Raw genomic sequence first — 55,095 nt, 5'->3', positions numbered from 1 at the left:
ATTGCGACGGTGTCTTGGTCGACAGTGAAACGATCTCCAACCAAGTGATGGTCGACAACCTGGCCGGGTATGGGCTGAACCTGTCGCTGCAGGACTGCATGTCGATGTTCGTGGGCGGCACCATGTCGGGCGTCCGGGACTCGGCTCGCAAGATGGGCGCTGACCTGCCCGATGACTGGACCGAGCAGATCTATGCGCAGATCTATGATGTGCTGCGCGCAGGTGTTCCCGTGATTCCGGGAATCCCCGAGTTGCTGCGCCATCTGGACGAACAGCGCATTCCATTCTGTGTGGCCTCGAACGGGCGGCGCGAGAAGATGCAGATCACCTTGGGCCAGAACGGGCTGTGGGACAGGTTCCAGGGCGCGATCTTCTCGGCCCATGAGGTCGGCAGCGCCAAGCCCGAGCCGGGGTTGTTCCAGACCGCGGCCCGACATTTCGGTGCGAAGTCGCCCGTCGTCATCGAGGACAGTGTGAACGGTGTGACCGCCGCGATCCGGGCCCAGATGAGGTGCCTTGCCTATGCGCCGCACGATGACGGCGCGCGCCTGGCCGGGCTCGGGGCTGAAGTCATCCGTGACATGAAGGAGGTGCCGCAGCTTTTGGGTCATTGACGGGTCTGTGCTAGACTGCGGTCATGGACCGCGCACTTTCACGCCCACTCTGGCCCGCCCGGTTCGAGAGGCAGGCCACCTCAGGACCCGAGCCACAGCCTCGGCCCGCACCCGTCTTCATTCAGGACGCGGTGACACCTTGGGGCCCGGACACCCTGCTGCTGAAGCTTCTACGCGATCAGGCCGCTGATCAGGAGGAATAGGTCGGGTGGAACTTTCCGCCCGGTGACAGGGTAAAGATCTCGACCCCGTCCGCCGTCACACCCACCGAATGCTCGAACTGCGCCGACAGCGACTTGTCGCGGGTCACGGCGGTCCAGTCATCGGCCAGCGTCTTGGTCTCGGGGCGGCCCAGATTCACCATCGGCTCGATGGTGAAGAACATGCCTTCTTCCAGAACCGCGCCGGTGCCCGGGCGGCCATAGTGCAGCACGTTGGGCGGCGCGTGGAACACGCGGCCAAGCCCGTGCCCGCAGAAATCGCGCACCACGCTCATGCGGTGGGCTTCGACATAAGACTGGATCGCGTGGCCAATGTCACCGAAGGTGTTGCCCGGCTTGACCATCTCAATGCCTTTGAACAGGGCGTCGTGGGTCACCTGGATCAGCCGCTCGGCCTTGCGCGGCAGCTTTCCGGCCACATACATGCGCGACGTGTCGCCGAACCAACCGTCGACGATCACGGTCACGTCGATATTCAGGATGTCGCCATCCTTGAGCTTCTTGTCCCCGGGAATCCCGTGGCAGACCACGTGGTTCACGCTGATGCAGCTGGCGTGCTGATAGCCTTTGTAACCGATGGTGGCCGATTTCGCGCCGGCGTCCTCGACCATCTGGGTGATGATCCGGTCGATCTCGCCCGTGGTCTGGCCGGGAAAGACATGCTCGGCAATATCATCCAGGATGCGCGCCGCCAGAGCCCCTGCCGCGTGCATGCCGGCAAAGTCAGCCTGTTCGTAGATGCGGATACCGTCCTTCGTCAGACGGCCACGATGCTCTTTCATTCGTGCGGGGCTCCAAAAAATTCTGCGCAGCATCCTTTCTACGCTGCTTGTGCAGAAAGTACCAGAGGGCGCAGGGACGCGGGTGCCTGCCCTGATCTGAATTTGGATGCGGGGGGCGAAACGTCAAGGGACGTTGCCGCGTTTTGCACGGGTGGTCCGGCCCGGCGTCAAAAGGCCTCGACCGATGCCCGGATTTGGGGCCAAATGAATGTACAGAGACTCATTTGGTCGGGAAGAGAGGAGCCGGATGAATGTCGCAGAAACGGGAACTGATATCGAATGGAAACCCCATGGAGGCGGTCGTCGGCTTCAGCCGCGCCGTTCGGGTGGGGAATTTCATCGCGGTCGGGGGGACTGCCCCGGTCGATGCGCAAGGCAAGACGGTCGGGGTCGGGGACGTCTATTTGCAGACCAAGCAATGCTTTGAGATCATTAAGGATGCGTTGGAGCGTGCCGGATCGGGTTTGCAGGACATCGTCCGAACCCGCGTGATCCTGACCGATATCGACAATTGGAAGCAGGCGATCGAGGCCCGCAAGCTGTACTGTCTGGACGCGCGACCCGTGGACACGATCATGGCGATCAACCGGTTCGTAAATCCCGAATGGTTGGTTGAAATCGAGGTCGACGCCGTCGTCCCCGATTGAATCGCTGTGCGGCGGAAATCGACCGGCCTTCAGTCGCTGGAAATCGTCGCCTGCGGCTGAACCCAGACACCATCCGGTGAAATGCGCGTACCACAGACCAAGTGTTCAACCCCATTGGCCTGGGCAGTCGCAAACGCTGCCGCGTAGGCTGGGTCGATATCGGCGGCCAACGCAAATTTGCGGCAATCCGTGCGCTGAACAAGGTAGAGCAGGATGGCCCGGTGCCCTTGCGCGGCCATTTCGGCCAGTTCCCCCAGATGTTTGGTGCCCCGTGCGGTGACGCTGTCGGGAAACTCGGCCAGCCCCGGTTCGCGCGACAGGGTCACGCTTTTGACCTCGACATAGGCGTCGGGCAGACCGGGTTGCGTCAGCAAAAAGTCGATGCGGCTGTTTTGGCCGTATCTGACCTCGGGCCTCACGGTTTCATAGGCGGCGAATGCAGGGATTTCCCGGGCTTCGAGCGCTGCCCGCAGCGCCCGGTTGGGCACCGAAGTATCGACCCCGGTGAAATGGCCATTTTCATGATCGACCAGCCGCCAGCCGTATTTCAGTTTCTTCTTGGGGTCGTCATTAGGCTCAAGCCAGATCTTTTCGCCCGGTTCGGCCAGACCCATCATCGAACCCGGATTGGCGCAATGGGCCGTCACCTCGCGCCCGTCCTCAAGCCTGCAGTCGGCCAGAAAGCGTTTATAGCGGCGGATCAGGCGGGCGGGCACAAGAGGGGTTTGAAAGCGCATGGTTCCGGGCCTATACCTGCCGCAAAGGTCGATCAAGAGGAGAGCGTGCCATGCCCAACCCAACCGCTGCAATGCTGGTGATCGGGGATGAAATCCTGTCCGGCCGAACCCGCGACGCCAACATGCACTATCTGGCGCAGGAGCTGACCAAACACGGCATCGATCTGAAAGAGGTCCGCATCGTCAGCGATGACGCACCCGCAATCGAGGCCGCCGTCAAGGCGCTGTCGCAAGGCTATGACCATGTGTTCACCAGCGGTGGCATCGGCCCCACCCATGACGACATCACCGCCGATTGCATCGCCCGCGCGTTCGGGGCGCATATCGATGTGCGCGACGATGCCCGCGCCCTGCTGCAGGCGCATTACGACCAATCGGGGTTGGAGTTGAACGAAGCGCGCCTGCGCATGGCGCGCATCCCTGACGGGGCAGCGCTTATCGAAAACCCGGTTTCCACCGCGCCAGGTTTCACACTGGGGAATGTCCATGTGATGGCCGGCGTCCCATTGGTTTTCCAGGTGATGGTGGCCAGCGTGTTGCCCACCCTGACCGGAGGAAAACCGTTGTTGTCTCAGACCTTGCGGGTCAACCGGGGAGAAGGTGACATCGCGGCGACCCTTACCGCCGTGGCCGAGGAATTCGGCGATGTGTCGATCGGGTGTTACCCGTTCCAGATCAACGGCGTCTTCGGGGCCAATGTGGTTGTTCGGGGCACTGACGGGTCGCGTATCGATGCGGTCACGACGCGACTGGCCAAGGAGCTTGGCCTGTGACGGTAGACTGGGCGGCAGTTGTCGATGGCACATGGCCCGCCGCAGGGTATGAGCAATTGGGTCCGTTTCTGCTGCGCGAAGGGCAGGGGGGCGGCTCGCGCGTGTCGGCGGCCAGCCGTATCGGCCCGGTCACCCCGCCGGATATCGACGCGGCCGAGGCGGCCATGCTCGCGATGGGCCAGAAACGCATCTTTTGCCTGCGGCCGGGTGACAAGGCACTGGATGATATGCTGGCCGCGCGGGGCTATGAGATCCTCGATCCGGTCAACATCTATGCCTGCCGGGTCTCACGGCTGACGGACCAGCCGGTCCCGCCGGTCACGGTGTTCTGCCTATGGGAGCCGTTGGCGATCATGCGCGAGATCTGGGCCCAAGGTGGCATCGGGCCCGCCCGGCTGGCCGTGATGGAACGGGCAACAGGTCCGAAAACCGGACTGTTGCTGCGTCACCGCGATCAACCGGCCGGCACCGCTTACGTCGCCATATATGATGGTATCGCCATGCTGCACGCGCTTGAGATCGTACCCGCCCACCGCCGGCAGGGGCTGGGCCGCTGGGCAATGCGCGCCGCGGCCTTTTGGGCGCTGGACAATGGCGCGCATACCCTTAGCGTGATCTGCACCAAGGCCAATACCGGCGCCAACGCGCTCTACCACTCTCTGGGGATGGAACGCGTCGGAGAGTATCACTATCGCCAGCTGGTCTGAGAGGAGACAGACGTGACCGATCGAGACATACCCACCGCGCTTGACCTGCCAATGGTGGATCCGCTGCCGCCCGAGACTCAGAAATACTTCGATATCTGCGTCGAGAAGCTGGGCATGGTCCCCAACGTGCTGAAGGCAAACGCCTTTGACATCGACAAGCTGAACGCGTTCACGGGCATGTATAATGACCTGATGCTGGCGGACAGCGGGCTCAGCAAGCTGGAACGTGAGATGATCGCGGTCGTGGTCTCGTCGATCAACCGGTGCTTCTATTGCCTGGTTGCCCATGGTGCCGCCGTGCGTCAGCTGTCAGGTGATCCCAAGCTGGGTGAAATGCTGGTGATGAACTACCGTGTGGCGCCTCTGGATGCCCGTCAGCGCGCGATGCTGGACTTCGCTGCCAAGATGACCACAGCCAGCGCCGAGATCGAGGAACCGGACCGACAGCGCCTGCGCGATGCGGGGTTCGCCGACCGCGACATCTGGGACATCGCAAACGTTGCGGGCTTCTTCAACATGTCGAACCGGGTCGCCAGTGCCACGGCGATGGTGCCCAATGACGAGTATCACGCGCAGTTTCGATGATCCGATTTGCTGTCCTTCTTTTCTGTCTGATCGCGGGTCCTGTGGCGGCGCAGGACCTGTCGCTGCCGGCGAGCGCGCGACAAATCAGCCAGCGCGTCAGCCCGTTGGACAGCTACCAATTGCCGACCGGCCCGTTTGCAGACAACGCCGTTCCCGCGCGCACGGTCGAAGGCCGGATCGAGCGCACCACATGGCGCTTGCAGGCCGGATCCAGCACGACGCTGCAGATCCTCGACCCGCTGCGGGATCAGCTCAAGGCGCAGGGTTTCGAGATCGCTTTCGAATGTGAGGCCCGCACTTGCGGCGGGTTCGACTTCCGCTTTGGAACCGAGGTGGTGCCGACGCCCGACATGTATGTGGCAATCAATGACTATCGATTTCTGTCAGCCACTCGTGGAGCCGAAGCCCTGACCTTGCTGATCAGCCGAAACCAGCCCGACGGGTATGTGCAGATGATCCGCGTCACTCCGAAGGGTAAGACCCCACCGCCGCTGGTGGTCGAGGAAACGGTGATTGGCGGCGACGGGCTGGTTGCCAGCCTTGTACGGGATGGACACGTGATACTCGGCGATCTCAGCTTTGAGACGGGCGAGGTCGCCTTGGGGGCCGGGCCATTCGAGTCGCTGGGCCTGCTGGCTGGCTACCTGGCCGAAACCCCCGGCGCGCGGCTGGCGCTGGTTGGGCACACCGACGACACCGGCGACCTGCAGGCTAATATCGAGGTCAGCACACGCCGCGCCCAGGCTGTCCGTGCGCGATTGATCGAGGCACATGGAGTGGCCGAAGACCGCGTGCAGGCGCAGGGTGTCGGCTACCTCGCCCCGATCGTTTCGAACGCCACCCCGGAAGGGCGCGAACAGAACCGCCGGGTCGAGGCTGTTCTGCTGTTGAACTGACCACAAAAAAGCCCGCGCAATTTGCGCGGGCCGGTCAGTCTTCACTGGGAGGTCTTACCAATCCATCGGACCTTTTTCGGCAAAGGACTCGACAAGGAAATCAATGAACGCCCGCACCTTGGGCTGGGTGAACCGGCCCGGCGGGTACACCGCATAGACACCCTGAACCTCGTCCGGCAGCGACGGCATCGCGTCGACCACCTGGCCGGATTTTAGCGCGTCCGCGTAGAGATAGCTGGGCAGATAAGCGATTCCGAGGCCCGAGATCGCCGCATTCAACAGGGATTGACCGTCGTTCACGCTCAGCCAACCGGCCGTGCGCACCTGCCTCTTTTCGCCCGAGGGCGCGGTCAACTTCCAGACGTTGCCCGAGGACTGACTGGAGTAATGCAGCAGCTTGTGTTCGTTGAGATCATCGATCTTTGCCGGGCGCCCGAACTTCTCTATATAGCTGGGGGCCGCAACCATGCGTTTGACCGTTTCGGTCAGCTTGCGGGCGCGCAGGGTGCTGTCTTCCAGCTCGCCGATGCGCACGGCCACGTCGAAACCTTCGGAAATCAGTTCGACATAGCGATTGTTCAAGACCATGTTCACGGTGATGTCGGGATAGGCCGCCAGGAAACCGGACAGAACGGGCGACAGGTGGTTCACCCCGAAATCAGTGGCCACACTGATGCGCAGCAGACCTGAAGGTGCCGATTGCATCGACGTCACCAGCGCGTCGGCTTCGCCTGCATCATTCAGCACACGGCGTGCGCGGTCGTAATAGGCCAGCCCGATCTCGGTCGGTGACACGCGGCGCGTCGTGCGGTTCAGCAAACGTGCGCCCAAGCGGGCTTCCAAGCTCGACACGTGCTTTGACACGGCTGATTTGGAAATGCCCATCTTTTTGGCCGCGTCTGTGAAACCACCTTGGTCCACCACGTTGGCGAAGGCCTCCATTTCTGTCAGTCGGTCCATTCTCGTTCCCCAGGTCGTCTGTTCGTTGACCGACCATCGCCTCCAATCTGGGCGGAAACTGGGCAGACATGGGATAATATCAGGGTTTTGAATCGGATCGTTTGCGCTTCGGAAACGCGGAAACAGTGGTTTCCCGCCTGCATCCGCCCCCTGTTTGCGTGTTCTTTTCTGGTAATTTCTCGCAACGTGCTAAAGTCAGAATGGCATTTTTGTGACCAGGGAGGAGATCATGAAAGCCATTCTAGCAACTATTTTTTGCCTGTTTGCCCCCTTGGCCTGGGCCGGAGGGGAGACGCCATCGAACCCGGACGCCGAGGTCTATTTCGTCAACCTGTCGGACGGCGACACGGTAACGTCGCCGGTGACGGTGGTCTTTGGCCTCCGCGGTATGGGCGTTGCGCCAGCCGGGACCGAAAAGGAAAACACCGGCCATCACCATTTGCTGATCGATCGCCCCCCATTGGGTCAGGGTGAGGACGGAGCCGACGAACTGGCCTATGGACTGCCGGCTGATGACAACCACCTGCACTTTGGCGGTGGTCAGACCGAAGTCACGTTGGAGCTTGCCCCCGGGACGCACACGTTGCAACTGGTCCTGGGCGATGCGGGTCATGTGCCTCACGCGACGCCGATCGTTTCCGAGGTGATAACGATCACCGTGGAGTAACCCGTACCGACCAACCGCAGCGCCGGGACCAACCCGCCGACAGCGGCGGGACGGTTTCGGTTTGATTGCATGTGCTTGCCTCGCCTATACACGATCCCGATCAGGGGCGGAGCCATGGTATTTGAATGAACGTTGTTTTTGGGGTCGACCGGAACTTTCTGTATCCCGCATTGCTGTCGGCCTATTCCGTGGTCAAGAACGCCAGCCGGCCTGTTGACGTTACCATTTTCGGTCAGGATTTCACCGCACAGGACATCGCAGCCGTCGAACAGCTGGACCGCGCCGTCGACAACGGCACGGTCCGCTATCGGGAGTTCCAGTCCGAGACGCTCGGCCGATTTTCAGAGTTCAAGACGAAATACCCGAAAATCACGCTGCTGCCGTTGTTTCTGCCAGACTTCTTTTCGGGCCGGTGTCTGTTCATTGACGCCGACACTCTTGTGCTGGGCGATGTCTGCGAGTTGCAGGATCTCGACATGAATGGCCACGGGATCGGGGCCTGTGTCGACATGGGATTGGTCACCTTGGGCGAAGGCCGCTTTCTGCGCCCATCCCTTCAGACAGTTCTGAGGCCGGGGCACGAACACCAAAAGTCGGTGACGCGCGTTTTGCGCAGCATCCGGTTGGGCTTTCTGCCCGGCGAGAACTACTTCAATGCGGGCATCCTTCTGATGGATTGCGAAGCGATCCGGAACTCACCCGCAGGCAAGGAGCTGGGCGATTTCGACAAGCTGATCCCGCATATCCACGACCTGCCCGAGCAGGATCGGATGAACCAGATTTTTGCGGGCCAGTGGCTCAGACTTCCTCAGCAGTGGAACACGCGGCCGCAGATTTGGTACGACGCGCACAGTCCGAAATTCCGGCATACCTCTGCCGAATTTCGAGACCAACTGAAACAGGCAAGCCGAAACCCGAAGATGTGGCACTATATCGGGGGCAAGAAGCCCTGGCGCGCGAAGCCAGCGTCACAAATTCTTCTGCGCCGCGCCTTTCGGGACTACCAGGAATACCTGGTACTGTTCGAGGACGAGACAGGTCTGACTTTTTGCGTTTAAGGCGGGGAATTGGCTCAACTCTCAAAAAAGCCACCCGCGCATCGTTCGGGTGGCTTTCTTTTGTCTGGGTATTCTCGCCTTGGGGCAGTGGACGGAACGGGTCTTCCCTAAAGTGCAGCGGCCAGCCGCGTGCCCTGGTTGATCGCCCGCTTGGCATCCAGTTCCGCGGCCACATCCGCGCCGCCGATCACATGCGGGGTGATCCCGCGTTCGATCAGTGCATCGGCCAACGACCGCTCGGGCACCTGTCCGGCACAAAGGACAATCGTTTCGGCTTTGATAACCGTCGGGTCCGCGCGCTCTTCTCCGAATGAGACATGCAGCCCCTCGTCGTCGATGCGCTCGTAGTTCACGCCGCCCACGAAGTTCACATCCTTCATCTTCAGCGTCGCGCGGTGGATCCAGCCGGTCGTCTTGCCCAGCCCCTTGCCATGCGCCTGCTTCTTGCGTTGAAGCAGCGTGACCTGCCGCTTGGGCGCCTCGGGCTGCGGGCCTTCGGGCGCCAGGCCCGAGCGGTGTTGTTCAGGGTCGGCGACGCCCCATTCCTTCATCCACAAGGGCAGGTCGGTGGTGGGCGAGTGGCCTTCCTCGAGCAGGTATTCCGACACGTCGAAGCCGATGCCGCCGGCGCCGATCACGGCCACCGATTTGCCCACCGGGGCCTTGTCGCGCAGCACGTCGATATAGTTCACGACATTGTCGCGGTCCTCGCCGGGGATCTGCGGGTCGCGCGGGTTGACGCCGGTGGCGATAACCACCTCGTCGAACCCGGCCAGATCGTCGGCGCCAACCGCGCGGCCCAGTTCCACAGTGACGCCCAGCGTGTCCAGCATGGTGCGATACCAGTCCACCAAGCCCCAGAACTCTTCCTTGCCCGGCACCTGCTTGGCCATGTTCAGCTGGCCGCCGATCTCGTCGGCCTTGTCGAACACGGTCACGTCATGGCCGCGTTCAGCCGCCGTCATCGCGGTGGACAGGCCCGCCGGACCCGCGCCCACGATGGCCACGCGCTTGGGCGCGGCGGCCTTTTCGATCACCAGCTCGGTCTCGTGGCAGGCGCGCGGGTTCACCAGGCACGATGTCAGCTTGCCGCTGAAGGTGTGATCCAGGCAGGCCTGGTTGCAGGCGATGCAGGGCGCGATCTTGGCCGATTCACCGGCTATCGCCTTGGCCACGAAATCCGCATCCGCCAGCATCGGCCGCGCCAGCGAGACCATGTCGGCGCAGCCGGTCGACAGCACTTCTTCGGCGACTTCGGGCGTGTTGATCCGGTTCGAAGTGATGACCGGAATCCCCACCTTGCCCATCAGCTTCTTCGTCACCCAGGCAAAGGCCGCGCGCGGGACGCTGGTGGCAATTGTGGGAATCCGAGCCTCGTGCCAGCCGATGCCAGTGTTGATGATCGTCGCCCCGGCCTTCTCGACCGCTTGCGCCAGCTGCACCACCTCTTCATGGGTCGAGCCATTGGGCACAAGGTCGATCATCGACAGGCGGTAGATGATGATGAAATCGGTGCCCACCGCCGCGCGGGTGCGGCGCACGATTTCTAGCGGCAGGCGCATCCGGTTCTCATAGGACCCGCCCCAGCGGTCGGTGCGCTTGTTGGTATGGGTCACCAGGAACTGGTTGATGAAATACCCCTCGGACCCCATGATCTCGACCCCGTCATAGCCCGCCTTCTGGGCCAGCACGGCGGCGTTCACGACGTCGCTGATCTGCTTCTCGATGCCCTCTTCGTCCAGCTCGTTGGGGGGGAAGGGCGAGATTGGTGACTTCACCGGGCTGGGGGCCACACATTTCGGGCCATAGGCATAGCGGCCTGCGTGCAGGATCTGCATGGCGATCTTGCCGCCCGCCTGATGCACCCGGTCGGTGACGACAGAATGATTGGCCACATCCTTGTCGCTGGCCATCATCGCCGCCCCCGGCAGGACCGAGCCTTCGAGGTTCGGTCCGATGCCACCCGTCACCATCAGCGCCACGCCACCACGTGCGCGCGAGGCGTAGAATTCGGCCACCCGGTTCCAGTCGCCGGTTTCCTCCAGCCCGGTATGCATCGAGCCCATCAGGACCCGGTTCTTCAACGTGGTAAAGCCCAGATCCAGCGGGGCCAGCAGGTTCGGGTACGCAGTCATCTTGAAACTCTCCCTCAATTCGGGGCCGACAATCGCGCCGCACCGCGCCGGTGTCACGCGAAACCTGACGTCACCCCCTTTGCCGCCGCTTTGCCAGTTGCTACAGCTTGGCCAACCACATCGCGAGGCCCGCCCATGACCCCAGAACAGATCGCCAAACTGCCTTATCGCCCCTGCGTCGGCCTGATGCTGATGAACGATCAGGGCAAGATCTTCGTCGGCCAGCGCAACGACCGCTTCGAGGACGCCTGGCAGATGCCCCAGGGTGGCGTGGACGAGGGCGAATCTCCGCGCGCGGCGGCCCTGCGCGAATTGCAGGAGGAAATCGGCGTCACCCCCGACCTCGTGGAAATCGTGGCCGAGACCGACGGCTGGCTGCCCTACGACCTGCCGCATGACATCGTGCCCCACATCTGGAAGGGCCGCTTCCGCGGGCAGGAGCAGAAATGGTTCCTGCTGCGGTTTCTAGGAACCGACGACCAGATCGACATCGAGACCGACCACCCCGAATTCACCTGCTGGAAATGGCAGGACCCCGACCGCCTGATTGCCGAGATCGTACCCTTCAAGCGCGAGGTCTACGAGCGCGTCATGGACGCTTTTCGTGGGTATCTGCGCTAAAACAGGCCGCCGCAACTCCGAGCCGGGGTGACGGCTCAGGCATTCTGTTTTGCATAGACAGGCGTACCGTCGGGCTCATAGCTGACGACGCCCGGTTCCCACCACCAGATCGGGTTTGCCTTGAAACTGTCGCGCGCATCCAGCCGGTCGAGCAGCGCCGAAACCTTGCCGTAACGGTCCAGCTTCAGATCCACCCCAAGCGGCCGGGCCTGCACGAAACGCACATGGGCGGCCAGAAAGATGTCCTGCATCGACAGGTAGCCCGGCACGAATCCGTCCTCGCCGGGCAGCCGTTCCTCCAGCCATCCCAGGATGTGGGCCAGCTTCTCGGCCGACCGCTGCAGATGCGCGTTCTGGTCCACACTCACCCCGGACCATTTCATTTGCGAGATGGTCGTGGCCGCGTTGCCGAAGGTCTGGATGGTCGAAAACACCAGCTTGTCCTGCCACTGCGCGTCTCCGGGCCGAAAGGCAAAGGGCGCCAGCTTGGGCGCGGCCTCCGGCCTGTCCGGATAGGTCGCCAGAAGGTATTCGACGATGGTGCCGCTTTCCCACAGCACGAGATCGCCGTCCCAGAATGTCGGCACCTGCAATGTCGGAGTTGCCTGCGCGCGTTGCTCGGCGCTGGGCGTGGTGATCTCCTCTCGCCTTTCGTAATCCAGCGAAAGTTCGTCCAGAACGATCCTGACCGCCCGTGCAAATGGCGATCCCGTCGTGAACAGCAGCGCTCTCATGACAGCCTCCCATTTTTGGTGCCCAAAGCATAGCGACGTTCGGGCCAAGCCCGCCAGAAAAATCGGTAGGGCGATCAGGCTTCATCCAAAGGGTCGAACGGCAAGTCTTTTCCCGGAGAGAAGCGCGACAGGCCCGCTGGCGCAAACCAACCCGTCCTCGCTTGGCAACTCTGGCGGGTTGGTATCCGGGTGCCGCATCGCCGAGATCGTGCCCTTCAAGCGCGAGGTCTACGAGCGGGTGATGGAGGCGTTCGGGGGGTATTTGGGGTAACCTAGCCCCCTGATCCGAGCCTAGTGTCGAGGTACACTTTGTGAACGACAACATCCTTCGGGACGGCCAACAAGCGCCCAAACTTTAGATTAATCAAAGTGCAGGAAGGACAGTTGGGTCCGCAACATTTCCTACGTTTTGGAAATCTGCTTCGACACAGATTTCGACACCACCGCCAGCTTGGCCGTAGAGTGGGACGGATGCCCCAGCTCTAAACCGTACTCCGGCAGGCGCTCGCAGTTCCCATCGATAGGTTGATGGTGCTACGTTCGGGAGTGCATAGCGCCCTACTGCGGAAAGCCCAGTTGGCACAAACGGAACTTCGGAAGGCGGGAACCCATACAAGCCTCCACCAACGGTTACCTTTCCACTGTGAGGATCGATGTATCGGCTCTTGGGGAACGGTTCCGCCCTGAAGAGGACCATCACATCGTTCGTTGTTCCGCCGAACGGAAGGTGCCCATGCACCACAGGACGCCCATTTTTTGTCAAGATCGGCTTGGGCCCTCGAGGGGTCTTAGTTGGATCAAATGGATCCAGTGTGAATCGGCTAGCTAATTCCGGTGGGGCAGGTTTGATATCTTGATAGTCGGCTTGCTCAAGCCCTTTACACCAATTGTCGAACATTTCGATCTGTTCTGCCAAAGACAGTGAATAGCTATCGAGTACTTTCCTCTCGTTTCCAAGCCACTGCTGCCCAGACAGTATCCTGACGCTCTCAAAAAGGTCCTCATCCAGTCCGACGAGTATTGTCCCTCCGAGCACAAGCGATAAGGTCTCATCCTTTCCACTGGTGACGATGTGATATCCCATTGACACTTCGGGTTTCCTCGAGAGCATCTCTTTGAATACCGAATCCGGTATGAAGCGCACTGCCATTATAGAATCCCTATCGTTATTAAAAATGAATTCGAAACCATTACCGATCGCTAATTCCAGATGAATCAAAAAAAGCTTTTGAAATCTATCAACTAAAGAGCGTTCGTTGGTAGAAAAGTGCCGGTTTTCGTGTCCTTTTGTCCCAATAGTCTCTGAACCGGAGGCTATTCATGGTCATTGTCGATAAAGCATCGGAAGATTACTGCTGCCGCACCACGAGTGCAATACTGCGCCGTCGCCACCAGCGCCCCTCAAACCAACCCTTCTTCCCGCAACAACTCCAGCACGTTGGTATCCGGCCGCGGGCCGATGTGGCTAATTACTTCTCGGGCGCAGACGTTGCCCATTCTGGCGCAGGTTTCATAGTCGCGGCCCGTCGCCATGCCGAACAGGAATCCGGCGGCGAACTGGTCGCCCGCGCCGGTGGCGTCCACCGGCACCACTTTCTCGACCGGTACGTCAATGCGCGTGCCGTCGTGTAGAACCGTCACCCCGTCGCCCGAGCGGGTGCAGACCACCAGCGGGCAGATCGCCGCCGTGCGCCGCAGCGCCTCTTCCAGGTCGTCGGTCTCGAACAGCGATTTGATCTCGGCCTCGTTACCGATCACGAAATCCAGCTCATGTTCGATCAGCAGCAGGAAATCGGTGCGGTGACGCTCGACGCAGAACGGGTCGGAAATGGCGATGCCGGTCTTGCCGCCGCCGTTGCGACAGTCGCGCGCGGCCTCAAGGAAGGCGGTCTTGCCCTTCTCCTTGTCGAACAGATACCCCTCGAGGAACATGATCTGGCTGTTGCCCGCCACCTCGGCCGGCACGTCCGTCGAGGACAGTTCCGACGAGATGCCCAGATAGGTGTTCATCGACCGTTCGCCATCGGGCGACACGAAGATCATCGAGCGCGAGGTCGGCAGCTCGCCCCCCGGCACGGGCGGGTTCACGAAATCCACGCCGTCCTCGTTCATCGCATCGGCATAGAACCGGCCCAGCGCATCATCATGCACCCGCCCGATGAAGGCCGCGTCCAGACCCAGCGCTCCTGCGCCCGCGATGGTGTTGGCCACCGACCCGCCCGGCGTCTGCACCCGGTTTTCCATGGCCGCATACAGCACCTCGCCGCGTTCCCGTTCGATCAGTTGCATGATGCCCTTCTCGATTCCCATCATCTCGAGAAAGCTGTCGTCGGCCTGAGAGATGACGTCCACAACGGCGTTGCCGATGCCGGTCAGGTGATAGGTTTTCATAGGGTCTTGTCCTCGAATTGGCACAGGTCGCGGATCAGGCAGGTGCCGCATTGCGGCTTGCGCGCCTTGCAGTGGTACCGGCCGTGCAGGATCAGCCAGTGATGGGCGTGAAGCTGAAAGTCCACGGGAATATTGTCTTCGATGGCGCGTTCCACGGCATCCACATCCTTGCCGGGGCAGATACCCGTGCGGTTGCCGACGCGAAAGATATGGGTGTCCACCGCCTGCGCCGGGTATCGCCACCACATATTCAGCACCACGTTCGCGGTCTTGCGCCCGACGCCCGGCAGCGACTGCAGTGCGGCGCGCGAGTTGGGCACCTCGCCGCCGTAGTCCTCGACCAGGATGCGCGACATCTTGATGACGTTCTTGGCCTTCTGGCGGAACAGGCCGATGGTCTTGATGTGCTCGATCAACCCCTCTTCGCCGAGGTCGAGCATCTTCTGCGGCGTGTCCGCGATCTTGAACAGCGCGCGGGTGGCCTTGTTGACGCTCGCATCGGTCGCCTGCGCCGACAGCGCCACGGCGACGACCAGTGTGTACACGTTCACATGCTCAAGCTCGCCCTTGGGTTCGGGGTCGGCTTGCTGGAACCGGGTAAAGATCTCGCGGATCGTGTGATAATCAAGCTGCTTTGCCATCCGGGCCTTAATGCCGCCCGCGGTGCCGGGTGACAAGCCCAAAGCCCGCTGCACCGCCAATGCGCAAGTTTCGGGTCGCACGGTCGGGCCCGGCGCGGCTAGGATGGGACAAGCCACAGCAAGGTGAATGCCATGAACGTCCAGACATCCGAATCCGGTTACCACTACAACGTGATGCGGCGCGCGATCGATCTGATCGACCAGGGCGGCGAGTCGCTGTCGCTGGAAGAACTGGCCCGCCAGATGGATATGAGCCCCGCCCATTTCCAGCGCCTGTTCTCGCGCTGGACGGGCGTGTCGCCGAAACGCTACCAGCAATATTTGACGCTCGGCCATGCCAAGGCGCTGCTGCGCGAGCGGTTCACCACGCTGGAGACCGCGCACAGCGTCGGTCTGTCCGGCAGCGGCCGCCTGCACGACCTGTTCCTGAAATGGGAGGCGATGAGCCCCGGCGAATATGCCCGCAAGGGGGCCGGGCTGACCATCTATTGGGGCTGGTTCGAAAGCCCCTTTGGCCCGGCGCTGGTGATGGGCACGGCCAAGGGCATCTGCGGCATGGCCTTTGCCGCCGAGACCGGCGAAGAGGCCGCGATGCAGGACATGCTGTCGCGCTGGCCCCTGGCGGAATACGTCGAGGATCCGATGCGCCTGCGCCCGTGGGTCCTGTCGGCATTTGGCGCGGCCAGCGACCGGCTGGAGCCTACGCCGCTGTACCTGATCGGCTCACCCTTGCAGATCAAGGTGTGGGAGGCGCTGATGCAGATCCCCTCGGGCCAGGTGACGACCTATTCCCAGATCGCGCAGGCCGTGGGCACGCCGCAGGCGGTGCGGGCAGTGGGCACGGCGGTGGGCCGCAACCCGGTCAGTTGGCTGATCCCCTGCCACCGCGCGCTGCGCAAATCGGGGGGGCTGGGCGGCTATCACTGGGGGTTGCCCGTCAAACGCGCCATGCTGGCCTACGAGGCGGCGCAGGCCGATGCCTGATTGACTTGGGGTCTCGCGCCTGCCAAAAGGCGCGCAGGTTCGGGTCTCCTGCCGCTCGCGGCCCTTTGGCTTTGGTGAAACCCGGTTCAAACCACATCTGTTGCCCTTTCCCGGCGCGCGGATGGCAAGGCGAGCCCCGTCCAATACTCGCGCCCGTTTCTGGAAACGAGGCAAGACATGACACAGATCCGAACCATCGCCCCCGTGGGCGAGCTGAAAGTGCAGGCCAAACGCCTGCGCGAGAAACTGCGTGGCGCCGGCGTGGCCCTGAGCCATGCGCAATCGCTTGAGATGATCGCCCATCAGCACGGCGCGCGCGACTGGAACACGTTGCACGCGATGGCCGGAAACCGGCTGCACCTGAAGGTCGGAGACCGCGTGCGGGGCACCTATCTGGGCCAGCCCTTCACCGGGGAAATCCGCGGCCTGACGATGCTGGGCGACGGCGCCCAGCGGCGGATCACGCTGCAGTTCGACACCCCGGTCGACGTGGTGACCTTTGACAGCTTCTCGGCCTTTCGCCAGCGCGTCAGCGGTCAGATCGGCTGGGACGGTCGGTCAGCTCGCCATACGTCGAACGGCGAGCCACAACTGGTGGTGCGTCCGGCCTGACGCAAACGGGGCAAGGTGCCTGTCCGCGCCTTGCCCCGCATTTTGAACTTTCCTGTGCCGGGGTTATTCCGGGGTCCAGCCGCTGACGGCCTTGACCTCCAAAAAGTCCTCCAGCCCCCAGACACCGCCTTCGCGCCCGTTGCCGGACTGTTTCATGCCGCCAAAGGGCGAACCGGCAGCGCGCGATTGGCCGTTCATCTCGACCATGCCCGAGCGCAGGCGCCGCGCCATGCGGTTGGCGCGGGCGCCGTCCTGCGTCTGAACATAGTTGGTCAGGCCATATGGCGTGTCATTGGCGATCTCGATGGCCTCTTCCTCGGTGTCGAAGGGGATCATCGTCAGGACCGGGCCAAAGATCTCCTCGCGCGCGATGGTCATCTGGTTGTTGGCGTCGGCAAACACGGTGGGGCGCACGAAATAGCCTTTGTTGAAGCCTTCGGGGCGACCGGGACCGCCGGCGACCAGGCGCGCACCCTCGTCGATGCCTTTCTGGATCAGGGCCTGGATCTTGGTCCATTGCAGCTCGTTCACGACGGGGCCGATATGGCGGCCTTCCTGCATCGCCGGGCCCACGGTGACCTTGCCCGCCACCTCGGCCGCGGTTTCCACCGCTTGGTCATAGATCGGGCGCTGTACCAGCATCCGGCTGGGCGCGTTGCAGCTCTGGCCGGTGTTGTTCATCATGTGCAGCACGCCGCGCTTGACCGCCTTGTCATCGGCATCGGCAAAGATCACGTTGGCACCCTTGCCGCCCAGTTCCAGATGCACCTTCTTGAGCGTGTCGGCGGCGTTCTTGGAAATCGCCGTGCCCGCACGGGTCGAGCCGGTGAAGCTGACCATGTCGACGTCGGGGTGGCCCGAAAGCTGAGTACCCACGCCGGCCCCGTCCCCGTTCACCAGGTTGAAGACACCGGCGGGGAAGCCCGCCTCGTGCATCATCTCGGCAAAGATCATCGCGTTCAGCGGGCTCTGCTCGGACGGTTTCAGAATCATGGTGCAGCCCGCGATGGCCGCCGCGCCCACCTTGAGCGTGATCTGGTTCATCGGCCAGTTCCACGGGGTGATCAGCGCGGCAACGCCGACCGCCTCGTAGATGATCCGATCATTGGGGGCGTGGTCGCCCAGGGGGCGCTCGAACTGGAAATTCTTGGCTGCTCGAATGAAATTCTTCAGGTGCCATATCCCGGCGCCCACCTGCTGGGTGCGCGACATGTCGATCGGTGCGCCCATCTCCATCGACATCGCCTGCGCGAGGTCTTCGGCGCGGGTGGGGTAGATCTCGATCAGCTTTTCCACCAGCGCGATGCGCTCTTCGACCGGCGTGGCCATCCAGCCCGGCAGCGCCGTCTTGGCCGCCGCCACGGCCGCGTCGGTATCGGCCTGACCGCCCAGAGAAATCACCGTGCAGGACTCCTCGGTCGAGGGGTCGATAACATGGAAATCATTGGCTTGGCTGGGGGCGACCCACTGGCCGTTGATGTAAAAGTCGCGTTTCTCGATCATGGCGTGTCCTCTTGATCCGCATTCATTCGACCGCGCGGTCGGTTTTCCCGGGCACTCTGTCACTGCGGCCCCCTTGGGGCAAGGCAATTCTGGAAATTTGATCAAATTATTGATCGCACGTTTTTTGCCCCTGTGCCACATCAATGGTTTAACCTGAGGGCAAAGTGATTAGGTTTGCACCAACCGACTCGGGTTTTCACAGGAAAGGAGATGCATCATGGGTTTGCGCATCAACGATACCGTCCCCAATTTCACCGCTGAAACGGACCAGGGCACCATCCAGTTCCACGACTGGATCGGCGACAGCTGGGCGATCCTCTTCTCGCACCCCAAGGATTTCACTCCGGTCTGCACCACCGAGTTTTCGGCCGTGGCGCAGTTGAACGACGAATGGGCCAAGCGCAACACCAAGGTGATCGGTGTTTCGGTCGATGGGGTCGAGGACCATAAGAAGTGGAAGAAAGACATCGAGGCCTATGGCAAGGCCAACCCCGGCTTTCCGATCATCGCCGATGACGGACTGGCAGTGTCCAAGGCCTTCGACATGCTGCCCGCCGATGCATATCTGCCCGACGGCCGAACCCCGGCGGACAGCGCCACGGTGCGCTCGGTCTTCATCATCGGGCCGGACAAGCAGTTGAAACTGTCGATGACCTATCCGATGACCGTGGGCCGGAATTTCGCCGAAATTCTGCGCGCGCTGGACGGCCTGCAGATGAGCGCCAAGGGCGTGGCCACTCCGGCCAACTGGGTGCCGGGCGAAGACGTGATCATCCCGCCGTCGGTTTCGAATGACGAAGCCAAGGAGAAGTTCGGCGAGTTCGAGACGATCTTCCCCTATTTGCGCAAGACCAAAGCGCCGAGCTGACGCAAAGAAGGGGCGGGGCGCATCACGCCCTGCCCTGTTCCGCATTGAACGTCCTCAGGCTTCAAACGCCTCAAGCACTTTCCTCGCAACCGCAGCGGACGAAGCCGGGTTTTGCCCTGTGATCAGTTTGCCGTCCTGCACCGCGTGAGGTTGGAACGGCTCCACCTTGCTGAACTGTGCGCCCCGGTCCTTCATCGTATCCTCGACCAGCAAAGGCACGATATCCGTCAGGCCGACGGCGTCTTCTTCTTCATTCGTGAAGCCGGTGACGGTACGACCCTTGACCAGCGGCGACCCGTCCGTGGCCTTGGTGTGCGCAAGAACGATCGGGGCGTGACACACGGCGCTGACCGGTTTCCCGGCCGACCAGAACGCCTCGATCAGATCAACCGATTTCTCATCCGACACAAGGTCCCACAGCGGCCCATGCCCACCGGGATAGAAGATCGCGTCATAGTCCTGGGCGTTCACCTCGGACAGTTTGACCGTGTTGGCCAATGCTGCCGTCGCTTCGGGGTCGGCCTCGAACCGGCGGGTATCGTCGGTCTGGCTGTCGGGTGCGCTGCTTTTGGGGTCCAGCGGCGGCTGCCCGCCTTTGGGCGAGGCCAGCGTCAGTTCCGCCTCGGCATCCTTGAACACGTAATACGGAGCGGCCAACTCCTCGAGCCAGAACCCGGTCTTTTCTCCGGTGTCGCCCAGCTGGTCATGCGATGTCAGGACGATCAGAATTTTCTTTGCAGTCGAAGCCATGTGTTTTCTCCTAGTTCGGCCGGTACGCCCGGCCCGTGTCTTGTGTGATCGGGATATATGGCTGTTGCCGCTTGTTGATTAGTGTCGAATTTGGCAAAGCATTATTGCTGACATGTAATAATGAGGTTGCGAAATGGCGCATTGGGACGGGCTGGAAGAATTCCTGATGGTGGTCGAGACGGGCGGCTTCACCGCTGCGGCCCGGCGACTTGGGGTTTCGGCCAGTCATGTCTCGCGCCAGGTCGCCCGGCTTGAGGATCGTTTGGGCGTCAAGCTTTTGGCGCGCTCGACCCGCGTGGTGCGCCTGACCGACGCCGGACGCGACTATCACGCGCGGGTGACCGGGCTTGTGGCGGGTCTGGAAGAGGCGAACCAGTCGGCGGCAGGGGATCGGGCCCAGATCGCGGGGCGCATTCGCGTGTCGGCCGCCGGGCCATTTGCGGAACAGTTCGTGGCACCGGCATTGGCCCGGTTTGCAAGCCTGCACCCCAAGCTCTCGGTTACGATCGACTTCAATTCGCGCCTTCTGAACCTGACCGAGGAGGGCTTCGACTTTGCCATCCGCTATGGCCAATTGACGGAGAGCGGGCTGATCGCGCGGCGGCTGGCGACCCGACGGATGGTCTGCGTTGCCGCGCGCGGCTATCTCGACCGGCACGGAAGGCCGACCCATCCGGCCGACCTGCGGCATCATCAGTGCCTGATCACCAACAATGATCGGTGGGTATTCCGCGACCCCGGCTCGGGCGACCCGATCGAGGTTCGGGTGCATGGCCGGTGGCAGGCCAACAACCCGCACGCCGTTCTTTCTGCCGCGCGGCAAGGTCTGGGGGTCATGTACGCGCCCGAGATTTTTCTGGGCGCGAAACGCCCCCCTGAGCTGGAGCCGATACTGCAGGGGTACGAAGACCCAAGCCGTGCGAGTTGGATCGTCTATCCTGAGCGTCGTCATCTGCCGCTGCGTGTGCGCCGGGCGATGGATTTCCTGGTCGAGGAACTGGGCGACGCGGTGCCCGACTAGGCGGGACGCTGCGGATGCAGGTGCAGTTGCGCGCGATAGGTAGCCCGCTTGAATTCGCGGGTCAGCTTGTCGGTCAACGGCGGTTTCGTCTGGATCGTCGAGCCGCCGATTTCACGGGCCACTTCCTGATTGCCGCTGCCCAACAGCGCGTGGACGGGCTGGCCCGTGATCCAGTGCATCTGCAGGAACGTGTCCACCGGGCGGTCAATGTGGTCGGTGGCCGCCAGCAGACGTTCCGCCGCCTTCCGTCCCACCACCTGACAGACGCATTGCAACCCTATGACCTTGGGCAGGATCAGACGAAGGCCGTCGCGCTCAGCTAGGTTCTGGGCTGCGGTTTCGCGCTGCTTGACCGGGATGCGGATATAATGGTCAGGGGTCGCGATCGGGCGTAGCAGATCCAGCGCCGCCGACATCCGGTCGGGATCGACGCGCAGATCATCCTCGGCGGTGATTGCCAGGTCGATCCCTTCGTCGACCATCTTGCGCCAGATCCGGCGGTGGCTTTCGAAGACGCCGATCTCGGCCGGGCGCAGGGTGAACGGGTAGCGTGGGCGATGCAGGTTGCCCGGGTGCAGCGTGACCCCAGCAATCTGCGCCGGATCACGCCCGTTGACCGCTTCGATCAGTTCGGCATTGGGCAGGTCGGCGCAGAGCTGCTCGGCATTCGGTCGGCGCGCGGTGCTGGAGGACATATGGATGACGAAGGATCGCATGGTGTCGTGCATAGAACAGGGGTGCCGCCCGGGAAAGGCCCCGGGAAACAAAAAAGACCCCGGCCGGAACCGGGGTCTTGGATCAAGCAAGGGGCAGGGCGGGTTATTCCGCGCCTTCCTCTTTCTTTTCTTTCTTCTCGGGCACGATCTCTTCGCCGGTTTCCTGATCGACGCATTTCATCGACAGGCGGACCTTGCCGCGATCGTCAAAGCCCAGAAGTTTGACCTTCACTTCCTGGCCTTCCTTCAGAACGTCCGAAGGGTGGTTCAGGCGACGGTTTTCGATCTGAGACACGTGGACCAGACCGTCACGCTTGCCGAAGAAGTTCACGAAGGCGCCGAAATCGACGATCTTCACGACCTTGCCGGTATAGATCTGACCTTCTTCCGGCTCAGCGACGATCGAGTGGATCATCTCGTAGGCTTTCTTGATCGACTCACCATCGGGCGATGCGATCTTGATGATGCCGTCATCGTTGATGTCGACCTTGGCGCCGCTGGTTTCCACGATTTCGCGGATCACCTTGCCGCCCGAGCCGATCACTTCGCGGATCTTGTCGGTCGGGATCTGCATGGTCTCGATGCGCGGTGCGTGGATCGAGAACTCGGCGGTCTCGCTCAGCGCCTTGCTCATCTCGTTCAGGATGTGCAGACGGCCGTCCTTGGCCTGAGCCAGGGCTTTTTCCATGATCTCGGGCGTGATGCCCGCGACCTTGATGTCCATCTGCAGCGAGGTGATGCCGTTTTCGGTACCCGCAACCTTGAAGTCCATGTCGCCCAGGTGGTCTTCGTCACCCAGGATGTCGGTCAGAACGGCATAGTCGCCGTCGTCTTCCAGGATCAGACCCATGGCCACACCGGCCACCGGAGCCTTGAGCGGAACGCCCGCATCCATCATCGACAGCGAACCGCCGCAGACCGATGCCATCGAGGACGAGCCGTTCGACTCGGTGATCTCGGACACCACGCGGATGGTGTAGGGGAAATCGGTCGGAGCCGGCAGAACCGCCTGCAGGGCGCGCCATGCCAATTTGCCGTGGCCGATTTCGCGGCGACCGGGCGAACCTACGCGGCCCACTTCGCCGACCGAGTAGGGCGGGAAGTTGTAGTGCAGCAGGAAGTTCGATTTGAAGTTGCCGTGCAGCGCGTCGATGAACTGCTCGTCGTCACCAGTGCCCAGCGTCGTCACGGCCAGCGCCTGGGTTTCACCTCGGGTGAACAGGGCCGAACCATGGGTCCGCGGCAGCAGGCCGGTTTCGGCCACGATCGGGCGCACGTCGGTGGTCGAACGACCGTCGATCCGCTTGCCGCCCTTCACCACGTCGCCGCGCAGGATGCTGGCTTCGAGCTTTTTCATCGCCGAACCCAGGTTCGAGTCCTCAAGCTGCTCTTCGGTCAGAGCGGCCTTGATGGCCTCGCGCGCGGCAGCGACGGCTGCGGTGCGCTCTTGCTTGTCGGTGATTGCGAATGCGGCACGCATCTGCTCTTCACCGGCAGCTTTCACGGCAGCGTACAGCTCCGAGTAGTCGGGGGCTTCGAAGGCAAAGGGCTCTTTCGCGGCGTCTTCGGCCAGCGAGATGATCAGGTCGATCACCGGCTGGATCTGTTCGTGTGCGAAGGTCACGGCACCCAGCATCTCGGCTTCGGTCAGCTCGTAGGCTTCCGACTCCACCATCATCACGGCGTCTTTGGTGCCGGCAACAACCAGATCCAGACGCTGTTCAGGGTTCAGGCGCAGGTCCTGCATGTCGTCAACGGTCGGGTTCAGGACGTACTCGCCATCCACGAAACCAACGCGGGCACCAGCGATCGGTCCGCGGAAGGGCGCGCCCGAGATGGTCAGGGCCGCCGATGCGGCGATCATCGCCACGATATCGGGGTCGTTGACAAGATCGTGGCTCAGCACGGTGCACATCACCAGAACTTCGTTCTTGAACCCGTCAACGAACAGCGGACGGATCGGACGGTCGATCAGGCGCGCGGTCAGCGTCTCTTTCTCGGTCGGACGGGCCTCGCGCTTGAAGAAGCCACCCGGCACCTTGCCGGCGGCATAGTATTTTTCCTGATAGTGCACGGTCAGCGGGAAAAAGTCCTGACCGGGCTTCTGTTCCCGGGCAAAGGTCACGTTGGCCATGACGCTGGTCTCGCCCAGCGTGGCAATCACGCTGCCGTCAGCCTGACGGGCAACCTTGCCGGTTTCCAGTGTGAGCGTTTCCTCGCCCCACTGCATCGATTTCTTCGTTACATCAAACATATGCGTATCCTAGATGGGAGCACTCCCGCCCCTGCGGGTCTCCCGTTTTGCGTGGCGGCCCCATTGCCGCCGACCCCAATTTATCTTCCATTCGAGTGCCGGGGTCAGGGCACAACGTCTCAGATACCGCGCGCATACATGAGATTGCGTCGGATTGAAAGGGATAAGGCCGCAGAAGGCACACGGTCCTGCATCTGCCGTGGTTCGCCTTTGCGTCAGCCGACACCGCGAACGTTCCGATGCGTAAGCCCGCATAGCATCTGGCGTGCACCCGCTCGCAAACAGGACCATCGCTCGTCATCGAGGATATGCAGATCGGAAATCGGCGCGGCAGAGGCTGGAGAGAAACTCCGGGCTGCGACGGTGGTAGGAAAGCCGCGAAACTAATGCGACCCCATCCTCTCGACCTCGGTCAGGCCATCGCTGGCCATGCGCAGACATATTCCCGTAGGCGAATGCATTTTGTGAAAAAGTGATTGCAGTGTAGCCTCTTACCACGGAACCCGCGGTCCAGACGACGAAAAGGCGCCAAGGGGGTAAGACTACTCACTGTCGTCCGACGGCCGAATACCTTGGCGTTTGCAATTCGCGCGAACGAAAGGGACGGCCACATGTCTCAGACCAAGAAAATGCTGGATCCGGATCCGCGGATCTATGATTTCGAAACGGAATACGAGCTGGGGCAGGACAATGTTCGCCCATTCGGGCTGGATATTCACAACCCGGTTTTTCTTATCTCAAGCATCCTGATCTTTGCCTTCGTGCTGATCGCTCTCGCCAATCAAGAGGCCGCAGCAACGTTCTTCGGTTGGCTGCGGCCGTGGCTGACCAGCACCTTCGACTGGTTCCTCGTCCTGTCCGTGGATGCAATCACGCTGTTCTGCCTGGCCTTGATCGTTCTGCCGGTGGGCAAGGTGCGCATCGGCGGCAAAGACGCCAAGCCCGATTACTCCTACGCCGGCTGGATTGCGATGATGTTCGCGGCCGGGATCGGCATCGGATTGCTGTTTTTCGGCGTGTTAGAGCCGGTCTACTACAATTTCGCCGAGGATGGCGGCGCCCGTCCTTTGGGCATCGACATCGCGGTGCCGGGCAATGAATACATTGGTGTTGTCGGTACCATCCACCACTGGGGGCTTGAGGGCTGGGCGGTCTACGCCGCCGTGGGCCTGAGCCTCGCGATCTTCAGCTACAATCTCGGCCTGCCATTGACCCTGCGCTCGGCCTTCTACCCGTTGCTGGGCGAGCGTGTCTGGGGCTGGTGGGGCCATGCGATCGACACGCTGGCGGTGTTTGCCACCCTGTTCGGCCTGACCACATCGCTGGGGCTGGGCGCGCAACAGGTTGCCGCCGGTCTCTACGAGGTGTTCGGCATCGAACCCAGCCCAACCGTCGTCGTCTTGCTGATCATCGGTATCACGATGATCGCGCTGGGCTCGGTGCTGATGGGCATGGACGCGGGCGTGAAGCGGCTCAGCGAGATCAACATGATCATGGCCGTGGGCCTGTTCCTGTTCGTGATCGCAGTGACCGGGATCGGGACGGCGATCTCGCGCTATTTCAGCGTGATGACCGATTACGTCAGGCTGCTGCCGGCTTTGTCAAACCCGTTCGGGCGCGAAGACACCAGCTTCTTCCACGGTTGGACAACCTTCTACTGGGCCTGGTGGATCGCGTGGTCGCCTTTCGTGGGCATGTTCATCGCCCGCATCTCGAAGGGGCGCACGGTGCGTGAATTCGTGATCTGTGCGCTGCTGGCGCCGACAGCGGTCTGTGCGCTGTGGATGTCTACCTTTGGTGGCGCGGCAATCGACATGCTGAACGTCGGCGGTGCCGAGGGCGTCAAGGCCACGGTGATCGACAGCTATGCCCCCGAAGGCGCGCTGTTCGGCTTCCTGAAAGAGCTGCCGCTCTACGGCATCGTGGCCCCGATCGCGCTGATTTTGATCGTGGTCTTCTTTGTCACCTCATCCGACTCGGGGTCGCTGGTGATCGATACGATCACCGCAGGCGGCAAGATGGACGCCCCGGTGGTGCAGCGTGTGTTCTGGTGCACGCTGGAAGGTCTGGTCGCGATCGCGCTGCTGCTGGGTGGCGGCCTTGCCGCGCTGCAAGGTGCGGCGGTGTCAACTGGCATCCCGTTCACGCTTGTGGTGCTGATCATGTGCTACTGTCTGTGGCTGGCGCTGAAGTCTGAGCGCGCCAAGATCTGAGCCGCCCTCGACGGCCTATGAACGCCCGCCAATTGGCGGGTGTTTTTTCGCTTTAACCGGACCCAGCTGTAAGTTCCGAAGGTTTGACCCGGGTCGGAAGTCTCTATTCAGGTTCTCGCAACAAAGCCTTCGCAAATTGAATGAACATTGCGATGAACACGCCGACCCCAACGAAAATGTAGATCACGGTGAAGACCTTGCCGATCTTAGTCGCCGGGGACAGATCGCCGAACCCGACCGTCGATAATGTGGTCGCGCTGAAATACAGCGCGTCCACCCAATGCCAGCCCTCTACGCTGCTGTAGAACAACGTGCCGGACAGCAGAATAAGAATACATAGCAGCAAACCACCCCGAAAATGCGGATCATCCCACGATCGGACGATCGCCTTCAGCAGACGGTAGGCATTGAGAAACAGAGAAATCATCGCACTTCCTTTCAGCGAACCCTTGGCGCAACCAGAGAAGCGCGCTCTAAGCCCAAAAAAATCTCTTTGAGCGATTTGGTGGCCTGAGTATCCTCTCAGAAAATTCTTGGGAGGATACTATGCGTTATTTGACTTTGATATTGGGATTTCTCGCAATGGGCGCCACGTCTGTGGCTGCGCAGAACGATGTTGCCCGAACCCTGATTGCCAACGTGCATGTATTTGATGGGGTGAACGAAGCCCGCATAGAAAACGCAAGTGTGCTGATCGAGGGCAACCTGATTACCCGCGTTTCCACCGAACCGATTTCGGCTGAAGACGCTACAGTGATCGATGGCGCCGGGCGCACCCTGATCCCCGGCCTGATCGATGTACACTGGCACACGACATATGCGTATACCCCGGCAACCGTCTTGATCTTCAATCAAGGCGATATGTCGGAAGTGGCCATTCGTTCGATGACAGGGGCAAAGGAAACCCTGATGCGCGGCTTCACAACAGTGCGCGATCCCGGCGGCAATCCATTTGCAATCAAGAGACTGATCGATTCCGGCGAATACCCCGGGCACCGCATTCTGCCTTCGGGGCCGTTCATGAGCCAAACATCGGGTCATGCCGATTTCCACAGTTTGTTGGAGAACCCAAGAAACTCGACTTCCGAGTTGAGTTATTGGGAAAAGAACATGATGGCGATGGTGGCCGATGGGGTCCCCGAGGTTCGCAAAAGGACCCGCGAGATTCTCAAGTACGGTGCCTCCCAAGTCAAAATAACCACAGGCGGTGGCGTATCCTCACAGTATGATCCGCTGGATGTGAGCGAATACTCTGTTGATGAGATCGAAGCGGTCGTCGAAGAAGCTGCGAACTTCAATACTTACGTACTAGCCCATGTAATGACGGACCGCGGGATTCGCACCTCAGTCGAAGCCGGCGTCATGAGCATCGAGCATGGTTTCTTCGCGTCTCGTGAAACGCTTGAGCTCATGAAAGAAAAAGGGGCATGGCTAAGCCCCCAGACCATGAAAGAAGAGGACATGGTCTGGGACAGCCCGGTCAGCGCGGCAAAATACAAGCAGGTCACAGATGCCGTTGCGAACCTGTACCCGATGGCCAAAGAGGTGGGGGTAAACCTGGCCTTTGGGACCGACCAGCTTCTGGACGCCTCCAAGGCGTATCAACAAAGTCTTTATCTGGTGCGATTGGGCGAATGGTTCACCCCGTATGAAGTGTTGAAAATCGCCACTTCTGAAAACGCCCGGTTGCTGGAACTGAGCGGCCCCCGGCACCCGTATCAAGACGGCCCGCTAGGGGTCATCAAAGAGGGTGCCTATGCCGACCTGATCCTCGTCGACGGCAATCCGCTTGAAAACCTTGAGTTGGTTGGGAATCCGGGCGAAAACTTCGACCTGATCATGAAAGACGGTGTGGTCTACAAGAACGCGCTGGATTGAACACCGCGCTCCTCTGACAAAAAACGCCCGCCAAATGGCGGGCGTCTCGAACTTGAAAGCGGTGTATTCCGCGCTTAGCGGCGGATGCCCAGCTTTTTGATCAGGTCCTGGTAGCGCGCTTCTTCCTTGCCCTTCAGGTAGTCCAGCAGCTTGCGGCGCTGGGCGACCATCTTCAGAAGACCACGGCGGCCGTGGTTGTCTTTCTTGTGGGTCTTGAAGTGCTCGGTCAGGGTGTTGATGCGCGAGGTCAGGATAGCAACCTGGACTTCCGGCGAACCGGTGTCGCCGTCCTTGGTTGCGAATTCTTTCATGACGCGTGCTTTTTCTTCAGCAGTGATCGACATCGGGGTCTCCTTCGAAGGTTAGAGTTGATGGCGCAGGCCGGGATGTCGTCCAGCGCAGGCCCATGGAGAAAACCGCACCGATTCCGATGCGGATGGGCGCGTATAGGCGCAATTGGAATAAATGGCAAAGGGATTCTGCGTATCTCAGCCCATGGGGCTGGTCAGGGTCGGGTCCAGACCCGGAGTCAGTTGGATATCCTCGGGCCCAAGACCTTGGGCGCCGAACAGATAGGCCACCTCACGCCCGTTGACCAGAACGCGCGTCAGATCGGCGTTGTCCGCGTCTTGTTCGATCCCGATTTCGGGCGCGTCAGGGCCGTTCCATTCGATCAGCAGCTTGTCTTCTCCGGGAGTGAAATCCACGATGCTGACTTCCTTCCCGGTGCCCGTTCCATCGATGGCGATCTGGTCCGCTCCCTGACCGCCGGTGACGACATCTCCGGCATCTGTCCGGATCGTGTCGTCCCCCGCGCCGCCGTTCAGAAAATCGCTGGCGGGCGTGTCGCCATCGTCGCGTCCGGTCAGAGTGTCGTTGCCATCACCGCCGAACAGCGTGTCTGCCCCTGCGCCGCCGGCGAGCATGTCTTCGCCGTCGCCGCCTTGCAGCGCGTCTTCGCCCTCACCCCCGGCAAGGTGATCGTTGCCCTGACCGCCGTACAGATCGTCATCGCCTTCGCCACCAACCAACTGGTCGTCGCCGGCTTGACCGTACAAGATGTCGTCACCGGCATTCCCCGAGAGGTCATCGTGACCGTTGCCACCGTGCAGAACATCATCGCCAGGGTTTCCGTTTAGCGTGTCATCCCCGTCAGCGCCGAACAACGTATCATCTCCGGCGCCACCATCGATAATGTCACCGCCGTCATAGCCGTTGATCTGATCGTTGCCCTCGACCCCGCTCAGATTGTCCACGCCCGGTCCGCCGGCGATGACCAGGTTTCCGTCTACGTCCGAAAGTATGGTTCCGGTGGACGCATCCTCGGCCTCGGCCGGGTCTTCGAAAGAATCGTCAATCTCAAGCAGATTTCCTTCGGGAATGTCTTCGACGGCATCTTCTTCGATGACATCGTCGTTGTCCTCGTCCTCATCCCCCGAGAATACGTCGCTGATCGCGTATGCTGCGCCGCCCATTGCGGCCAGGCCGAACAATCCGAGCAGAAACATGGGAACCCTCCGAAAGCGTGCCGCCCCGAGTGTGAAATATCCCATGTCGCCAGAGGGTTGGTCAAAGCCAACCTGAGTCTGTGGTTAACCCTTTGTCACCGGTTCCACGGTTCGGGTTGCTGGGTATACGCGATGTAGAGCGGATGCTTGGGGTGGCCTGCCTTGCTGAGCCCAAGGTGGAACAGCGGCTGGCCGGTGCCGCGCAGCAGGCGCTCGACCGCCGGGCCGCGATCCAGATGCGCGCCATGGGTGCCCCAGGCGGCGATCACCTGATCGGCCCAGTCCACGCCGGCCAGGATGGCGGCGTCGTTCTCGGGCCCGACCGGATCGGCCGCGGCACGCATCTTGCGCGGGTCGGTGTCGCGCCAGGCAAAGATGTTGGTCACCTGGAACGCCCCGAACCCCAAGGCCCGCGCGCGCCGTTCGCAACGCTCGACGGTCGGGTCATTCTGCACTTCGGTCGCGGTCGAGGGGTTCAGCATCACGAACAGCGCCCGGCGCCCGGCCGGATCCCAGATGCGGGTCAGGCTGTAGCGATAGCGTTCGCAGTCGGAATAGACGGCTGTCGAGGGCGCGTCGCCCTTAGTGTGGGATCGGGTGATCATGCGCCTTCGCTTAGCACGGGACCTAGCCGGCGAACACCCGGCTGGGGTGCAGTTCACCGGATTTGTAGATCCCCACCGCCACGGCCTTGCCGTCGAACGAGGCCCAGGCCTCGTCGCCGTATTCCACGTCGCCGGCCAGAACCATGCCGGGGTTGCCGTTGCGCAGGCGGGTGGCGCCTTCGGGGGTGCATTTCAGCTCGGGCAGGTCGGCCAGCCCTTCTTCCAGCGGGCGCAGGTAGTCATCCAGCGCCGGGGTTTTCGCCATCGCGTCGATCTGCTCGATGCTCAGGCCGTCCTCGGCGTCGAACGGGCCGGACCAGATCCGGCGAAGTTCCTTGACGTGGCCGTAACAGCCCAGCGCCTCCCCCAGGTCGCGGGCGATCGAACGGACATAGCCGCCCTTGCCGCAGGTCATTTCCAGCACGACGTGGTCGGGGTCGGGACGGTCGACCAGCACCAGTTCCTCGACCCACAGGGGCCGGGCGGCCAGTTCGACATCCTCGCCGTCGCGGGCCAGCTTGTAGGCGCGCTGACCGTCGATCTTGACCGCCGAGAACTTGGGCGGCACCTGCATGATCTCGCCCACGAAGGGCAGCAGGGCCTGCTTGATCTCGTCATCGGTGGGGCGCAGGTCGCTTTCCGCGATCACTTCGCCCTCGGCATCGTCGGTATTGGTGGCCTGGCCCAGCCGCACGGTAAAGGTATAGGCCTTGAGCGCATCGGTGATGTAGGGAACGGTCTTGGTGGCCTCGCCCAAAGCGACGGCCAGAACGCCGGTGGCCTCGGGGTCGAGCGTGCCGGCATGGCCCGCCTTTTTGGCGTCCAGCGCCCAGCGGACCTTGTTGACCACGGCGGTCGAGGTCATGCCCGCGGGCTTGTCGACCACCAGCCAACCGGAAATGTCGCGACCCTTGCGTTTGCGTCCCATGATGCACCTTGTTTCCTGCTAAGGCGCGCGACCTAGCGGATCGGTCCGGCGCTGTCAATTTGCCGGGATGTCCTCGACCACGCCGACGATCGGCCCCAGCGAGAATCCCACGTCCGATCGGTTCGCCGCCCGATCATACATGCGCGAGATGTTGCCGTCGAAAAATAGCGCGTTGGGCGTGTTCAGAACGTCGCGGAACAGGCGGCCGAACTCGTGGAAGGTGACGTAATCTTCGGAAATCACGAATACCGCACGGCTGCCATCGGCGCTGGTGCCCACCCCGTTGCGCACATAGCGCGAGGTCGAATCCTTTAGAAACCGCGGATGCAATTCGCCGTCGATCACCAGCATCGGGCCGGATTGGGTGGCAAAGCGGCAGTCGGGCTTGCGATCTAGATAGTCCAGCGTCTCGAACACGTCGGCACGGCCTTCGCGGATGCAGAACACCCCGTTGGGCAGCAGGCCGAAATTGCCGGGCCCGGCGTTGGGAATCACGCGCATGAGTTCCTGCCCGTCTTCGACATAGTGGCCCACGGGCGAGCGGTCCTCGTGATACATGCCGGCATTCATCGCAAAGCTCAGGCGTTGGCCCGCATCGGCCAGTTCCTCGTTCACCGACGAGAAGTGGCCCAGCACTTGGCCCGCTTCGTCATACAGGAACAGGCGCAGGTCCTCGGTGGTGGCGTCGACCTCGCACACGGTATAGCGCCGGTCTTCGTGTGCCACGCGCTCGCAGGTCACCGCACCGGCCTGTCCGGCCCAGAGCAATGCGATCAAAGCGGCGGTCCCGCGGATCACTCGTCCAGGTCCCGGCGCACGGCGTCCTGTTCGAACATCCGGCGTGTGTCGTCCATGCGGTCGAACGTTTCGTCCAGCCGGAAGCGCAGGTCGGGGGAGAATTTCAGGCCGACCTTCTTGCCGACCATGCGGCGCAGCTCGCCCTTGTTGCGGGCCAGCAGCTCGATCACGGTGTCCTGCCCCTTGCCGCCCAGCGGCAGCACGTAGGCGGTGGCGATCTTGAGGTCGGGCGAGGTGCGCACTTCGCCCACGGTGATCGACAGGCGGTTCAGGTCGGGGTCGTGCACGTCGCCGCGCGCCAGCACCTCGGACAGGGTGCGGCGGATCAGTTCGCCGACGCGAAGCTGCCGTTGCGAGGGGCCGGGGCCGTCGTGGAATTTGTTCTTAGCCATGTCCCCGATCTAAGCGCAAAGCGGGGCTTTGCCAAGCGGCCCCGAACCGGGTAGGAGGCTTTGAGCCGAATTTCAGAAGAAGGACCAGCGCAATGACGCATATTCCGGGAATCGTCGTGACCGGGGCTTCGGGCCGGATGGGGCAGATGCTGATCAAGACCATCACCGACAGCGAACAGGCGCGGCTGGTCGGTGCGGTCGAGCGCACGGGCCATGACTGGATCGGCGAGGACGTGGGCACCGCGATGGGAGGCCAGCCGCTGGGCGTGACCGTCACCGACGATCCGCTCGAGGCTTTTGCCCAGGCCCAGGCGGTGATCGACTTCACCGCGCCCGAGGCGACGCTGGAGTTCGCCGCGCTGGCGGCGCAGGCGCGCTGCGTGCATGTGATCGGCACCACCGGCATGAGCGACGAACAGATCGCCGCGCTGGAACCCGCCGCGCGCCATGCGGTGATCGTGCGGGCGGGCAACATGAGCCTGGGCGTGAACCTGCTGGTGCAGCTGACCAAGAAGGTCGCCGCCGCGCTGGACGAGGATTTCGACATCGAGGTGATCGAGGCGCATCACCATCACAAGGTCGATGCGCCCTCGGGCACGGCGCTGATGCTGGGCGAGGCCGCGGCCGAGGGGCGGGGCGTGCAACTGGCCGATGTCGCCGACCGGGGCCGCGACGGGATCACCGGCGCCCGGCAGGGGGGCCATATCGGCTTCCACGCCATCCGCGGTGGCGACATCGTTGGCGAACACGACGTGCTGTTCGCGGCGCCGGGCGAACGGATCGTGCTGCGCCACGTGGCGACCGACCGGGCGATCTTTGCCCGAGGCGCGCTGAAGGCGGCGCTGTGGGGACAGGGCAAGGCCCCCGGCCAATATGACATGGTGGATGTGCTGGGGCTTTAACCCTCGCCCAGATGCCGGTCGACCATGCGCTGAACGATCGGCGCGAAATGGTCGAAGCCGGGGGTGTCCATGTCGGGCCGTTTGCCGGCCTCGTCCAGATACCGGACCTGGATGATTTCCTTCAGGTTCGGGTTGGCCTCGAATGCGGCGACTTCCTCGGCGCTCATCGGGCCGCCCTGCAGGTCCAGCGTATGGACCGAGGCCGCCGACAGGCGGTTAAAATACTCGGGTCTGGTTGCACACAGGTACCGTTTGGCCGCGACGTGATAGCGGCAGCAGTCGGTGATGACCGACGGAAAGAACCGCTCCAGCACCTCGGCGCCGGCGTCCTCGTGGTGGCGATCCTCGGTGTCGTCGGGGTGGTAGGTGCCGAATTCCGAGGTGAAATGCCCGATATCGTGCAGCAGGGCGCCCACGATGATCTCTTCGGGCATGCCGTTCTGCTCGGCGATGGTGGCGCCCTGCAGCATGTGCTGGGCCATGGTGACCGGCTCGCCCAGGTATTCCTCGCCTCCGCGCCGGTCGAAGATATCGGCGATGAAAGCCACGATGTTGTCGCGGGTCAGGGTCTGGAAATCGGGTTTCATTCCGCCGCCTCCGGTTGCGCCATCCGCATCGCGGCCAGAGTCGACAGCAGCCCGTCCTTGTCGGCATAACATCCCTGCAGCCAGCGCGACCCGGCACCCGAATAGCCCAGCCGCGCGTGCAGGACGCGGGTGTTGTCGACGATGAAGCTCTCGCCCGGCTCCAGCTTGAACGCAACGCCCATGGCCGGGTCGTCGATGATCTCGCCCAAACGACGGTAGGCGGCGTAATAGGCCTCCATCCGGTCGAAGGGCACATCCACGAACGGGGCCGAGGACCGGTTGTTGAAGCGGATGCCGATCAATTCGCCATCGGGCGACAGCTCGATCATCGGACGGCGCGCGCGCAGGCAGACCCCGTCCGAACCGCGGTATTCGAACCGCGCGGGATAGCCGGCCAGCAGGGCAAAGCCCTCGGGGTTTTCGTCGCGCAGGCGCTGGGCCGCGCGAAAGCCGTCGACCACGATCGACTCCCCGCCCTCGGCGCTGTTTTCCAGGCAATAGAGGATCTGCAGCGTGGGGACCGGGTCGCGATAGGGGTTGTCGGTGTGCGCCTGCAGGCCAAGGCCGGTATAGGCTAGGTTGGTCGGGTTCACCTCGGTCCGCACCTCGAAATAGGGGCCATAGTTGGTCTCGCGCACATACCCGAACAGATCGGCGACCTTCAGCAGCGAACCGGGCTCGGTCGGGCCGCCGGTCAGCTTGGCAAAGCCGAATTCGGCGACCGCCGCCAGCCAGTCGCGCTTGGCGGCGGGGTTTTCATGCACCTGCGTCCAGTCGCCAGCCGGGGCCGCGAACCCGCCGTCCCAGGTGGTGATACCCGGCGACAGCCAGCCCATCGGGCGGGTCTGGTCCCGATCATAGACATGCGCGGCCAACCAGTTTGCGGGGAAGGTGACGGTCTTGTCTTCGGGGGCGAAGGTCACCTGCAGGTCGCCGCCCGCCACCTCGGCTGCCTGTATCGCGATCTCTGCCGGAATGTCGCCGATCGTGATCAGGCGCTGGCCGTTGCCGGGGTCGCGCGTCTGCGGGTCCAGCGCATTGTCGCGCAGCCAGATGGCGTGGAAACGGGCGCGGGTGCCGTCTTCGAACTCAACCGAAACGACCGCCGGGTCATGGATGGCGTGGCGCAGCATGGGGCTCTCCTGTTCAGCGCGGGCTTTGATTGAGGAGATACGCGGGATATGGCATTACGACAATTAAGGCTTGTTCCATCTGAGGGTTGGAAAATCTAATGAGCAAGAAAAAGGTCGGCCTGCCCCCGCTGGACTGGCTGCGCGTGTTCGAGGCGGCCGGGCGGCTGGGCGGATTTTCGGCCGCGGCGCGCGAGTTCGGCCTGACCCAGGCGGCAGTCAGCCAGCGCATCGCCAATCTGGAATCCTGGCTGGGCCGGTCCCTGTTCGTGCGCGAAGCGCGCGGCGTGTCGCTGACGGTCGAGGGCGAAAGCTATCTGCCGCTGGTGCAGGACAGCCTGCGGGCGTTGGAACGCAACACCGAGGATCTGTTCGGCACCGCCCCGCGCGCGTTGCGGGTGGCCGGGCTGTCTTCGCATATCCAGGCACTCGTGCTGCCCAGCCTGGGGGCCTTTCGCGCCCTGCGGCCCGAGGTGCAGGTCACCACGGATTCGGTGGCGCGGCGGTCCTCGCTGGAGGACGAGCGGACCTGGCTTCAGATCCGCTATGGGCGCGGCAGCTGGCCGGGGCGCACCGCCGACCTGATCGCGCCCGAGGTTCTGACCCCGATGGCGGCGCCGGGCGTCAGCTGGGGCGCGCCGGTGATCGACCTACGCGGCGAACGGCCCGGCTGGCAGGGCTGGATGCAGAAGACGGGCGACACGGATCTGCCACGCACCGGTCTGAGCTTTGATTCGATGGAACACGCCCTTGGCGCGGCGCGGCAGGGGCTGGGGGTCGCCTTGGGGTCGGTCGCTCTGGCCTCGGCAGATCTGGCCTCGGGCCGTCTGATCCGGTTGGGGCGTCCCGATTTGAAAACCCGCGACGGATACTGGCTGACCTGGCCGCGGGACCGGGCGCAGTCGAAAAAGCAGCAGGCCCTGATCGGCGATTTCCTGCAGGCCCTGCGCGCGGCGGTCTGAGCGGTCAGAAATCGATCGCGATGCCCTTCTTCTCCCAATCGCCATAGCGCGCGGGATCGAGGCCGTCGCGTCCGCCCAACTCCTTGGGCAGGGGTTTGGCCTCGGCTTCAGCCTTGCGCCGGCGCTCTTCGGCCTCGGCCAGGGCGCGCCGGGCGGCGGGCGGCAGGTCTGTGCGGTCGTCGCTCATGACATCGGGTTCCTTTCCGTGCATGGCCTTGATATACGCCCTCGTCCGCTGATGGCAATGCGGGCGAAAACCTTGCAAAGGCGGTTTCATGACCAACACTCCGACTGCGGCGCGGCGCAGCGCCATCTATCTGCTGGGTCAGATCCTGGGCGAGGGGCGCTTGCTGTCCGAATGCCTCGCGGCCGGGGCGCTGGACCGCCTGGCCCCCGAAGACCGCGCCCGGGCGCAGCGCTTGACGCTGGAGACCCTGCGCGGGCTTGAACGCGCAGACCGCCTGCTGGAGGGGCATCTGCGGCGCGCACCGGCGCTGACCGTCCAAAACGCGCTGCGTCTGGGAACGGTCGAACTGTGCCAGGGCGAGGCTGCGCATGGCGTCGTGAACGCGATGGTCGAGATCGTCGGCCGCTCGCGCAAGCACGGGCGGCTCAAGGGGCTGGTCAACGCGGTTCTGCGCAAGATCGCCGCCGAAGGCCCCGAGGCCTGGCCCAAGATGCGGGTGCCGCGCCTGCCGGACTGGCTGCGCGAGCCGCTGATCGCGGCCTGGGGCGCGGAGGCGGTCAAGGGCATGGAGCAGGCCCATTTCGCCGGCGCGCCGCTGGACCTGACGCCAAAACCCGGCGCCACGATCCCAATAGGCACCGAACTGCCGACCGGCTCGGTGCGGGTTACTGACGCGGGGCAGGTCTCGGCCCTGCCGGGCTATGCGGCCGGAGACTGGTGGGTGCAGGATGCCGCCGCCGCCCTGCCGGCGCGGATTCTGGCGCCCCGGCCCGGCGAGCGGGTTCTTGACATGTGCGCCGCGCCCGGCGGCAAGACGCTGCAACTGGCGGCGGCGGGGGCCGAGGTCACCGCGCTGGACATTTCCGAGGCCCGGCTGGCGCGGGTGCGGGAAAACCTCGAACGGACCGGGCTGACGGCCCGGGTGGTCGCCGGTGACGCGCTGGACCACCAGGGCCAGTACGACGCGGTCCTGCTGGACGCGCCCTGTTCGGCGACCGGCACCATCCGGCGGCACCCGGATCTGCCCTTTGCCAAGGACGGCTCCGAATTCGGTGGGCTGATCGAGTTGCAGGCCCGGATGCTGGCCCATGCCTGGACCCTGTTGAAACCCGGCGGGCGGCTGGTCTATTGCACCTGCTCGCTGCTGCCTGACGAAGGCGAAGTGCAGATCGAAGAGGCTTTGCCGCAGCATTCCGACATGCAGGTGGACCGTGCCGCGCTGCAGGTGCCCGGCGTTCAGCCCGACTGGCTGACCGAGGAAGGCGGGCTGCGCCTGCGTCCCGATTTTTGGGCCGATCTGGGCGGAATGGACGGGTTTTATATCGCCTGCCTGAACAAATCGGCCTGACCGGTCGCTTTTCGATGACTTGACGAACCGGCCCGGCTATCGTTGGTTCAAACGCCAGCAGAGCGGCAGGGGCAGAGCAACACACGTCATGTCGAATTCGGACACCATGGCCAACCGATGGGTGCGGTTTCAGAACCGTCTCTACGCGCGCCTCAGCCAGCGCTGGAAACCCGTCAGCGGCTTTGTCGGTCAGCCCGAGCCGCGCACCGTCGGTTCATTTGCGCGCGGGCGGCAACTGGTGGCGGGAAATCTATTGTTTGCCGGTTACCTTGTCGAAGCCCCGGACACGGGCTTGTGGGAGGTCGTGGCCCCCAACGCCGCATTCGATGCTGAACGCCACGGGTTTGCCTGGCTGGACGATCTGGCCGCGGTGGGTGATGCCGCGGCACGGGAAAAGGCGCAACGCTGGGTCTGGGGCTGGATCGAAACCCACGGCAAGGGGCAGGGTCCGGGCTGGGCTCCGGACCTGACCGGACGCCGCCTGATCCGCTGGATCAATCACGCGCTGTTCCTGCTGCGCGGTATGGACGAGGCCCATAGCCGCCTGTTTTTCCGGTCTCTGTCACAACAGACCTGGTTCCTGTCCAAACGCTGGCACGCGGCGACACCGGGGCTGCCCCGTTTCGAGGCGCTGGCCGGCCTGGTTCAGGCCGGTTTGGCGCTGGAGGGGATGGAAGACATCTCGGACCCGGCCGTTCGGGCTTTGGCGCGGGAATGCGAGGCTCAGATCGACGCCCAAGGCGGCATTCCCACGCGGAATCCGGAGGAACTGCTCGAGGTCTTTACCCTACTGGCCTGGACATCCGCCGCGCTCAGCGAAGTGGGGCGCGGTACGCCCGCCGCTCAGACGGCAGCAATCAAACGGATTGCCCCGACCCTGCGCAGCCTGCGTCATGCAGACGGCGGGTTGGCCCGGTTTCACGGCGGTGGCCGCGGTATAGAAGGCCGGTTGGAACAGGCGCTGGCCCAAAGCGGGGTCAAGCCCAAACCCGTCAAAGGTCTGACCATGGGCTATGCCCGTCTGGCCGCCGCCCGCACCACGGTGATCATCGACGCAGCACCCCCGGCCAAAGGGGCGGCCTCGTACATGGCGCACGCCTCGACGCTGGCTTTCGAGCTGACCTCGGGTCGTCGGCCATTGATCGTCAACTGCGGTTCGGGCGAAAGCTTCGGGTTGGAGTGGCGCCGGGCCGGGCGGGCCACGCCTTCGCACTCGACCCTTTGCCTGGATGGATACTCCAGCGCCCGGTTGGCTGCCCCGACCAAGGGAACCGCGAACGAAGCGCTGGTGGATGGCCCGAGCGAGGTGCCGGTAGAGTTCGAGGATTCGTTCGAAGGCGCGCGCGTGATGGCGGGCCATGATGGGTACGCCAAGGTGTTCGGACTTACCCATGCCCGTACGATCGAGCTGCGCTTTGACGGGCGCGAGGTAACAGGTGAAGACATCCTTCTGACGGCCACCGACAAGGCAAAACGCCAGTTCGACCGGGCGGTTGACGCATCCAAGCTGTCAGGGATCGGTTTTGACATCCGGTTTCACCTGCATCCGGACGTGGACGCAGCGCTGGATCTGGGGGGGTCTGCGGTGTCGATGGCGCTCAAAAGCGGCGAGATCTGGGTTTTTCGCCATGACGGCGCCGGAAAATTGTCTCTTGAGCCAAGCGTTTATCTGGAAAAAGGCCGTCTGAAGCCCCGCGCGACAAAACAGATCGTTCTATCCGGCCGCGCAATCGAGTATGCGACGCGCATCCGGTGGACGCTGAGCAAGGCGCAGGATACAGCCTATGCCGTGCGCGACGTGCACCGGGACGAGCCCGATTTCGACTGAGCCAAAAGGATCTTTGGACCCATGACCGACCTTCACCCCGTGCGCCGCGCGTTGCTTTCCGTTTCCGACAAGACCGGATTGATCGATCTGGGCAAGGCCCTGGCCGACCGCGGGGTCGAGCTGCTGTCGACCGGCGGCACCGCCAAGGCGCTGCGGGATGCGGGGCTTGCGGTCAAAGATGTCAGCGAGGTCACGGGGTTCCCCGAGATGATGGATGGCCGGGTCAAGACGCTGCACCCGATGGTGCATGGTGGCCTACTGGCGCTGCGCGACAATGACGCCCATGTGGCGGCGATGCAGGAGCATGGCATCGGCCCGATCGACCTGCTGGTGGTCAATCTCTACCCGTTCGAGGAAACGGTGGCCAAGGGCGCGGGCTATGACGAATGCATCGAAAACATCGACATCGGCGGCCCCGCGATGATCCGCGCCGCGGCCAAGAACCACGCCTTTGTCAACGTGGTGGTCGATGTCGAAGACTACTCGGCCCTGCTGGATCAGCTCGAGGAAAACTATGGCAAGACGTCGCTGGGCTTCCGCCAGTGGCTGGCGCAGAAGGCCTATGCCCGCACCGGAGCCTATGACGCGGCCGTGTCCAGCTGGCTGGCAGATGCACTGCAAATCGACACCCCCAAGCGCCGCGTGTTCGCCGGCGAGTTGAAACAGCCCCTGCGATATGGCGAGAACAGCCACCAGCAGGCGGCGTTCTATGTCGATGGCTCGGGCCGCCCCGGTGTCGCCACCGCCGTGCAGCATCAGGGCAAGGAACTGAGCTACAACAACATCAACGACACCGACGCCGCCTTTGAACTGGTGGCCGAGTTCGACCCGCGCGACAGCGCCGCCTGCGCCATCATCAAACATGCCAACCCTTGCGGCGTTGCAACGGGCGCCACGTTGCTCGAGGCATACAAAGCCGCGTTCGACTGCGACCGGACCTCGGCCTTCGGCGGTATCGTGGCGCTGAACCGGCCGCTGGACGCGGAAACCGCGCGCGAAATCACCGGCATCTTCACCGAGGTCGTGATCGCCCCCGGCGCCACCGACGAGGCCAAGGCGATCTTTGCCGCCAAAAAGAACCTGCGCCTGCTGACCACCGAGGCTCTGCCCGACGTGCGCGCCGGCGGCAAGACCGTGCGCCAGGTGGCCGGCGGGCTGCTGGTGCAGGACAAGGACAACGGGCATATCGAGATGGATGACCTCAAGGTCGTGACCAAGCTTGCCCCCACGCCCGAGCAGATGCGCGATCTGCTGTTTGCCTGGAAAGTGGCCAAGCACGTCAAGTCGAACGCCATCGTCTACGTCAAGAACGAGGCCACGGTGGGCGTCGGCGCCGGCCAGATGAGCCGGGTTGATTCCGCCCTGATCGCCGCGAAGAAGGCCGAGCGTATGGCTGAAAGTCTGGGCCTGCCCGAACCGCTGACCATCGGCTCGGCCGTAGCCTCGGACGCGTTCTTTCCCTTCCCCGACGGGCTGATGGAGGCCGCCGCCGCAGGCGCGACCTGCGTGATCCAGCCGGGTGGGTCGATGCGCGATGACGAGGTGATCGCCGCCGCCGACGAAGCCGGTCTGGCCATGGTGTTCACCGGCATGCGGCACTTCCGTCACTGATGCGGGGCCGGGTTCTGCTCTGGGCCGGGCTGGCCGCATTCGTGATCGACCAGCTTAGCAAATACTTGGTCGTCCACGTGTTGCGCGTGGCCGACCGGCCCGGTGGCATCGACGTGCTGCCGCCGCTGCTGACCTTTCGGTACGGCGAGAACCGCGGCATCAATTTTGGCCTGTTTCAGGGCAATTCCGAAGCCGCGCGCTGGTTTCTCATCGCTATTTCGCTGGCCATCAGCATCGGCGTTTTCGTCTGGCTCTGGCGCACGGCCGCATCAAGGCGGATGCTGGTTTTCGGCGGATTGCTGATCGGCGGAGCGTTGGGGAACGTGGTTGACCGGGTGTTGTATGGATACGTTCTGGATTTCCTGAACATGTCCTGCTGCGGCATCAACAACCCGTTCGTCTTCAACCTCGCCGACGTGTTCATTTTCGCGGGTGCCCTCGGGTTGGTGCTGTTCGAAGGCAAAAAGCCCTCGTGACGCGCCGGATGTTATGCGATAAAAGCGCCTGAAACAGGCTGGAGACCAAGATGCGGATGCCGCGCGCCATTATTGCTCTGACACTTGCTGCTGCGGTCGCAGGATGTTCCGATATCGGCCTGCGCCATCTCGAAGCGCCAGGGCCCGGGCCTGACGAGTTTTCGGTCATGCCGGTCAAGCCACTGACCCAGCCCAAAGATTATGCGTTCCTGCCCGCGCCGACGCCGGGTGGCGCGAACCTGACCGACCCGAACCCGAATGCCGATGCCGTAGCTGCCTTGGGTGGCAATCCCGGGGCGCTGAACCCCGGCACCGGTATTCCGTCGTCTGACGGGGCGCTGGTGACGGCTTCCAGCCGCTATGGCGTTTCCCCCAACACCCGCCAGGTTCTGGCGCAGGAAGATGCGGATTTCCGCAAGCGTCAAAGCCGTTGGACGCGGTTGCGCCTGTTCAAGGTGGACCGCTATTCGCAGGTCTACAAGCGCAATTCCATAGATCCCCAGGTGCAGACCGAAGCTTTGCGCAGACAAGGCGTGGAAACACCCTCGTCGCCGCCGGATGAATAATTCTTAACTTTCCGTCATCGCTCTTGAACCCGTTCGGCGTCACCGTAGTTTGAACACCGTAACGAAACGGAGGATGCCCCATGGCTCGGGCCTTGGCGTTTTGCGCCGCTTTGATGACCGCAACCCCGGTTTTGGCTGAAACCGGGCACGAGGCCGTCACCACCTTTACCCTGGACAACGGCATGGATGTCGTCGTGGTCGAAGATCACCGCGCGCCCGTGGTTCAGCACATGGTCTGGTATCGGGCCGGATCAGCGGATGAGCCGATCGGGTCGTCAGGTGTGGCACATTTCCTCGAGCATCTTCTGTTCAAGGCCACCGATACAATGGCGGCGGGCGAGCTTTCGGCGACCGTTGCGGCCAATGGGGGCAACGACAACGCCTTCACCTCTTATGACTACACGGCCTATTTCCAGCGCGTCGCGGCCGACCGGCTGGAGTTGATGATGAAGATGGAGGCCGACCGGATGCGCAACATCCGGCTGACCGAGAGCGACATCGCCACCGAGCGCGACGTGATCCTGGAGGAACGCAACCAGCGTACCGAGAACAACCCACGCGCCCTGTTCGGCGAGCAGATGAGCGCGGCGCAGTATCTCAACCACCGCTACGGCGTTCCGGTGATCGGCTGGAAGCACGAGATGGAGACATTGGACATGGAGGACGCACTGTCCTTCTACCAGACCTATTATGCGCCCAACAATGCGATCCTGGTGGTGACCGGCGATGTGGATCCGGCTGAGGTCAAAGCCTTGGCCGACACCTATTATGGCGTGATCCCCGCCAACCCGGACCTGCCGGAACGGGTCCGATCGCAGGAACCGCCGCAGACCGCCGAGCGGCGTCTGACCTTCAAGGATGCGCGGGTGTCGCAACCATATGTTCAGCGCAGCTACCTCGCGCCCGAGCGTGATGCCGGTGCGCAGGAAAAGGCTGCGGCGTTGTTCCTGCTGGCCGAACTGCTGGGCGGCAGCACCACGTCCTACCTGAACGAGAAACTGCAACTTGAGCAGCAACTGGCTGTATATGCCGGGGCGTTTTATCGTGGGGTGTCGCTGGATGACACGACCTTTGACCTGATCGTTGTTCCGGCTGAAGGCGTGTCGCTGCAAGAGGCCGAGGATGCGATGGATCAGGCGGTGGCCGATTTCATCGCCGAAGGCGTCAACCCGGAAGATCTGGACCGGATCAAGATGCAGCTGCGCGCCGCACAGGTCTACGCCCGAGACAATGTCGATGGAATCGGCAACCGCTATGGTCGGGCGCTGACCAGCGGCCTGACGGTCGAGGACGTGCAGGCCTGGCCCGACATCCTGCAGGCCGTCACCGGCGACGAAATCATCGCCGCCGCGCGCGAGGTGCTTCAGCCCGAAGCGTCGGTCACCGGCTGGCTGATGCGTGATGACGAGGTGACCCAATGATCCGTTTCCTTGCCCCCTTGATCGCCCTGCTGATCGCGCTGCCTGCCTGGGCCGAGATCAAGATTCAGGAGGTCACCTCGCCCGGCGGCATCCGGGCCTGGCTGGTCGAAGATCACTCGATCCCGTTCACTGCGCTGGAACTGCGGTTCCGCGGGGGCACGTCGCTGGACGATCCCGAAAAACGGGGCGCGGTCTATCTGATGAGCGGCCTTCTCGAAGAAGGCGCGGGCGACATGGATTCCCGCACCTATGCGCGGGCGCTGGAATCCCTGGCGGCGTCGATCGGATACAGGGCCGCGGATGACAGTGTTGCCATCTCGGCCCAGTTCCTGACTGAAAACCGGGACGACGCCGTTGAGCTGCTGCGCACCACCATCCAGCAACCGCGCTTTGATCAGGACGCGATCGACCGGGTTCGGGCGCAGGTCCTGTCCGGGTTGCGCTCGGAACAAACCGACCCCAATGACATCGCGGGTGAGACATTCGCCAAAATGGCCTATGGCGATCATCCGTATGGATCCAACGGCAAAGGCTCGATCGACAGCGTATCGGCCCTGACCCGTGACGACATCATCGACGCATACAAAGGCGTCTTCGCCAAGGACCGTCTGTATGTGGGCGCGGTGGGCGACATCACACCCGAAGAGTTGGGCGCGTTGCTGGACAATCTGTTGTCGGACCTGCCCGAAACGGGCAAACCGATTCCCGGGAATGCCGAGGTAACGATCCCCGGCGGCGTCACCGTGGTCGAGTTCGACACGCCGCAATCGGTGGCACTGTTCGGCCAGAAGGGCATCGACCGCGACGACCCGGATTTCTTTGCAGCCTACATCCTGAACCACATCATCGGCGGCGGCGGCTTTGAAAGCCGCCTGATGCAGGAAGTGCGCGAAAAACGCGGCCTGACCTATGGCGTCGGGACCTATCTGGTGCCCAAGGATCTGGCCTCGGTCTATCTGGGGTCTGTATCCTCGGCCAATGACCGGATCGGGCAGGCTATCGAGGTAATTCGCGACGAATGGCGGCGCGCGGCGACCGAAGGTGTAACCCAGAAAGAGCTGGACGACGCCAAGACCTATCTGACCGGTGCCTATCCGTTGCGCTTTGACGGCAATGCCCAGATCGCGGGCATCATGGTGGGCATGCAGATGGAAGATCTGCCGATCGACTACATCGCGACCCGAAACGACAAAGTGAACGCGGTGACGCTGGACGAGGTGAACCGCGTCGCGGCCGAGCTGCTGGACCCGGACGGGCTGCATTTCGTGGTTGTAGGCAAACCCGAGGGGCTAGAGACCACGAACTGACGCGAAGGACCGGCAGTCGGCAGGCCTTTTGTAGAATTCCCGACGAGCGGCCATTCAGCGCCGCTCGCCCCGGGCCTCCGTGATCCGGAAGCGTGCGCAACCTCTGGATCGTCAGCGTATCCGCCACCTGTTCCGTAAAACCGGTACGGTGCTCACGGTCATGCGGGCCCGTCGGCGGGCTTGTTTCACTTGATGGACAGATGTCATCATGAAGCGGAACCATTGTCGCGGGTAAGGAAGGAGGGGTCATCGATGCCCTATCAGTTCTGGCATTCGAAGTTGACCGACCCTCCCATCCACGTCCCGGCGATTGGACTGCAGTTGTTTGTCCGGATACCGCACGACACCACCGACGAGAATATATCGGTCATAGAGACAATAAATGAACCGGGGTTTGGCCCGCCCCTGCACCGTCACCCGCAAACTGAAATCTTTCGCGTTTTGGACGGGCGGTATCTCTATGAGTGCGATGGAAAGCGCTTTGTTGCAGAAACAGGCGACGTCGTAACGATCCCCGGTGGCGCCGCGCATGCGTTTCGCAATCTTTCCGACGGGCCAGCGCGGCAACTGGTCATGATACTGCCATCCTTCGACACGGTCGCCTTCTTCAATGGGTTGGGAGACATCATGGCAGACGGAGTTCCCGACCGGGAGGTGCTGAACGCATTCTCCGAGAAATGGCAGATCGAGTTTCTGGGACCGCCCCTGCAGCTTTGACGTCAGTCCAATTTGCCTCGGGCGCCAAAGTTGGCGGCTGCGTCATGCATTCACTGGGTTTTCGCGTTTCTTTTCCGGCCAGAACTCATCCACGACCACGTAGGCTATGATGACGAACAGGGCCGCGCTGGCGACTTGCAGAACGCGAGTGATGCTTTTGACGTCGGCCTCGTCCGAAAACGGTGAAATCGACCCGCCGTAGACAATCAGGACCGTCGTCAAGGCCGATCCGGCGGCGGCGGCCAACGGGATCTGGGATTTGCCGAGCGCGCCCAGCGTCACGCAGGCGAAAAAGCACAGCAGGATCGGCGTGAGAATGACCGGCGCGATGACGTTGACTTCGTAGCAGATGATGGACGCTGCTGCGCCGAGCAGGTTTGCCGTCAGCATCGCCTTGGCCACGGCTTTGCCGGCGGCAGGCATCGCAGCGAGCTGCTGGCTGAGAAGAGCCACAAAGAACAGAACCAGCAGGGCAGACGCCCCAGACACAAAAAATGCCAGGGCGAAAGGAACCGTGACAAGAGACATTCTGACGATGCGCCGATGCTTGTCAAAGTCAGCGGCGGATGCGGCTTTGGCCTGCGTGGCGTTCTCGGGGGCGGCCGGAATAAGCGTGAACATCAACGTCGATACGAAACCGGCAAACAACAGGTTCAGCGGGATCCAGAATACAAGCACCAGCGCCAGATCCGGAGATTGCAGAACGAGGTTGGGGATCATCAGCGCCCCCATCAGGGCGATGACGCCCGGCAGGACACCGGCACCAGACACGGACCATATGAAGGACAGGATTATCCCGATCGCCACCAGTATCAGAAACACGGCCGGGTAGGGCGCGAAAACCGATGAGAGCAGGAAGGAAACGAACATCAACGCAATCGAGAAGATGAACAATTTCGCAAACGCGGCCAGCGGCAACGCGGTAGGTGCCTGAAGGAAGAGCGCGGTGAACACCGCGCCAACAACCGCCAATGGCCACCCAAGGAAAAGCCCCAAGGAAAAGACGGCGGTCACACCCAGTGCAAGTCTGTAAACGGCGTTTCTATCCTCAGTACGCATAAGAAAAGATCGAAACCAAACGAATGTATGTCCGGCCGACCGCGTTCAGTATCCCGTTGTCGCTGAGGTACATGATGACATCCGCCTGACCGTTCAACTGAAATCTGAGGTCGTCCTCCGCGCTTCCGGCCTCGTAGCCCGGCAGTATGATGCGCACGGGAAACCGTTCAGGTTCACGCAGAAAGCCTTTGGTGCTCGGCGGGCTTGCCAATTGTCCGGGTGTGTCGCCGCCACTCAGCGAGACGGCAGCGCTGAAGCTCTCGATTTTGCCCGGGATGATCTGACCGGGGTGCATATCCAGCACGACATCCACCGGAGACCCGACGGTGGCGCGCCCCAGATTGTTCTCGGTGAAATACGCCTCGATCCACACGTCCGTCGCATCAAGAAAGGTCAGCAGATCCTGGCCGGACCGGGCGTATGTACCGGGCGCAATCAACAAGTTGGATATGACACCGGTCGCCGGCGCGCGCAGTTCGGTCCATTCCAGATTGAGCTCGGCATCGGCCAAAGCCGCCAAGGCACGCTGGATTTTGGGATTCTCATTCCCTTCGTCCCCAAGCCTTTGCTTGGCCTTCTCCAGATCCGCTTTGGCGTTTTCATAGTTCGCCTCGGACTCGGCCAGCTGGCCTCGGGCGTCGTCGGCTTTCGAGATGGCAATCAGCCCTTTCTTCTCGAGCGCGAATACCCGCTCCGTCTGAATGCGCATCGTATCCAGATCGCTCTGCGCGCGGGCCAACTTGGCTTGCGCCGCACTGACCTCGGCCGAGGACGCACCCACCTCCTGGGTGGCCGCCTCAAGGTCGGCCTGGGCTCTGTCGCGATCAATCTCGTAGGGTCTCGGGTCGATCCGAACCAGCAGATCGCCGGCCGAGACGATCTGCCCGTTTTCCACCAATACCTCGATCACGGTTCCCGTGACCTGCGGAACGATTTGGGTCGCCACGGCCTTTACCCGTGCGTTCCCGGTGAACGGCGTCTTGCGGTCGGCAACCAGATACCAGGTGAGGAAGATGAGAATGACGGCCAGTGTCGTCCAGATCGTCTTCCTCATTTTGCGGCTCCCTCAGCGGTGTCATCGGTCGCTGGTGAGGCGTCGATCCAGACCTTGAACAACTCGTAGAAGACGGCGAACAAGACCGGACCCATGAAGATTCCGATCAGGCCATAGGCCATCATCCCGCCCAGAACCCCGATGAGGATCACGAGCATCGGTGTCTCCAGGCCTTTTGAGATGAAAACCGGCCGCAGGAAGCTGTCCATTATGCTGACGGGAATGGCCAGAACGGTGAAGATCAGCGCCGCTCCGCCGGACATGGAACTCCATGCATAGATGACCAGCGGCAGAAGAACGAGGCCGGGGCCGATCTGGATGATTGAGAGGATCAGGCAGATGAACGCCAGCGTCGCAGCCGAGGATATTCCGAACAGCGCCAACAAGACCCAAACAACGACGGCCTGAATGGCGGCAACGCCGATTACGCCCTTGGTCACGTTCCGGATCGTGGCCCCTGCCAGAGTGACGAATTCGCCGCCGCGTGGCGCAAAGACGCGGTTGGCAAAGCGCTGAAGGCCCTGCACCAGATCCGGTCCGGGGCTGAACAGGGCGCCCATGATCACCACCGACAGCGCAAGGCCGAGAAGCCCGATTCCGATCCCCAGAACTTTGCCAAAGAGCGATTTGGTGATCTCGAGGATTTGCGCGCCGTATTTTGCAAGCGCACCATCCAGGTTCCGTTCGAACATGCCCCAGGCATCGGCAAGCTTGGCACCGACCAGAGGCAGATCCTTCAGGCCTTCCGGCGCCGGAGGTATCTTCAACTCGCCCTTGTCAGCTTGCTCGGCAAACTCGGACCCCAGTTCCGCAGCCCCAGATACCGCCGTTGCTACCGGCCCCAATGTGAGAACCAGACCCAGCAAAACCAGGATCGTCGTTGCCAGCTTCTTCCGTCCTCCCAGCTTGGACTGAAGCCAATCGAAGGCCGGATAAAGCGCAACGCAGAGAATTGTGGCCCAGATGACCACGCTTGCAAGCGGGGCGACCATGACCAAGGCGCTGTATAGGAACAGCCCGAGAAACAGCAACCTTATCGCAAGGTCGACAATCTTTGCGTCCTGAGTCTTTTCCATTCCACCCCCCTGTTATGTTTTTCCGTATGTTACACTCAAAAAAGTAAATATGTATATTTTTGAGCTTTTAGGGGATGCCCGGCAGTGCGGTGGTTTACTCAGCCCCCAATTTGCAAGCGGATCGTGGGGCGCAAAGCACGCGGCCGCTCACCTTGCCAGAGCCTATTTTTGCGAGGTCTCGTCGTCTTGGGACAGGATCGTGTCGGCCACGGTCGTGGCGGCGGTGACGAAGATACCCAGACCCACGATTATGTACGCCATCGTAAAGATCTTGCCCGCAGCGGTTTCGGGAGAAAAGTCGCCAAAACCCACGGTCGAGATCGTCACTACGGAAAAATAGATAGAGTCCAACCAACTCCACCCCTCGACAAAATGGTAGAACACTGACGCCCAAAGGATCATTCCGACGGTGAAGGCGAGTATGCCTTTCACTCTGCCGTCCTTGAAAGCGACGCCTATCCCACGCGTTATTTTGGTCAGTGAATTCATCATGCCCTCATTCGCAAAAGAATTCACGTATAGCAGTAATTGGATGATTGTGTGAATCCAAAGGGTGAGTTGGCCAGGGCAATGGCGATTTCGTGGCCAGAGAAGGCGTGCGAAACATGTATTCCATTAACATGATGGATAATTGCTCTAGGGTAATCACATGCTGAATCGGGACGCTGAGGGATAACGTGCGAATAATTGTCAAAAGTGTCTTGATCTGTTGCGTTGCCGCGCTTGTGGTTTTTGCCGCGGCTTGGCTGTTTCTGTCGTCCGCTTTGTTTTCGTCGGTGCGGACCAGTTTCGTCGAGAACCTGATCTCAAGGAAGCTGGGTCAGCAGGTCTTGATTGAGGATGAGGTACGTTTGGGCCTTGGCCGTCAGTTGCAGGTATCAGCAGCTGGACTGGTTCTGCCCGCAACGCCCAAGGCCGAGGCGGATCTGGCAGCGATTGATCAGATCGAGTTCGAAGTATCTGCACGGGACCTGTGGAACAGCAAGCTATCGGTGAGCAATCTTTCAGTGTCGGGAGTTCATCTGAACCTGATCACAGATGAAGAAGGCGTGACCAACTGGCAGTCCTTTTCGCGCACCGGGGCCGAAACCGACAAGACTTCGGAACGCCCGCCCCAGCCTTTGGCCGGAATTCTGACGGATCGCACGATCGACCTGAAGGATGTCACCGTACTCTATCAGAACGACCTGAACGGCATAGGACTGGATTTGCAGCTTCCAGAACTGGTTTTGCAGCGCGATGCCGAAACCGATGTTGCCTCGGCGGTCGGAGCGGGGTCGCTCAATGGTCAGAGTTTTGACCTGAAGGGCACGTTCCCGCCCCAGGACCCGTTCCAAGTGGCATTGAGCTTTGATCAGATTTCGGTCGAAGCCCAACAGATTCCTGTGGAGACCGGCCTTCAGGTCAAGGCGACCCTCGAGGTCGATCAGTTGGGTCAACTGCTCGATGTCCTGCAACTCAACCGCGTGTTGGAGGGTTCGGGCAGTGTTGGTGCAACATTCAAGCTGGCAGATGGCGTCGCACGGATTGATGACCTGTCTGTTCTGGCCGAGCTGGATGGTGGCCAAAGCCTTTCCGTCACCGGTAAAATGGGGGAATTAGGCAATCAGGAAGATGTTTCTTTGACGACCCGCATTCGCCTGTATCCAGAGGATGCCGAGCCGGCTCCGGCTGCCTCGCGGTATGACCTCAAGCTTATCGCTGTGGATATGGTCATCGACAGTGTCCCGGGACAGGTCCCGCAACGGCAGATGGTCATCAAGACGAACGGTTTCACCTTGGACACCTCTGGTGAGGGCCCGCCGCCGATCAAATTCTCCGAGCTTGCCAGAACGCCCGAAGGCGCCCTGAGCGTGGGCAACATCAATTTGAGGATCGGAAACCCCGCCGATCCGTTTATCATTCTGACCGGTTCGGTCGAGGATGCGTTGCAGTTGCAGGGCGTATCCGCCGAAGGTTTGATTGATATTCCGGCAAGCAGTCTGATCTCGCCCGAACTGCTGGGCCCCGATGACCAGCTTGGCAGGTTTTCGGGAAACTTTCATTTGGACGGAAACATCGAACAGCTTGCTTTGACCAATCTGGATGGTCAGACAAGCGAAACCGAGGTCTGGAACCTGGAGGTGCACGGGTCCGTAGAAAATGTCCTCAAGTTCGAGAATCTGGATCTGGCGATCGATGTGGATGTTCCGTCGGGCGCGGACCTTCTGAAGGCCTTGTCGCTGGAGCCGGTGGACACCGGGCGGGCCCATCTTGAAATCGACCTGGTAAGTGAAGGCACCGATTGGAATGCCAATGCCAATGTCGAGGTTTCCGAGTCGGTCTTGAAAATCGCGGCGGATCTTGATGATGCAACAAGCGATCCCGTGCTGCAGGGGTCGATCGAGAGCGATCTGATAAAAATCGACCAAATCAGGACCATCGTTCAGGCGGCCGCCCAACTGCGCAAGATAGGTGGTTCACCGCCGGAGCAGGAAGATGCCGAGAAAGACGACGGTGACACAGGTCCGTTGAGGGATGTGACCCTTAAACCCATCGGGCGGGCCATTTTGCTGTCGGGTGTGAATGTAGATGTCGACATAGACCTGCGTCACATTGAGGGCGCCAAGGGCATCAGCAGCCTGCAGAGCGAACTGACCCTGGACGAAAACGAGCTACGGGCCGGACCTCTGAAGTTTGAATACGGAGGTGGTCATTTTGACGTAAGCGGGCAAATGGATCTTTCGAATGAGGCACATCTGCTGACCCTGACCGGAAAGGCGGGCGGATGGCAGTTGGATGACCTTCTGCAAAACCTGAACTTCAAGAAAGGCGCCAGCGGCACGGTGTACGCAGATTTCTCGGTTACGGGGGGCACGGATACCGTCAAGCAATTCGTCGGCAGCATGAGTGGCAATGCCACGGTTTCAATGCGCGACGGTTCGATCGAAACCCAGCTTCTGGATCTGGCCGGGCTGGGTATTCTTCCGTGGGTATTTACCAAGGAAAAACAGAAAGTGGCGCCAATCGTGTGCCTGCGCGCGCCGATCAGCATTTCCAACGGAAAAATTGAGACGAAACAGACGACGCTGGAAACAGATCATGTTCAGGTCGTTGTCTTTGGCGCTGTCGACCTGACGGACAAGGTGTTGGACCTGAACATCCAGCCAAGAAAGATTGGCGAGCCACTTGCGCGTAGCCCGTGGCCAGTGACCCTGAGGGGCGCGCTCGCTGAGCCCAAGGTCAAAGTCAAGGATGGTCCGAAAAGGCTGAAGCGGTCGGATGGTGCAGACCAGATGCCGGCACAAAGAAAGCTCTGCATCCCGGATATCCTGCAGTTGCAGTAGGGGCGGTTTGCCAAGCGGTCACGGCCCTGCCTGTGTTCGGCAAGGCCGGCCGAGCCTGTTGGACGCGGATCACCCCTTTTTCATGCTGCGCAGCATCTGCCCCATCATCTGGCCGAACTGACCCGAGCCGCGCTGATACAGCGCCCCGTCCACGGCGAGAACCGTACCGCTGATATAGCTGGCCATGTCCGAGGCCAGAAACAGACAGGCGTTGGCCACGTCTTGCGGGGTGCCCCAGCGGCCCAGCGGCACGTCTCGGCGCAGCTGCTCGCCCGCGTCGGGGGTGGGGGTCAGACGCTTGGCGCCCTCGGTGCCCTCGATGAAACCTGGCACCACCGAGTTCACCCGTATGCCTTCCACGCCCCATTCCATCGACAGGGTGCGGGTGATCTGATCGACCCCCGCCTTGGCCGCACAGACATGGGCCTGGCCCTCGTAGGGCAGATAGGATTGCGGGGCCGAGATGTTGATGATGTTGCCGCCAGGCCGTTTCAGATAGGGATAGGCGCCTTTCAGAGCATGCACGGTGCCCATCAGGTCGATCTCGACCACGGTGCGGAAGGCGTTGACCGACATTTCCGCCATCAGCGCGGGAAAGTTGCCCGCTGCCCCCGAAACCAGCACGTCGAAATCACCGAGCTTCGCGTGGAACTGTTCCATCCCCGCCGCGACCGCCTCGGCATCACGAACGTCGAAGGCCGCGCCGATGACCTCAGCAGCGCCGGCTGCCTTCAGCGCGGCGATGGTGTCGTCCACCTTCTCCTGCGAGCGGCTGGCCACGGCCAGTTTTGCGCCCGAGGCCGCGAAGGCCTCGGCGATGCCCCGATTGATACCGCTGGTCCCGCCGATGACGACGACCGTCTTTCCTGCAAAGTCCATGTAGAGCCTCCCGCTTTGGAAGGGGCCCTACTCGCCGTAGGGCACCCAGATGTTCTTGATCTCGGTCGCAGCCTGCAGGAAGCGGCGGGTGTGGTCCATGCCCCAATCGAATGCCGTCGCGTTATTGACCCAGGTCCGTTTCAGGTTCCCGGCCGAGACGACCTCGATCTGCGCTGACAGGTCCGACGACGAGAAGGACCACACCGCATCCACGTTCAGATGCGAGGCCAGCGGTTTGGCCAGTTCCTCATGGCTGCCCGTCAGGATGTTGACCACGCCGGCGGGCACGTCCGAGGTGTCCAGCACCTGATAGAAATCGGTGGCCGCCAGCGGATAGGGCTCGGACGCCACCAGAACCACCCGGTTGCCCATCGCGATCGCCGGGGCCATGGCCGAGACCAGACCCAGCAGCGGCGCCTCGTCGGCACAAAGCGCGCCGATCACGCCCACCGGTTCCTTCATCGCAATCGCCACGCCCCGGATCGGAACGCCATGCACCTGGCCGTCATACTTGTCGGCCCAGGCGGCTGCGGTGAACAGGCGCTGGATTGCGGCGTCGACCTCTTTCGCGCCGTCCTTGCGGCCGGTCATCGCGTCGATGCGATGCGCGAACTCGTCGGCGCGGGCTGAGAGGTTCTCGCCGATATAATACAGGATCTGCGCCCGCAGATGGCCGGTGGTTTTCGACCAGTTCGCCGCACCTGCCGCGGCCTCGACCGCGTTGCGCACATCCTTGCGGTTGGCCAGACCCACATGGCCCAGCAGCCCCGCCTTGCCCCAGACCGCGCGGGAATAGCCGCCATCAGGCCGGGCCTGCTTGCCGCCGACATAGAGCTTGGCCGTGCGGTCGACCGGATCGACCGGGCCGCCTTCGCCCACGATAGGTTCGATCTTGGCCACCGGCTTGGCTTTGCCCTTGGGCTTGGTATAGGCGCTCAGCCCTTCCCAGCCACCTTCCCGGCCAAAGCCGCTTTCGCGCACGCCGCCAAAGCCCGCGGCCGCGTCGAACAGGTTGGTGGCATTGACCCAGACCACGCCCGCGACCAGCTTGGGCGCGATGTCCAGCGCAAGGTTGACGTTCTCGGTCCAGACCGTGGCCGCCAGTCCGTAGCGGGTGTTGTTGGCCAGCTCGACCGCCTCGGCCGGGGTACGGAAGGTCGACGAGACCAGAACCGGGCCGAATATCTCCTCCTGCATCAGCGGGTCCGAGGTCTCGAGTCCGGTGATCAGCGTTGGCGGGTAGTAGCAGCCGTTCGCGGGCAACTCACAGGCGGGTTGGTAAACCTGGCCTACCGCGTTGCCCTCGACCATCGACTTGATGGTCTGCAGCTGCACCGGGTCCACCACGGCGCCCACGTCGATGCATTTGTCCAGCGGGTTGCCGATGCGCAGCGTGTCCATGCGGGCGCGCAGCTTGGCATAGAACCGCTCGGCGATGCCCTCCTGCACCAGCAGGCGCGAGCCCGCGCAGCAGACCTGGCCCTGGTTGAACCAGATCGCATCGACCAGACCTTCGATGGCACTGTCGATGTCGGCATCGTCAAAGACGATGTAGGGAGACTTGCCGCCCAGCTCGAGCGTGAGGGCCTTGCCCGACCCGGCGGTGGCCTCGCGGATGCGGCGCCCCACGATCGTCGAGCCGGTAAAGGCGATCTTGTCCACGTCTGCCTTCACGATCATCTCGCCCACCGCGCCGTCGCCGGTGACGATGTTGACCACGCCCTTGGGCAGACCGGCCTGCATGCAGATATCGGCAAACAGCAGCGCCGTCAGCGAAGTGTATTCGGCAGGCTTCAACACCACCGTGTTTCCCATGGCCAGCGCCGGGGCCACCTTCCACGCCAGCATCAGCAGCGGGAAGTTCCACGGGATGATCTGGCCGCAGACCCCCAACGCCTGTGCGTCGGGCAGCTCGGTTTCCATCAGCTGGGCCATACCCGCGTGATAGTAGAAATGCCGCTGCACCAGAGGAATGTCGATGTCGCGCGATTCCCGGATCGGCTTGCCGTTGTCGAGCGTCTCCAGCACCGCGAACAGGCGGGCGTGTTTCTGGATCAGCCGCGCGATTGCATATAGGTATCGGGCGCGGGCGGGGCCGCCCAGCTTTTCCCATTTGGGTTGCGCCTTGCGAGCGGCGGCGACGGCGGCGTCCACATCGGCCTGCGTGGCCTGGGTCAGCTTGGCCAGAACCTCGCCGGTGGCCGGGTTGCGGCTTTCAAATCCTTTGCCGGGCTTGGTAAAGGCGCCGTCGATGAAATGGCCGAACTTGTCGCCCTGATCGACCAGCCATGCCAGGGCTTCGGCGGCACTTTCCGGGGCGGGTCCGTATTCCATGGTCTCGAAAATCTCTTTGACTGTCATTGTTCCTGTCCTCAGCCCATCGGGTGCCGGTATCCGGCCGAGTATGCCCCGGTGACGAAATGTTCCAACTGCCGCTCGATATCGCCCAGCAACGACGAC

The 55,095-nt window shown here is 62.3% G+C and carries 56 protein-coding genes (2 of these 56 only partly in view); 27 read left to right on the top strand and 29 right to left on the bottom strand.

Annotated elements, in window-relative coordinates:
• On the top strand, positions 1-614 hold the 3' portion of the coding sequence (locus ACR0BA_RS12080; protein ID WP_480728138.1) for an HAD family hydrolase. It extends 22 nt beyond the left edge of the window; 614 of the gene's 636 nt are visible here — the last part of the coding sequence; the start codon falls outside the window, past its left edge; its stop codon occupies positions 612-614.
• Positions 615-637: 23 nt separating this feature from the next.
• The gene (locus ACR0BA_RS12075; protein ID WP_170596459.1) at positions 638-817 is read left to right on the top strand and encodes a hypothetical protein; all 180 of its coding nucleotides are present in this window, start codon (positions 638-640) and stop codon (positions 815-817) included.
• Here the strand turns inward: ACR0BA_RS12075 and map are convergent.
• The gene (gene map / locus ACR0BA_RS12070; protein ID WP_170360548.1) at positions 805-1,617 is read right to left on the bottom strand and encodes a type I methionyl aminopeptidase; all 813 of its coding nucleotides are present in this window, start codon (positions 1,615-1,617) and stop codon (positions 805-807) included. The genes ACR0BA_RS12075 and map overlap by 13 nt on opposite strands.
• A 251-nt stretch (positions 1,618-1,868) precedes the next feature.
• On the opposite strand from map, the gene ACR0BA_RS12065 reads away from it, so the two are divergent.
• Positions 1,869-2,264 (top strand): RidA family protein, encoded by a 396-nt coding sequence (locus ACR0BA_RS12065; RefSeq protein ID WP_170364684.1) that lies wholly within the window; start codon positions 1,869-1,871, stop codon positions 2,262-2,264.
• A 29-nt stretch (positions 2,265-2,293) separates the two neighbouring features.
• Here ACR0BA_RS12065 and sfsA read toward each other — a convergent pair whose 3' ends face one another.
• Positions 2,294-3,001 carry a DNA/RNA nuclease SfsA gene (gene sfsA, locus ACR0BA_RS12060; RefSeq protein ID WP_480728136.1) on the bottom strand — a complete coding sequence of 236 codons (708 nt, stop codon included), beginning with the start codon at positions 2,999-3,001 and terminating at the stop codon, positions 2,294-2,296.
• A gap of 50 nt (positions 3,002-3,051) precedes the next feature.
• Here sfsA and ACR0BA_RS12055 point away from each other — a divergent pair, with 50 nt between their 5' ends.
• From ACR0BA_RS12055 to ACR0BA_RS12040, 4 genes are read left to right on the top strand one after another with little or no spacing between them, the layout of a single operon-like run.
• On the top strand, positions 3,052-3,774 hold the full coding sequence (locus ACR0BA_RS12055; RefSeq protein ID WP_480728134.1) for a competence/damage-inducible protein A: 723 nt from the start codon (positions 3,052-3,054) through the stop codon (positions 3,772-3,774).
• The gene (locus ACR0BA_RS12050; RefSeq protein ID WP_480728133.1) at positions 3,771-4,481 is read left to right on the top strand and encodes a GNAT family N-acetyltransferase; all 711 of its coding nucleotides are present in this window, start codon (positions 3,771-3,773) and stop codon (positions 4,479-4,481) included. Before ACR0BA_RS12055 ends, ACR0BA_RS12050 begins: the two co-directional genes overlap by 4 nt.
• 12 nt (positions 4,482-4,493) lie before the next feature.
• Positions 4,494-5,066, top strand: coding sequence for a peroxidase-related enzyme (locus tag ACR0BA_RS12045; RefSeq protein ID WP_480728132.1), 573 nt, complete (start codon positions 4,494-4,496; stop codon positions 5,064-5,066).
• A complete protein-coding gene (locus ACR0BA_RS12040) occupies positions 5,063-5,962 on the top strand; it encodes an OmpA family protein (RefSeq protein ID WP_480728131.1) in 900 nt (299 codons plus the stop codon). Before ACR0BA_RS12045 ends, ACR0BA_RS12040 begins: the two co-directional genes overlap by 4 nt.
• 54 nt (positions 5,963-6,016) lie before the next feature.
• Here the strand turns inward: ACR0BA_RS12040 and ACR0BA_RS12035 are convergent, their stop codons facing one another.
• Entirely contained in the window at positions 6,017-6,922 is a 906-nt protein-coding gene (locus ACR0BA_RS12035; RefSeq protein WP_093964122.1) for a LysR family transcriptional regulator, read from the bottom strand.
• 229 nt (positions 6,923-7,151) lie between these two features.
• Here ACR0BA_RS12035 and ACR0BA_RS12030 point away from each other — a divergent pair, with 229 nt between their 5' ends.
• A complete protein-coding gene (locus tag ACR0BA_RS12030) occupies positions 7,152-7,589 on the top strand; it encodes a DUF4399 domain-containing protein (RefSeq protein WP_170341071.1) in 438 nt (145 codons plus the stop codon).
• Positions 7,590-7,714: 125 nt separating this feature from the next.
• Positions 7,715-8,647: a glycosyltransferase family 8 protein gene (locus ACR0BA_RS12025; protein ID WP_480728129.1), complete on the top strand. Its 933-nt coding sequence runs from the start codon at positions 7,715-7,717 to the stop codon at positions 8,645-8,647.
• 107 nt (positions 8,648-8,754) lie between these two features.
• On the opposite strand, the gene ACR0BA_RS12020 is transcribed toward ACR0BA_RS12025, so the two are convergent.
• A complete protein-coding gene (locus tag ACR0BA_RS12020) occupies positions 8,755-10,782 on the bottom strand; it encodes an FAD-dependent oxidoreductase (RefSeq protein ID WP_480728127.1) in 2,028 nt (675 codons plus the stop codon).
• Between the two features lie 135 nt (positions 10,783-10,917).
• Here ACR0BA_RS12020 and ACR0BA_RS12015 point away from each other — a divergent pair, with 135 nt between their 5' ends.
• Positions 10,918-11,403 carry an RNA pyrophosphohydrolase gene (locus ACR0BA_RS12015; RefSeq protein WP_480728126.1) on the top strand — a complete coding sequence of 162 codons (486 nt, stop codon included), beginning with the start codon at positions 10,918-10,920 and terminating at the stop codon, positions 11,401-11,403.
• Between the two features lie 35 nt (positions 11,404-11,438).
• On the opposite strand, the gene ACR0BA_RS12010 is transcribed toward ACR0BA_RS12015, so the two are convergent.
• The 4 genes from ACR0BA_RS12010 to nth form a co-directional block, all read right to left on the bottom strand.
• Positions 11,439-12,137: a glutathione S-transferase family protein gene (locus ACR0BA_RS12010; protein ID WP_480728124.1), complete on the bottom strand. Its 699-nt coding sequence runs from the start codon at positions 12,135-12,137 to the stop codon at positions 11,439-11,441.
• 364 nt (positions 12,138-12,501) lie between these two features.
• On the bottom strand, positions 12,502-13,287 hold the full coding sequence (locus ACR0BA_RS12005) for a hypothetical protein (RefSeq protein WP_480728122.1): 786 nt from the start codon (positions 13,285-13,287) through the stop codon (positions 12,502-12,504).
• A gap of 251 nt (positions 13,288-13,538) precedes the next feature.
• Positions 13,539-14,528 (bottom strand): adenosine kinase, encoded by a 990-nt coding sequence (locus ACR0BA_RS12000; protein ID WP_480728120.1) that lies wholly within the window; start codon positions 14,526-14,528, stop codon positions 13,539-13,541.
• Positions 14,525-15,169, bottom strand: coding sequence for an endonuclease III (gene nth / locus ACR0BA_RS11995; protein ID WP_480728118.1), 645 nt, complete (start codon positions 15,167-15,169; stop codon positions 14,525-14,527). Before nth ends, ACR0BA_RS12000 begins: the two co-directional genes overlap by 4 nt.
• Before the next feature lie 132 nt (positions 15,170-15,301).
• Between nth and ACR0BA_RS11990 the strand changes: the two genes are divergently transcribed.
• Both ACR0BA_RS11990 and ACR0BA_RS11985 read left to right on the top strand, forming a co-directional pair.
• Positions 15,302-16,153: a bifunctional helix-turn-helix domain-containing protein/methylated-DNA--[protein]-cysteine S-methyltransferase gene (locus ACR0BA_RS11990; protein WP_170364127.1), complete on the top strand. Its 852-nt coding sequence runs from the start codon at positions 15,302-15,304 to the stop codon at positions 16,151-16,153.
• Positions 16,154-16,330: 177 nt separating this feature from the next.
• Entirely contained in the window at positions 16,331-16,765 is a 435-nt protein-coding gene (locus tag ACR0BA_RS11985; RefSeq protein WP_170341087.1) for a glyoxalase superfamily protein, read from the top strand.
• A gap of 63 nt (positions 16,766-16,828) precedes the next feature.
• Here the strand turns inward: ACR0BA_RS11985 and ACR0BA_RS11980 are convergent, their stop codons facing one another.
• A complete protein-coding gene (locus ACR0BA_RS11980; RefSeq protein ID WP_480728116.1) occupies positions 16,829-18,268 on the bottom strand; it encodes an aldehyde dehydrogenase family protein in 1,440 nt (479 codons plus the stop codon).
• A 217-nt stretch (positions 18,269-18,485) separates the two neighbouring features.
• On the opposite strand from ACR0BA_RS11980, the gene ACR0BA_RS11975 reads away from it, so the two are divergent.
• Positions 18,486-19,136, top strand: coding sequence for a peroxiredoxin (locus ACR0BA_RS11975; protein ID WP_480728115.1), 651 nt, complete (start codon positions 18,486-18,488; stop codon positions 19,134-19,136).
• 54 nt (positions 19,137-19,190) lie between these two features.
• On the opposite strand, the gene ACR0BA_RS11970 is transcribed toward ACR0BA_RS11975, so the two are convergent.
• A complete protein-coding gene (locus tag ACR0BA_RS11970; RefSeq protein ID WP_480728113.1) occupies positions 19,191-19,886 on the bottom strand; it encodes a type 1 glutamine amidotransferase domain-containing protein in 696 nt (231 codons plus the stop codon).
• A gap of 133 nt (positions 19,887-20,019) precedes the next feature.
• Here ACR0BA_RS11970 and ACR0BA_RS11965 point away from each other — a divergent pair, with 133 nt between their 5' ends.
• Positions 20,020-20,907 carry a LysR family transcriptional regulator gene (locus tag ACR0BA_RS11965; RefSeq protein ID WP_480728112.1) on the top strand — a complete coding sequence of 296 codons (888 nt, stop codon included), beginning with the start codon at positions 20,020-20,022 and terminating at the stop codon, positions 20,905-20,907.
• On the opposite strand, the gene ACR0BA_RS11960 is transcribed toward ACR0BA_RS11965, so the two are convergent.
• On the bottom strand, positions 20,904-21,635 hold the full coding sequence (locus ACR0BA_RS11960) for a glycosyltransferase family 25 protein (RefSeq protein WP_480728110.1): 732 nt from the start codon (positions 21,633-21,635) through the stop codon (positions 20,904-20,906). The genes ACR0BA_RS11965 and ACR0BA_RS11960 overlap by 4 nt on opposite strands.
• 91 nt (positions 21,636-21,726) lie before the next feature.
• Positions 21,727-23,877: a polyribonucleotide nucleotidyltransferase gene (gene pnp / locus ACR0BA_RS11955; RefSeq protein ID WP_170341993.1), complete on the bottom strand. Its 2,151-nt coding sequence runs from the start codon at positions 23,875-23,877 to the stop codon at positions 21,727-21,729.
• Between the two features lie 611 nt (positions 23,878-24,488).
• Between pnp and ACR0BA_RS11950 the strand changes: the two genes are divergently transcribed.
• Entirely contained in the window at positions 24,489-26,090 is a 1,602-nt protein-coding gene (locus tag ACR0BA_RS11950; protein WP_170341096.1) for a BCCT family transporter, read from the top strand.
• 103 nt (positions 26,091-26,193) lie between these two features.
• On the opposite strand, the gene ACR0BA_RS11945 is transcribed toward ACR0BA_RS11950, so the two are convergent.
• Positions 26,194-26,517: a potassium channel family protein gene (locus ACR0BA_RS11945; protein ID WP_480728108.1), complete on the bottom strand. Its 324-nt coding sequence runs from the start codon at positions 26,515-26,517 to the stop codon at positions 26,194-26,196.
• A gap of 119 nt (positions 26,518-26,636) precedes the next feature.
• On the opposite strand from ACR0BA_RS11945, the gene ACR0BA_RS11940 reads away from it, so the two are divergent.
• Positions 26,637-27,968, top strand: coding sequence for a metal-dependent hydrolase family protein (locus tag ACR0BA_RS11940; RefSeq protein ID WP_170540033.1), 1,332 nt, complete (start codon positions 26,637-26,639; stop codon positions 27,966-27,968).
• A 74-nt stretch (positions 27,969-28,042) separates the two neighbouring features.
• Here ACR0BA_RS11940 and rpsO read toward each other — a convergent pair whose 3' ends face one another.
• From rpsO to rbfA, 6 genes are all read right to left on the bottom strand, one after another.
• Positions 28,043-28,312: a 30S ribosomal protein S15 gene (rpsO, locus tag ACR0BA_RS11935; RefSeq protein WP_005980247.1), complete on the bottom strand. Its 270-nt coding sequence runs from the start codon at positions 28,310-28,312 to the stop codon at positions 28,043-28,045.
• Positions 28,313-28,456: 144 nt separating this feature from the next.
• Positions 28,457-29,476 (bottom strand): calcium-binding protein, encoded by a 1,020-nt coding sequence (locus ACR0BA_RS11930; protein WP_480728107.1) that lies wholly within the window; start codon positions 29,474-29,476, stop codon positions 28,457-28,459.
• Between the two features lie 95 nt (positions 29,477-29,571).
• Positions 29,572-30,081 (bottom strand): DUF1643 domain-containing protein, encoded by a 510-nt coding sequence (locus ACR0BA_RS11925; protein ID WP_170341998.1) that lies wholly within the window; start codon positions 30,079-30,081, stop codon positions 29,572-29,574.
• 22 nt (positions 30,082-30,103) lie between these two features.
• Positions 30,104-31,009 (bottom strand): tRNA pseudouridine(55) synthase TruB, encoded by a 906-nt coding sequence (gene truB / locus ACR0BA_RS11920; protein WP_480728105.1) that lies wholly within the window; start codon positions 31,007-31,009, stop codon positions 30,104-30,106.
• Positions 31,010-31,063: 54 nt separating this feature from the next.
• Positions 31,064-31,807 carry a phosphodiester glycosidase family protein gene (locus tag ACR0BA_RS11915; RefSeq protein WP_170439142.1) on the bottom strand — a complete coding sequence of 248 codons (744 nt, stop codon included), beginning with the start codon at positions 31,805-31,807 and terminating at the stop codon, positions 31,064-31,066.
• Entirely contained in the window at positions 31,804-32,199 is a 396-nt protein-coding gene (gene rbfA, locus ACR0BA_RS11910) for a 30S ribosome-binding factor RbfA (protein ID WP_480728104.1), read from the bottom strand. The genes ACR0BA_RS11915 and rbfA overlap by 4 nt, the downstream gene beginning before the upstream one ends.
• Before the next feature lie 92 nt (positions 32,200-32,291).
• On the opposite strand from rbfA, the gene dapB reads away from it, so the two are divergent.
• Positions 32,292-33,101 (top strand): 4-hydroxy-tetrahydrodipicolinate reductase, encoded by an 810-nt coding sequence (gene dapB / locus ACR0BA_RS11905; RefSeq protein WP_480633704.1) that lies wholly within the window; start codon positions 32,292-32,294, stop codon positions 33,099-33,101.
• Here the strand turns inward: dapB and tmpB are convergent.
• Both tmpB and tmpA read right to left on the bottom strand, forming a co-directional pair.
• Positions 33,098-33,688, bottom strand: a complete 591-nt coding sequence (tmpB, locus tag ACR0BA_RS11900) for a (R)-1-hydroxy-2-trimethylaminoethylphosphonate oxygenase (protein WP_480696241.1) — start codon at positions 33,686-33,688, stop codon at positions 33,098-33,100. The genes dapB and tmpB overlap by 4 nt on opposite strands.
• On the bottom strand, positions 33,685-34,821 hold the full coding sequence (gene tmpA, locus ACR0BA_RS11895; RefSeq protein WP_480728102.1) for a 2-trimethylaminoethylphosphonate dioxygenase: 1,137 nt from the start codon (positions 34,819-34,821) through the stop codon (positions 33,685-33,687). Before tmpA ends, tmpB begins: the two co-directional genes overlap by 4 nt.
• Positions 34,822-34,919: 98 nt before the next feature.
• Here tmpA and ACR0BA_RS11890 point away from each other — a divergent pair, with 98 nt between their 5' ends.
• A complete protein-coding gene (locus ACR0BA_RS11890; protein ID WP_480728100.1) occupies positions 34,920-35,780 on the top strand; it encodes a LysR family transcriptional regulator in 861 nt (286 codons plus the stop codon).
• Positions 35,781-35,784: 4 nt separating this feature from the next.
• Here ACR0BA_RS11890 and ACR0BA_RS11885 read toward each other — a convergent pair whose 3' ends face one another.
• On the bottom strand, positions 35,785-35,967 hold the full coding sequence (locus ACR0BA_RS11885) for a DUF1674 domain-containing protein (protein ID WP_170360604.1): 183 nt from the start codon (positions 35,965-35,967) through the stop codon (positions 35,785-35,787).
• Between the two features lie 88 nt (positions 35,968-36,055).
• Here ACR0BA_RS11885 and ACR0BA_RS11880 point away from each other — a divergent pair, with 88 nt between their 5' ends.
• The 8 genes from ACR0BA_RS11880 to ACR0BA_RS11845 all read left to right on the top strand — a co-directional run bounded on the left by ACR0BA_RS11880 (position 36,056) and on the right by ACR0BA_RS11845 (position 45,241).
• Positions 36,056-37,315, top strand: coding sequence for an RsmB/NOP family class I SAM-dependent RNA methyltransferase (locus ACR0BA_RS11880; protein WP_480728098.1), 1,260 nt, complete (start codon positions 36,056-36,058; stop codon positions 37,313-37,315).
• Positions 37,316-37,403: 88 nt separating this feature from the next.
• Positions 37,404-39,143: a heparinase II/III family protein gene (locus tag ACR0BA_RS11875; RefSeq protein WP_480728096.1), complete on the top strand. Its 1,740-nt coding sequence runs from the start codon at positions 37,404-37,406 to the stop codon at positions 39,141-39,143.
• 21 nt (positions 39,144-39,164) lie between these two features.
• Positions 39,165-40,754: a bifunctional phosphoribosylaminoimidazolecarboxamide formyltransferase/IMP cyclohydrolase gene (gene purH, locus ACR0BA_RS11870; RefSeq protein ID WP_480728095.1), complete on the top strand. Its 1,590-nt coding sequence runs from the start codon at positions 39,165-39,167 to the stop codon at positions 40,752-40,754.
• Positions 40,754-41,230 carry a signal peptidase II gene (gene lspA / locus ACR0BA_RS11865; RefSeq protein WP_480720143.1) on the top strand — a complete coding sequence of 159 codons (477 nt, stop codon included), beginning with the start codon at positions 40,754-40,756 and terminating at the stop codon, positions 41,228-41,230. Before purH ends, lspA begins: the two co-directional genes overlap by 1 nt.
• Before the next feature lie 50 nt (positions 41,231-41,280).
• Positions 41,281-41,796, top strand: a complete 516-nt coding sequence (locus ACR0BA_RS11860; protein WP_170341119.1) for a DUF3035 domain-containing protein — start codon at positions 41,281-41,283, stop codon at positions 41,794-41,796.
• Between the two features lie 80 nt (positions 41,797-41,876).
• A complete protein-coding gene (locus ACR0BA_RS11855; protein WP_480728094.1) occupies positions 41,877-43,217 on the top strand; it encodes a M16 family metallopeptidase in 1,341 nt (446 codons plus the stop codon).
• On the top strand, positions 43,214-44,524 hold the full coding sequence (locus ACR0BA_RS11850) for a M16 family metallopeptidase (protein ID WP_480728093.1): 1,311 nt from the start codon (positions 43,214-43,216) through the stop codon (positions 44,522-44,524). The genes ACR0BA_RS11855 and ACR0BA_RS11850 overlap by 4 nt, the downstream gene beginning before the upstream one ends.
• Before the next feature lie 252 nt (positions 44,525-44,776).
• Complete coding sequence (locus ACR0BA_RS11845) at positions 44,777-45,241, top strand: cupin domain-containing protein (RefSeq protein WP_170341125.1); 465 nt, start codon at positions 44,777-44,779, stop codon at positions 45,239-45,241.
• A gap of 42 nt (positions 45,242-45,283) precedes the next feature.
• Here ACR0BA_RS11845 and ACR0BA_RS11840 read toward each other — a convergent pair whose 3' ends face one another.
• The 4 genes from ACR0BA_RS11840 to ACR0BA_RS11825 all read right to left on the bottom strand — a co-directional run bounded on the left by ACR0BA_RS11840 (position 45,284) and on the right by ACR0BA_RS11825 (position 48,862).
• A complete protein-coding gene (locus tag ACR0BA_RS11840) occupies positions 45,284-46,300 on the bottom strand; it encodes a DUF2955 domain-containing protein (protein WP_480728091.1) in 1,017 nt (338 codons plus the stop codon).
• The gene (locus ACR0BA_RS11835) at positions 46,290-47,354 is read right to left on the bottom strand and encodes an HlyD family secretion protein (RefSeq protein ID WP_170596475.1); all 1,065 of its coding nucleotides are present in this window, start codon (positions 47,352-47,354) and stop codon (positions 46,290-46,292) included. The genes ACR0BA_RS11840 and ACR0BA_RS11835 overlap by 11 nt, the downstream gene beginning before the upstream one ends.
• Positions 47,351-48,430, bottom strand: a complete 1,080-nt coding sequence (locus ACR0BA_RS11830; RefSeq protein WP_170369119.1) for an AI-2E family transporter — start codon at positions 48,428-48,430, stop codon at positions 47,351-47,353. Before ACR0BA_RS11830 ends, ACR0BA_RS11835 begins: the two co-directional genes overlap by 4 nt.
• A gap of 162 nt (positions 48,431-48,592) precedes the next feature.
• On the bottom strand, positions 48,593-48,862 hold the full coding sequence (locus tag ACR0BA_RS11825; protein ID WP_480728088.1) for a potassium channel family protein: 270 nt from the start codon (positions 48,860-48,862) through the stop codon (positions 48,593-48,595).
• 344 nt (positions 48,863-49,206) lie between these two features.
• On the opposite strand from ACR0BA_RS11825, the gene ACR0BA_RS11820 reads away from it, so the two are divergent.
• The gene (locus ACR0BA_RS11820) at positions 49,207-51,756 is read left to right on the top strand and encodes an AsmA family protein (protein ID WP_480728086.1); all 2,550 of its coding nucleotides are present in this window, start codon (positions 49,207-49,209) and stop codon (positions 51,754-51,756) included.
• 69 nt (positions 51,757-51,825) lie between these two features.
• Here ACR0BA_RS11820 and ACR0BA_RS11815 read toward each other — a convergent pair whose 3' ends face one another.
• The 3 genes in view from ACR0BA_RS11815 to deoC are tightly spaced (at most 27 nt apart) and all read right to left on the bottom strand, a layout consistent with a single transcriptional unit that may run on beyond the window.
• Entirely contained in the window at positions 51,826-52,635 is an 810-nt protein-coding gene (locus ACR0BA_RS11815; RefSeq protein ID WP_480728085.1) for an SDR family oxidoreductase, read from the bottom strand.
• Positions 52,636-52,662: 27 nt separating this feature from the next.
• The gene (locus tag ACR0BA_RS11810; RefSeq protein ID WP_480728083.1) at positions 52,663-54,996 is read right to left on the bottom strand and encodes an aldehyde dehydrogenase family protein; all 2,334 of its coding nucleotides are present in this window, start codon (positions 54,994-54,996) and stop codon (positions 52,663-52,665) included.
• An 11-nt stretch (positions 54,997-55,007) separates the two neighbouring features.
• Positions 55,008-55,095 carry the 3' portion of a deoxyribose-phosphate aldolase gene (gene deoC, locus ACR0BA_RS11805; protein WP_170439170.1) on the bottom strand. Its footprint extends 911 nt past the window's final position, so the window shows 88 of its 999 coding nt (coding positions 912-999); the start codon falls outside the window, past its right edge; the stop codon is at positions 55,008-55,010.

The organism is Ruegeria sp. CI5 (genome assembly GCF_056536885.1).
This window is presented reverse-complemented; position numbering and strand designations above follow the sequence as displayed.

Coding starts and splice junctions, on each gene's coding strand:
- ACR0BA_RS12075 (WP_170596459.1), top strand. CDS start 638: ATGGACCGCGCACTTTCACGCCCACTCTGGCCCGCCCGGTTCGAGAGG.
- map (WP_170360548.1), bottom strand. CDS start 1,617: ATGAAAGAGCATCGTGGCCGTCTGACGAAGGACGGTATCCGCATCTAC.
- ACR0BA_RS12065 (WP_170364684.1), top strand. CDS start 1,869: ATGTCGCAGAAACGGGAACTGATATCGAATGGAAACCCCATGGAGGCG.
- sfsA (WP_480728136.1), bottom strand. CDS start 3,001: ATGCGCTTTCAAACCCCTCTTGTGCCCGCCCGCCTGATCCGCCGCTAT.
- ACR0BA_RS12055 (WP_480728134.1), top strand. CDS start 3,052: ATGCCCAACCCAACCGCTGCAATGCTGGTGATCGGGGATGAAATCCTG.
- ACR0BA_RS12040 (WP_480728131.1), top strand. CDS start 5,063: ATGATCCGATTTGCTGTCCTTCTTTTCTGTCTGATCGCGGGTCCTGTG.
- ACR0BA_RS12035 (WP_093964122.1), bottom strand. CDS start 6,922: ATGGACCGACTGACAGAAATGGAGGCCTTCGCCAACGTGGTGGACCAA.
- ACR0BA_RS12030 (WP_170341071.1), top strand. CDS start 7,152: ATGAAAGCCATTCTAGCAACTATTTTTTGCCTGTTTGCCCCCTTGGCC.
- ACR0BA_RS12025 (WP_480728129.1), top strand. CDS start 7,715: ATGAACGTTGTTTTTGGGGTCGACCGGAACTTTCTGTATCCCGCATTG.
- ACR0BA_RS12020 (WP_480728127.1), bottom strand. CDS start 10,782: ATGACTGCGTACCCGAACCTGCTGGCCCCGCTGGATCTGGGCTTTACC.
- ACR0BA_RS12015 (WP_480728126.1), top strand. CDS start 10,918: ATGACCCCAGAACAGATCGCCAAACTGCCTTATCGCCCCTGCGTCGGC.
- ACR0BA_RS12010 (WP_480728124.1), bottom strand. CDS start 12,137: ATGAGAGCGCTGCTGTTCACGACGGGATCGCCATTTGCACGGGCGGTC.
- ACR0BA_RS12005 (WP_480728122.1), bottom strand. CDS start 13,287: ATGGCAGTGCGCTTCATACCGGATTCGGTATTCAAAGAGATGCTCTCG.
- ACR0BA_RS12000 (WP_480728120.1), bottom strand. CDS start 14,528: ATGAAAACCTATCACCTGACCGGCATCGGCAACGCCGTTGTGGACGTC.
- nth (WP_480728118.1), bottom strand. CDS start 15,169: ATGGCAAAGCAGCTTGATTATCACACGATCCGCGAGATCTTTACCCGG.
- ACR0BA_RS11990 (WP_170364127.1), top strand. CDS start 15,302: ATGAACGTCCAGACATCCGAATCCGGTTACCACTACAACGTGATGCGG.
- ACR0BA_RS11985 (WP_170341087.1), top strand. CDS start 16,331: ATGACACAGATCCGAACCATCGCCCCCGTGGGCGAGCTGAAAGTGCAG.
- ACR0BA_RS11980 (WP_480728116.1), bottom strand. CDS start 18,268: ATGATCGAGAAACGCGACTTTTACATCAACGGCCAGTGGGTCGCCCCC.
- ACR0BA_RS11975 (WP_480728115.1), top strand. CDS start 18,486: ATGGGTTTGCGCATCAACGATACCGTCCCCAATTTCACCGCTGAAACG.
- ACR0BA_RS11970 (WP_480728113.1), bottom strand. CDS start 19,886: ATGGCTTCGACTGCAAAGAAAATTCTGATCGTCCTGACATCGCATGAC.
- ACR0BA_RS11965 (WP_480728112.1), top strand. CDS start 20,020: ATGGCGCATTGGGACGGGCTGGAAGAATTCCTGATGGTGGTCGAGACG.
- ACR0BA_RS11960 (WP_480728110.1), bottom strand. CDS start 21,635: ATGCACGACACCATGCGATCCTTCGTCATCCATATGTCCTCCAGCACC.
- pnp (WP_170341993.1), bottom strand. CDS start 23,877: ATGTTTGATGTAACGAAGAAATCGATGCAGTGGGGCGAGGAAACGCTC.
- ACR0BA_RS11950 (WP_170341096.1), top strand. CDS start 24,489: ATGTCTCAGACCAAGAAAATGCTGGATCCGGATCCGCGGATCTATGAT.
- ACR0BA_RS11945 (WP_480728108.1), bottom strand. CDS start 26,517: ATGATTTCTCTGTTTCTCAATGCCTACCGTCTGCTGAAGGCGATCGTC.
- ACR0BA_RS11940 (WP_170540033.1), top strand. CDS start 26,637: ATGCGTTATTTGACTTTGATATTGGGATTTCTCGCAATGGGCGCCACG.
- rpsO (WP_005980247.1), bottom strand. CDS start 28,312: ATGTCGATCACTGCTGAAGAAAAAGCACGCGTCATGAAAGAATTCGCA.
- ACR0BA_RS11930 (WP_480728107.1), bottom strand. CDS start 29,476: ATGTTTCTGCTCGGATTGTTCGGCCTGGCCGCAATGGGCGGCGCAGCA.
- ACR0BA_RS11925 (WP_170341998.1), bottom strand. CDS start 30,081: ATGATCACCCGATCCCACACTAAGGGCGACGCGCCCTCGACAGCCGTC.
- truB (WP_480728105.1), bottom strand. CDS start 31,009: ATGGGACGCAAACGCAAGGGTCGCGACATTTCCGGTTGGCTGGTGGTC.
- rbfA (WP_480728104.1), bottom strand. CDS start 32,199: ATGGCTAAGAACAAATTCCACGACGGCCCCGGCCCCTCGCAACGGCAG.
- dapB (WP_480633704.1), top strand. CDS start 32,292: ATGACGCATATTCCGGGAATCGTCGTGACCGGGGCTTCGGGCCGGATG.
- tmpB (WP_480696241.1), bottom strand. CDS start 33,688: ATGAAACCCGATTTCCAGACCCTGACCCGCGACAACATCGTGGCTTTC.
- tmpA (WP_480728102.1), bottom strand. CDS start 34,821: ATGCTGCGCCACGCCATCCATGACCCGGCGGTCGTTTCGGTTGAGTTC.
- ACR0BA_RS11890 (WP_480728100.1), top strand. CDS start 34,920: ATGAGCAAGAAAAAGGTCGGCCTGCCCCCGCTGGACTGGCTGCGCGTG.
- ACR0BA_RS11885 (WP_170360604.1), bottom strand. CDS start 35,967: ATGAGCGACGACCGCACAGACCTGCCGCCCGCCGCCCGGCGCGCCCTG.
- ACR0BA_RS11880 (WP_480728098.1), top strand. CDS start 36,056: ATGACCAACACTCCGACTGCGGCGCGGCGCAGCGCCATCTATCTGCTG.
- ACR0BA_RS11875 (WP_480728096.1), top strand. CDS start 37,404: ATGTCGAATTCGGACACCATGGCCAACCGATGGGTGCGGTTTCAGAAC.
- purH (WP_480728095.1), top strand. CDS start 39,165: ATGACCGACCTTCACCCCGTGCGCCGCGCGTTGCTTTCCGTTTCCGAC.
- lspA (WP_480720143.1), top strand. CDS start 40,754: ATGCGGGGCCGGGTTCTGCTCTGGGCCGGGCTGGCCGCATTCGTGATC.
- ACR0BA_RS11860 (WP_170341119.1), top strand. CDS start 41,281: ATGCGGATGCCGCGCGCCATTATTGCTCTGACACTTGCTGCTGCGGTC.
- ACR0BA_RS11855 (WP_480728094.1), top strand. CDS start 41,877: ATGGCTCGGGCCTTGGCGTTTTGCGCCGCTTTGATGACCGCAACCCCG.
- ACR0BA_RS11850 (WP_480728093.1), top strand. CDS start 43,214: ATGATCCGTTTCCTTGCCCCCTTGATCGCCCTGCTGATCGCGCTGCCT.
- ACR0BA_RS11845 (WP_170341125.1), top strand. CDS start 44,777: ATGCCCTATCAGTTCTGGCATTCGAAGTTGACCGACCCTCCCATCCAC.
- ACR0BA_RS11840 (WP_480728091.1), bottom strand. CDS start 46,300: ATGCGTACTGAGGATAGAAACGCCGTTTACAGACTTGCACTGGGTGTG.
- ACR0BA_RS11835 (WP_170596475.1), bottom strand. CDS start 47,354: ATGAGGAAGACGATCTGGACGACACTGGCCGTCATTCTCATCTTCCTC.
- ACR0BA_RS11830 (WP_170369119.1), bottom strand. CDS start 48,430: ATGGAAAAGACTCAGGACGCAAAGATTGTCGACCTTGCGATAAGGTTG.
- ACR0BA_RS11815 (WP_480728085.1), bottom strand. CDS start 52,635: ATGGACTTTGCAGGAAAGACGGTCGTCGTCATCGGCGGGACCAGCGGT.
- ACR0BA_RS11810 (WP_480728083.1), bottom strand. CDS start 54,996: ATGACAGTCAAAGAGATTTTCGAGACCATGGAATACGGACCCGCCCCG.